Raw genomic sequence first — 41,135 nt, forward strand, 5'->3', positions numbered from 1 at the left:
ACTTCTGCTTTGCGTTGACAGTTACGTTTAGATAATTGCCTTACGGAAAAGCATCTGCTATTTATAGCGACCTGATTTTTCCCCCAACACGGGGATCGATAGTGCGTGTTAAGGAGAAGCAACATGCAAGAAGGGCAAAACCGTAAAACATCGTCCCTGAGTATTCTCGCCATCGCTGGGGTGGAGCCGTATCAAGAGAAGCCGGGCGAAGAGTATATGAACGAAGCCCAGCTGTCGCACTTCAAGCGTATTCTTGAAGCATGGCGTAATCAACTCAGGGATGAAGTCGATCGCACCGTTACTCATATGCAGGATGAAGCTGCCAACTTCCCGGATCCGGTAGACCGTGCCGCTCAGGAAGAAGAGTTCAGCCTCGAACTGCGTAACCGTGACCGCGAACGCAAACTGATCAAAAAGATCGAGAAAACGCTGAAAAAAGTCGAAGACGAAGATTTTGGCTACTGCGAATCCTGCGGTGTTGAAATCGGTATTCGTCGCCTGGAAGCGCGTCCAACCGCCGATCTGTGCATCGACTGTAAAACGCTGGCCGAAATCCGCGAAAAACAGATGGCCGGTTAATACCAGCGCTGTTTACACACTCCAAAGGCGGGAGTCTCTCCCGCCTTGTTACTGTTGATATGTCTGAATCACACTATATTGGGCGCTTCGCGCCATCTCCTTCCGGTGAATTACACTTCGGCTCATTAATTGCCGCGCTCGGCAGCTACCTGCAGGCTCGCGCCCGCCTGGGAAAATGGCTCGTACGCATTGAAGATATTGACCCTCCGCGTGAAGTTCCCGGTGCTGCAGAGACGATTCTGCGTCAGCTGGAACATTACGGTCTTCACTGGGATGACGAGGTGCTCTGGCAGTCAAAACGTCACGATGCCTATCGGGAACGTCTGGCCTGGCTTCGCGAACGGGGGCTTTCCTATAACTGCACCTGCACCCGCGCGCGTATCCAGAGCGTGGGTGGCGTCTATGACGGCCACTGCCGCACGCTTAATCTTCCCCCGGAAAATGCCGCCGTACGTATAAAGCAGCGCTCCCCGGTGACGCACTTTAACGATCTCCTCTCCGGTGAGATTCATGCCGATGAACGTCTGGCGCGTGAGGATTTTATTATTCACCGCCGTGACGGCCTTTTCGCCTATAACCTGGCGGTGGTCGTCGACGATCGTTTTCAGGGCGTGACGGAAATTGTGCGCGGGGCGGATCTGGTCGAGCCGACCGTGCGACAAATATCGCTGTATCACCAGTTTGGCTGGACGGCACCGGACTACATTCATCTGCCGCTGGCGGTCAATGCGCAGGGCTTTAAATTGTCAAAGCAGAACCACGCCCCGGCCCTGCCAGACGGCGATCCGCGTCCTGTTTTGATCGACGCGCTGCGATTTCTCAACCAGAATGTAACCAACGAATGGCAGGATCTGCGTATTGACGAACTGCTGAAAATGGCCGTTGCCAACTGGACGCTCGCGGCAGTGCCAAAAATCCAGCATTCTCAAATGCGTTGCGCTGAGCTATGATTAGCCGCTTTTTTCATAACAAAACACACTACGAGGTGTACCATTTTTACCCGAGTCGCTAATTTTTGCCGCAAAGTGCTAAGCCGCGAAGAGAGCATGGCGAACGATGCTATTGCACAGCCACACATGTCGGTTATTCCGCGTGAGCAGCACACTATTTCCCGCAAAGATATCAGTGAAAATGCCCTCAAGGTGCTCTATCGTCTGAATAAAGCGGGCTACGAGGCCTACCTCGTGGGCGGTGGAGTGCGTGATTTACTGCTGGGCAAAAAACCAAAAGATTTCGACGTGACGACCAGCGCCACGCCTGAGCAGGTGCGCAAATTATTCCGCAACTGCCGTCTCGTTGGCCGCCGTTTCCGTCTGGCTCACGTGATGTTTGGGCCGGAAATTATCGAAGTGGCGACCTTCCGCGGCCACCACGAAGCGGGCGCATCCGATCGCACCACGTCACAGCGCGGCCAGAACGGCATGCTGCTGCGCGACAATATCTTCGGCTCTATCGAAGAAGATGCCCAGCGTCGCGACTTCACCATCAACAGTCTTTATTACAGCGTGGCGGATTTCACCGTGCGCGATTACGTCGGCGGCATGCAGGACCTGAAAGAAGGTCTGATCCGTCTGATCGGCACGCCGGAAACGCGCTATCGTGAAGATCCCGTGCGTATGCTGCGCGCCGTGCGTTTCGCCGCCAAGCTCAATATGCGCATCAGCCCGGAAACAGCTGAGCCTATTCCGCGCCTGGCGACGCTGATTAACGACGTGCCGCCTGCCCGCCTGTTTGAAGAGGCGCTGAAGCTGCTGCAGGCTGGCCACGGCTTTGAAACCTACAACCTGCTGCGCGAATACAACCTGTTCCAGCCCCTCTTCCCGACCATTACCCGCTACTTCACCGAAAGCGGTGACAGCCCAATGGAGCGGATGATTGCGCAGGTGCTGAAAAATACCGATACCCGTATTCGCAACGACATGCGCGTCAATCCGGCGTTCCTGTTTGCGGCGATGTTCTGGTATCCGCTGCTGGAAACGGCCCAGCGAATTACCCAGGAGAGCGGGCTTGCCTATTATGACGCCTTCGCGCTGGCCGCAAACGACGTGCTGGACGAAGGGTGCCGTACGCTCGCTATTCCAAAACGTATTACCACGCTGGTGCGCGATATCTGGCAGCTTCAGCTGCGCATGTCCCGTCGTCAGGGCAAACGCGCCTGGAAGCTGATGGAGCATCCAAAATTCCGCGCCGCCTTCGATCTGCTGTCGCTGCGTGCTGAAATTGAACGCAACCAGGAGCTGCAGCGCCTGGCGCAGTGGTGGGCCGAATTCCAGGTTTCCGCACCGCCGGAGCAAAAAGACATGCTCACCGGGCTGGATGAAGAGCCGGAACCGCGTCGCCGCCATCGTCGCCCGCGCAAACGCGCGCCGCGTCGTGAAGGGACAGCATGACCCTCGCGTATATCGCCATCGGCAGCAATTTAGCCTCTCCGCTGGAGCAGGTGAACGCTGCCGTACAGGCGCTGGGGGAGATCCCGCAAAGCAAGATCGTGGCGGTCTCCTCTTTCTACCGCACGCCGCCGCTGGGCCCGCAGGATCAGCCTGATTATCTCAATGCCGCCGTGGTGCTGGAAACTGCCCTTGATGCCGAAACGCTGCTGGATAACACCCAGCGCATCGAACTGCAGCAGGGACGCGTACGCAAAGCCGAGCGCTGGGGACCGCGCACGCTGGACCTCGACATTATGCTGTTTGGTCACGAAACCATTAACACTGAACGTCTCACCGTTCCGCATTACGACATGAAAAACCGCGGGTTTATGCTTTGGCCGCTGTTTGAAGTCGCCCCCGATCTCATCTTCCCGGATGGCATCCCACTCAGGACCATTCTGGACAACCTCAACGCGGAAAGACCCGCCCGCTGGTGATCCGGTTCCTCTGCCGATTAACCTCAAAATAATTATGGCTAATCGGTTACCTAAAATCATTGTTCCCCCGAATGTTACTGTTAGAATGCGCAAAGATTCGCTTTTGGGCTATCAGGAAACAGTATGAAACCAACCACCATCTCCTTACTGCAGAAATGCAAACAGGAAAAAAAACGCTTCGCCACCATCACCGCGTATGACTACAGCTTCGCCAAACTCTTTGCCGAAGAGGGTATCAACGTCATGCTGGTCGGAGATTCGTTAGGGATGACGGTACAAGGACATGATTCCACCCTGCCGGTCACGGTTGAGGATATCGCTTACCATACGCGTGCGGTGCGCCGCGGGGCTCCAGCCTGCCTGCTGCTTTCCGATCTGCCGTTTATGGCCTATGCCACGCCGGAGCAGGCATTCGAAAACGCGGCAGCGGTCATGCGTGCTGGCGCTAACATGGTCAAAATTGAAGGCGGCGCCTGGCTGGTGGATACGGTGAAGATGCTCACCGAGCGCGCCGTGCCGGTGTGCGGCCATTTGGGCCTGACGCCGCAGTCCGTCAACATCTTTGGTGGATATAAAGTGCAGGGCCGCGGCGATGCAGCCCAGACGCTGTTTGATGATGCCCTGGCGCTGGAAGCCGCAGGTGCACAGCTGCTGGTGCTGGAGTGCGTGCCGGTTGAGCTGGCGAAGCGTATTACTGAAGCCCTGTCGATTCCGGTGATTGGTATTGGCGCGGGCAACGTGACCGACGGCCAGATCCTGGTGATGCACGACGCCTTTGGCATCACCGGCGGGCATATTCCGAAGTTTGCCAAAAATTTCCTCACCGAAGCGGGCGACATGCGCGCTGCGGTCAGGCAGTATATTGCCGACGTTGAATCCGGTGTTTACCCGGGTGAAGAACACAGTTTCCATTAAGGAGTCTCGTTGTGCTAATCATTGAAACCCTGCCGCTGCTGCGCCAGCATATCCGTCGTGCGCGTCAGGAAGGTAAACGTATCGCACTGGTCCCGACCATGGGCAACCTGCATGACGGCCATATGAAGCTGGTTGACGAAGCAAGAGCCCGTGCAGATATCGTGGTGGTCAGTATCTTCGTTAACCCAATGCAGTTTGACCGCGCCGACGATCTGGCACGCTATCCGCGCACCCTGCAGGAAGATTGCGAGAAGCTCAAAAAACGCCATGCGGATATTGTCTTCTCTCCGGCACCGGCGGATGTCTATCCTCAGGGTACCGATGAGGCCACTTACGTTGACGTACCGGGCATTTCCACCATGCTGGAAGGCGCAAGCCGCCCGGGTCATTTCCGCGGCGTATCGACCATCGTCAGCAAGCTGTTCAACCTGGTGCAGCCGGACGTTGCCTGCTTCGGTGAGAAAGATTTCCAGCAGCTGGCGCTGATCCGCAAGATGGTTGCGGATATGGGCTACGATATCGAGATTGTCGGCGTACCGATTGTACGCGCGAAAGACGGTCTGGCGCTCAGCTCGCGAAATGGATACCTGACCGCGGACCAGCGTAAAATCGCGCCGGGCTTAAGCAAGGTCATGAACACCATGGCAGAACAGCTGCTGGCGAAAGAGTTAACGGCCGAAGAGATTATTGCTCTGGCTGAACAGGCGCTGAACGATAAAGGCTTCCGCGCTGATGATATTCAAATTCGCGATGCCGACACGCTTCTGGAGCTTACACAGACCAGCAAACGTGCGGTTATTCTGGTGGCGGCATGGCTTGGTCAGGCCCGCCTAATCGACAACAAAGTGGTTGAACTGGCGTAGGTTTCTCTACCCGGAAGATGAAAGGTAAACGTAATGATTCGCAAAATGCTGCAAGGTAAGCTTCACCGTGTGAAAGTCACCCAGGCCGACCTGCACTATGAAGGCTCCTGCGCCATCGACCAGGATTTCCTTGATGCTGCGGGCATCCTTGAAAACGAAGCGATTGATATCTGGAACGTTAACAACGGCAAACGTTTCTCCACCTACGCCATCGCCGCCGAGCGCGGGTCTAAAATCATCTCCGTTAACGGCGCGGCAGCGCACTGCGCGGACGTGGGCGATATTGTGATTATCGCCAGCTTCGTGATGATGTCTGATGAAGAAGCGCGCCGCTGGCAGCCGAAAGTTGCCTACTTTGAAGGCGACAACGACATGAAACGTACCGCGAAGGCGATTCCGGTTCAGGTTGCTTAAGCACTATCCCTGCGGCTGATTGCTGATCAGCCGCGACATGGTCTCCAGCGAATCCGTTCTTAAGATGTACAGGCGTTTCAGTAAGAACGGATTATCCCCCGGCTTCACCTTCCCTTTCACCGTCGTCACCGCCAGATGGAAACCGGCATCATTCGCCGCCTTTATCGCTTTATTGTCGTAGCCGCCAAACGGATAGGAAAGATAGAGCACGCGTGGATTAAACTGCGCCAGCGCGCGACGCGAGCGTTCAAAATCAAACAAAATCACGTGATAGCTGCGGCTCAGTAAAATCGGGTGCTTATACCCATCCACGCGGTGCAGGAAGTGGGTGTGGGACTGAATATCGAACACATCCTGAATCCCCTTAATCTCCTGCACGCTCATAAACTGCAGCGATTTTGGATCCCACTTCTGCGGATGGCCTTTTATGCGGGAAGAGATAATAAACGCGGTAGCCTTGAAGCCGTACTCTTTCAGCACAGGATAGGCATAGCGGCTGACGGATTTCAGGCCGTCGTCAAAGGTAATCACCACCGATTTTGCAGGCAGGTTCATTTTGTTACGCACGTACCCTTCAAGCTGGTACATCGTCAGAGTGGTATAGCCCTGATCGCGTAGCCAGGCCATCTGGTTGTTGAACGCACGTACGCTGGTCGTTGTGGACGTATGTCGAAAGCGCGTGTTTTCTTCATCACGCAAAATATGATGGTAGGTCAGAACCGGAAGGCCGTTATCTTCCTGCGCGTCCAGGCTGCTGATCCACGCCAGACGATTGCCGATGCGGATCTGGAACCAGGTCTGATTCAGACGGTCTTTCAGTTTATTCAGTATGGGGTAGCGCAGATTGGCGCTTAACGTGCCGAACGGCGCGCTGCCGCTCGACGGCGCGTTATACACCGGCGTGTCTTTCCAGGTAATAAGGTTCTGATTGCTCAGGGGCTTATTGAGATCCCCGAGGCTGTCCTCGACGCGCTGTTTCCCCTGAACCGGCTCCAGGTGCCCCTTGTCGATAAACCCCGTGCCAAAACCGAAGCGAAATTCGTAGTAGTCCGCCGCCGCGGGCACGACGGCCAGGATCTGCCCGGCGCGCACGTTACCGACGTTGATCACGCTGTTCCCCACCTGCGCCCAGATCGCCGCGTCTTCGGTGGTTTGCATGTACTGAGCAGGCAGCGTGTGCTGACTGAGTAAACTGGCTGAGCTGAGGCCGGAAATGAGCATCAATAGCAAGAAAAGAATGCGCGGTAGCATGGTGTCTTAATCGGTGCGGAAAACTGCCGCTATTGTAACAAATGAGACATCAATACCCACGTTTAATTCTTATACAAATCGTGGAGCAGGACGAAGGGAGGATTTTTTTGCTGCTGATGCCACAAGCTGCTGACGCCCGGAACGCCCTGCGCCACGATGGCCTGGCGAAACTCTGCGCTGCTTAAGGATCCACGCTGCGGATACATTAACGCCAGCAGGGAAAAGTTAATACCCGAGATCACTTCACAGCACGCGTGCTTATGGCTCAGCAACGCGGCTGCGCGATAAGGCGCCGCGCCCGATTTATCGGTAAGAAAAATCACGCCATCACCGGTGTCCGTTTCATGCAGGGCATCGCACATCATGCGGCTCAGCATGTTGGTGCTCAACCCGCGCCAGTAGTTTACCGCCCGGCATTGCACCAGCGGGCCAAATCTGGCTTCAAGCTTATCCAGCATTTCTTGCGCCTGTTCATCGTGGCAGGTGATAACCCATCCCAGCATAACTCCCTCCTTAGCAGGCAAGTAGTTTAGCGGAGTGAAGGTTAGCTTACGGTGATAACTGTCAAAGAAAGTGCCCGGCAAACAGAGCGTCGCCGGGCAAAAGATTAGCTGCGCAGCCCGCGTCCGCGCTGGATCAGCGACCAGCAGAGCAGGTAGAAGGCGATGATGAACACCACCAGTACCGCCACCGTGGTAAACAGCGGCACATCGGTGATGCCGAGGAAGCCAAAGCGGAACCCGCTGATCATGTAGACAATCGGGTTCAGGTGCGACAGCGCCTGCCAGAACGGTGGCAGCAGCGTCAGGGAGTAGAACACCCCGCCGAGATAGGTCAGCGGCGTCAGCACGAAGGTCGGGATCAGGCTGATGTCGTCAAACGTTTTGGCGAACACGGCGTTCAGCAGACCGGCCAGCGAGAAGAGGATCGCCGTCAGGAGCAGCGTCAGCGCGACAAACAGCCACGAGTGGACCTGGAACGGCACGAAGAACAGCGAAATCGCCGTGACCAGGATCCCCACGCACAGCCCGCGCGCCACGCCGCCGCCGACATAGCCCGCGATAATAACGTGCGTCGGTACCGGCGCGACCAGCAGCTCTTCAATATTGCGCTGGAACTTGGCGCTAAAGAACGACGACGCCACGTTGGCGTAGGCATTGGTGATCACCGCCATCATGATCAGGCCCGGCACGATAAACTGCATATAGGTAAAGCCGTGCATCTCACCAATCCGGGAGCCAATCAGGTTACCGAAGATGATGAAATAGAGCGTCATCGTGATAACCGGCGGCACCAGGGTTTGCACCCAGATACGCATAAAGCGGTTGATCTCTTTCGCCCAGATACTTTTCAGCGCGACCCAGTAAAGATGCGTCATGCCTTGTCTCCTTGTTTGTCATGTACCAGAGAGACAAACAGCTCTTCCAGTCGGTTCGCTTTGTTACGCATACTTAAAACCTGAATCCCCTGCGCGCTCAGCTGTGAGAACATGCTGTTAATCCCCTGCTCGCGCAGCACTTCCACTTCCAGCGTTGAGGTATCTACCAGACGATAGTTGTAACCTTCAAGTTTTGGCAGCGCGCTTTTCGCCGCCAGATCGAGAATGAAGGTTTCGGATTTCAGCTTGGAGAGCAGATTCTTCATCGAGGTGTTTTCCACCAGCTCGCCGTTCTGAATGATGCCGATATTGCGGCACAGCATTTCAGCCTCTTCCAGATAGTGGGTGGTCAGAATAATGGTGGTGCCTTTGTCGTTGAGATCTTTCAGGAAGCCCCACATGGAGCGACGAAGTTCGATATCAACACCCGCTGTCGGTTCATCGAGGATCAGCAGCTTTGGCTCGTGCATCAGCGCACGTGCAATCATCAGGCGGCGCTTCATCCCGCCGGACAACATGCGCGCGCGTTCGTTACGCTTTTCCCACAGATCGAGCTGCTTAAGGTATTTTTCGCTACGCTCCAGGGCCTCTTTACGCTCAACGCCGTAATAGCCCGCCTGGTTAACCACAATCTGCTGCACCGTCTCGAACGGGTTGAAGTTGAACTCCTGCGGAACCAGCCCCAGCTGGCGCTTGGCGTTCACCACATCTTTTTGCAGGTCGTACCCAAAGACGCTCACCCGGCCGGACGTTTTATTGACCAGCGAGCTGATAATCCCAATGGTGGTCGATTTCCCGGCCCCGTTCGGCCCCAGAAGCGCGTAAAAATCGCCGGCCTCTACTTTCAGATCTATTCCGCGTAGCGCCTGAACGCCACCCGGATAGGTTTTTTTAAGCTGCTCAAGCTCCAGTGCAATTGCCATGAAATTAACTTACCTTCAGTTCTTACACACGTTGTGTGGTTTCATTAAAAGTCGGGTTACCCTATAGTAGCGCAACGCAATAACTCGGTTACAGGTCGCTAACCTCCATGAACAACATAGATACACTCATCAGCAACAATGCACTATGGTCAAAAATGCTGGTGGAGGAAGACCCCGGATTTTTTGGAAAACTCGCGCAGGCTCAGAACCCACGCTTTCTCTGGATTGGATGTTCCGACAGCCGCGTACCGGCGGAGCGCCTGACCGGCCTTGAACCCGGTGAACTGTTTGTTCACCGCAATGTCGCCAATCTCGTGATTCACACCGATCTCAACTGTCTTTCTGTTGTTCAGTATGCCGTGGACGTTCTGCAAGTCGAGCACATCATCATTTGCGGCCATTATGGCTGCGGCGGCGTGCAGGCGGCGGTTGAAAACACGGAACTGGGGCTCATTGATAACTGGCTACTGCACATCCGCGATATCTGGTTCAAACATAGCTCACTGCTGGGCGAAATGCCGCAGGAGCGTCGCATGGATACCCTTTGCGAACTCAACGTGATGGAGCAGGTGTATAACCTGGGCCACTCAACGATCATGCAATCAGCGTGGAAACGCGGGCAGAAGGTCTCTATCCACGGCTGGGCGTACGGGATTCACGATGGCCTGCTGCGCAATCTGGAAGTGACCGCCACCAACCGCGAAACGCTGGAGCAGCGTTACCGTTCGGGGATTGCCAACCTTCAGCTTAAGCATGTAAATCATAAATAAAGCCGGGGATTTTCTCCCTCTCCCTGTAGGAGAGGGCCGGGGTGAGGGTATCAGCCCTCGATTACTCGTCCAGCAATACTACTTTCCCAACATACGGCAGATGACGATAGCGCTGCGCGTAGTCAATGCCGTAACCGACGACGAATTCGTCAGGAATCGAGAAGCCCACGAACTCTACCGGCACCTGCACTTCACGACGGTCAGGTTTGTCCAGCAGCGTACAAATCGCCAGAGATTTTGGCTCGCGCAGGCTCAGGATCTCGCGCACTTTTGACAGCGTGTTGCCGGAGTCGATGATGTCCTCAACGATCAACACATCTTTGCCACGAATATCTTCATCCAGATCTTTCAGGATTTTCACATCACGGGTAGTGGACATGCCGCTGCCGTAGCTGGAGGCGGTCATAAAATCGACCTCATGGGGCACATGCACCTCACGGCACAGGTCTGCCATGAACATGAAAGAGCCGCGCAACAGACCGACCAGCACCATTTCGCTGCCGCTGTCCTTGTAATGTTCGGTGATTTGACGACCCAGTTCGGCGATACGCGCTTTGATCTCGGCTTCCGGGATCATCACTTCAACAGTATGTTTCATATTACTAACCAAATGATTTTAGTGAAAATCTCTCAATACGGATGAGTTAATATCCAGCACTGATACGCAAGCCAGCCATTATATCAGCAAATGGATAAGCCTGGCGTATGAGTTATAAAAAGCAAATATTGTGATTCCGATCACACTTGTTAATACCTATAATTAGTTGCTAGCAAATTATTAACAAAAACTGACGAGTACACTTTCTATGGCTGAAACAAACTCTAAACAGCCGCGTCTACTGGTGACATTAACAGCCGCATTCGCAGCCTTCTGCGCGCTGTATCTGTTAATCGGTGGCGTCTGGCTGGTCGCTTTAGGCGGCTCCTGGTACTACCCGATTGCGGGTCTGGTTATGGTTGGCGTAACCGTCCTGCTGTTGCGTAGAAAACAATCTGCACTGTGGCTGTATGCCGCCCTCCTTCTTGCCACCATGATCTGGGGCGTCTGGGAAGTCGGGTTCGACTTCTGGGCACTGACGCCGCGCAGCGACATCCTGGTCTTCTTCGGTATCTGGCTGATCCTGCCGTTCGTCTGGCGTCGCCTGATTGTGCCTTCCAGCGGTGCTGTGGCGGGCCTGGTTGTTGCCCTGCTGATTACCGGCGGCATTCTGACCTGGGCTGGCTTTAATGACCCGCAGGAGATCAACGGTACGCTGAACGCGGAATCCACGCCTGCGGCAGCTATCTCCCAGGTCGCTGACGGCGACTGGCCAGCGTATGGTCGTAACCAGGAAGGTCAACGTTACTCCCCGCTGAAGCAGATCAACGCGGACAACGTTAAAAACCTGAAGGAAGCCTGGGTATTCCGTACCGGCGATCTGAAGATGCCGAACGATCCGGGTGAACTGACCAACGAAGTCACGCCGATTAAAGTCGGCAATATGCTCTACCTGTGTACGGCGCACCAGCGTCTGTTCGCGCTCGACGCGGCCACCGGTAAAGAGAAATGGCACTTCGATCCGCAGCTGAATTCCAACCCGTCCTTCCAGCACGTCACCTGCCGCGGCGTCTCTTACCACGAAGCGCGTGCCGATAATGCGAGCCCGGAAGTCATTGCTGACTGTCCTCGCCGCATCATGCTGCCGGTGAACGATGGCCGTCTGTTCGCCATCAATGCCGAAACGGGCAAGCTGTGTGAAACCTTTGCCAACAAAGGGATCCTGAACCTGCAGACCAACATGCCGGACACCACGCCGGGTCTGTATGAGCCAACCTCACCGCCAATCATCACCGATAAAACTATCGTGATTGCCGGTTCGGTAACGGATAACTTCTCCACGCGTGAAACCTCCGGCGTAATCCGTGGTTTCGACGTGAACACCGGTAAACTGCTGTGGGCCTTCGACCCGGGCGCGAAAGATCCCAACGCGATCCCGTCGGACGAGCACACCTTTACCTTTAACTCGCCAAACTCCTGGGCGCCAGCGGCGTATGACGCGAAGCTGGACCTGGTCTATCTGCCAATGGGTGTGACCACGCCAGATATCTGGGGCGGTAACCGCACGCCGGAGCAGGAGCGTTATGCGAGCGCTATCGTGGCGCTGAATGCGACCACCGGTAAGCTGGCATGGAGCTACCAGACCGTTCACCACGATCTGTGGGATATGGATATGCCGTCCCAGCCGACGCTGGCGGACATTACCGTTGATGGCAAAACCGTTCCGGTGATTTACGCGCCGGCCAAGACGGGCAACATCTTCGTGTTGGATCGCAGCAACGGCAAGCTGGTTGTGCCTGCACCGGAAAAACCGGTTCCGCAGGGCGCGGCGAAAGGCGATTACGTCAGCAAAACCCAGCCGTTCTCTGACCTGAGCTTCCGTCCGAAGAAAGACCTCAGCGGTGCAGACATGTGGGGCGCCACCATGTTTGACCAGCTGGTGTGCCGCGTGATGTTCCACCAGCTGCGCTATGAAGGCATCTTCACGCCGCCGTCTGAGCAGGGCACGCTGGTCTTCCCGGGTAACCTGGGGATGTTCGAGTGGGGCGGGATCTCCGTTGACCCTAACCGTCAGGTGGCGATTGCCAACCCGATGGCGCTGCCGTTCGTTTCCCGCTTGATCCCACGCGGTCCGGGCAACCCAATGGAGCAGCCGAAAGACGCGAAAGGCAGCGGTACCGAAGCCGGCATTCAGCCGCAGTACGGCGTGCCGTTTGGCGTAACGCTGAACCCGTTCCTGTCGCCGTTTGGTCTGCCGTGTAAACAGCCTGCCTGGGGTTATATCTCCGGTCTGGATCTGAAGACTAACCAGATCGTATGGAAAAAACGTATTGGTACGCCACAGGACAGCATGCCGTTCCCGATGCCTGTTCCGGTGCCGTTCAATATGGGTATGCCAATGCTGGGTGGCCCAATCTCCACCGCCGGTAACGTGCTGTTCATCGCGGCAACCGCAGATAACTACCTGCGCGCGTACAACATGACCAACGGTGAAAAACTGTGGCAGGGCCGTCTGCCGGCGGGTGGACAGGCCACGCCGATGACCTATGAAGTGAATGGCAAGCAGTACGTTGTCATCTCAGCGGGCGGTCACGGTTCGTTTGGCACGAAGATGGGCGACTACATCGTCGCGTATGCGTTGCCTGACGAAGGCAAATAAAAGCAAAACGGCAACTTCGGTTGCCGTTTTTGTGTTTGTTCCCTCTCCCTGTGGGAGAGGGTCAGGGTGAGGGCATCAGGCCGCACCTGTGACCACCCGGCTTTTTTTATACCGTGAACCCCAGCATCATCCCCGTATCCTCATGCTCCAGCAGGTGGCAGTGCGCCATATAGGCAAACTCCTTCGGCGCCTCGTGGTCAAACTTCACCAGCACCTCGCTGACGCCGCCCTCCACTCTCACCGTATCTTTCCAGCCTGCGCGATGCGCATCCGGCGCTTTGCCGTTTTCTGTAAGAATACGGAACTGGGTGCCGTGGATATGGAACGGGTGCAGCATCATGTCCCCTTCGCCTGAAATCACCCAGCGCTCGAGCTGACCTTTTGTCGCTGCAAACATTGGCGTATTCATGTCGAACGCTTTGCCGTTGATCATGTTGGCGTTGTGGAAATCAAAGCCATGGTCGCCGTGATTCATGTTCCCCATGCCGCCCATTTTTCCGTGGTCCATATTCATGTGGCCCATCATCTGGCCGTGCTGCATCCCGGCCATCGCCTTATCGCCATATTTCGCCATCAGCGCCTGCATGCCCATCATATCGAGCATCGGGTTCATTGAGAGCTGCAGCTTGCGCTGCGTAAGCCCCTCCAGCGACGGGAGGGCTGGCAGGGTGGTTAACGTATCAGGCAGCGTGCCGGATGCGGCCACCAGCAGCGGCTGAATACGCAGCACCGGATGCGGCTTATCAAACGGTGCGACCGCCATCCCCATCTGGCTCACCGGCAGCGTCACGAGGTCAAACGGCTTACCGTCGCTGATATCCACCAGCACCTCAAAGCGTTCGCCCATGAGCATCGGCAGCTCGCTCACCTTCACCGGCTCCGGCAGCAGGCCGCCGTCGCTGGCGACCACATACAGCGGGCGTTTATCGCTGGCGGCGAAATTCAGCGAGCGCGCGTTACAGCCGTTGAGCAGGCGCAGGCGCAGCCAGCCTTTCGGCGCGGCGTGCTGAGGGTAAATGGCGCCGTTGGTCAGCAGCGTGTCGCCAAACCAGCCTACCGCCGCGCTCATCACGTCCAGCTGATAGTCAATTTGCCCGTCAGCGTTGAATTTCTTGTCCTGCACAATCACCGGTACATCGTCAATGCCCCACTGTTTCGGCAGGCGCAGCAGGCGGCTTTCGTCGTCTTCAATCAGCACCAGCCCCGCCAGCCCCATCGCCACCTGATGGCCCGTTTTGCCATGTTGATGCGGATGGAACCAGCAGGTCGCCGCGCGCTGATCGGGCGTAAAGGTGACGCTGCGCGTACCGCCCGCTTTGATGATGCCCTGCGGCCCGCCGTCCACCTCGCCCGGCACTTCCAGCCCGTGCCAGTGCAGCGTCGTCTCTTCGGCGAGCGTGTTGTGGATATCCACCGTCACCGCTTTCCCTTTACGTAGCTGAAGCGCCGGACCGAGCAAATTGCCGTTATAGCCCCACGTCGTGGCGTTGTGCTCGCCGAACGTCGTTTTACCGGCCTGAACCACAAGCTGGATACGGCTGCGGGCGTCAGCGGTCAGTAAGTCAGGGATGGGTAAGGCAGGCCTGTCGGCCGCTAAAACCGCGCGGCTCCAGAGAGGTAATGCGCTGGCAGCCCCCAGCACAGCGGAATATTTTAAAAAATCACGACGTTGCATGTTCATTTCCTTATTTCCAGCAGGCGATCTTTTGAGCATAAACCCTCCCCTTACCGGAAGGTCAAGTAAAGCGGCAATAATAAAGATCGTCGCACCGGCATCAAGTATGCTAACGTTAATTTTCCGTGAAGAAGTGGTAGAAGCAATGAAGACGTTTTTCAGGACAATTTTGTTCGGAAGCCTGATGGCAATGTGTGCGAACAGCTATGCGCTAAGTGAAAATGAAGCGGAAGATATGGCCGATTTAACGGCGGTTTTTGTATTCCTGAAAAATGATTGTGGCTACCAGAATTTACCCAACGGGCAGATTCGCCGCGCGCTGGTCTTTTTTGCCCAGCAAAACCAGTGGGATCTCAGCAACTACGACAGCTTCGACATGAAGGCGCTCGGCGAAGACAGCTACCGTGACTTGAGCGGTATTGGTATTCCCACTGCCAAAAAATGTAAAGCGCTGGCTCGCGACTCACTCAGCCTGCTCGCCTACGTCAAATAACCTTCCCGACGCCCCCCTGTTGAACCTATAGCCGTGCAACCACGGTTATAGTTAGCTATCATGTTTCGCTCATTTTTTGTGAGCGTAACGGATGTTAACAAAGGAGGAGTCCGCGTATGGCCGACCACACGTTGTGGCATGAAACATTGCATGACCAGTTTGGTCAGTACTTTGCCGTTGATAACGTGCTCTATCATGAGAAAACCGATCACCAGGATCTCATCATCTTCGAAAACGCCGCCTTTGGCCGCGTGATGGCGCTGGACGGCGTCGTGCAAACCACCGAGCGCGACGAGTTTATCTATCACGAAATGATGACCCACGTTCCGCTGCTGGCGCACGGTCACGCGAAGCATGTCCTGATTATCGGCGGCGGCGACGGCGCAATGCTGCGTGAAGTGTCCCGTCATCGTTCCATTGAAACCATCACCATGGTGGAAATCGACGCGGGCGTCGTCTCTTTCTGCCGCCAGTATCTGCCCAACCACAATGCCGGTAGCTATGACGATCCGCGCTTTAGCCTGGTGATTGACGACGGCGTTAACTTTGTTAACCAGACCTCGCAGACCTTTGACGTCATTATCTCCGACTGCACCGACCCAATCGGCCCCGGCGCGTCGCTGTTTACCTCCTCCTTCTACGAAGGCTGCAAGCGCTGCCTGAACCCGGGCGGGATCTTCGTCGCACAAAATGGCGTCTGCTTCCTGCAGCAGGATGAAGCGCTCGACAGCCATCGTAAGCTCAGCACCTATTTCGATGACGTCAGCTTCTATCAGGCCGCTATTCCGACGTACTACGGCGGGATCATGACCTTTGCCTGGGCGACCGATAACGACGTATTACGCCATCTCTCCACCGAAATTATTCAGGCCCGCTTCCATCAGGCCGGTCTTCAGTGCCGATACTACAATCCGGCTATCCATACCGCAGCGTTTGCTCTGCCGCAGTACCTGCAAGACGCATTATCCACTAAGGGGGTGAGCTAATTGAAAAAGCTTAAACTGCATGGCTTTAACAACCTGACGAAAAGCCTGAGTTTTTGTATTTACGATATCTGCTATGCCAAAACAGCGGAAGAACGCGATGGTTACATCGCCTATATCGACGAACTCTACAACGCCAACCGTCTGACCGAGATCCTGTCAGAAACCTGTTCCATTATTGGCGCAAACATCCTGAACATCGCCCGACAGGATTATGAACCTCAGGGCGCCAGCGTGACTATTCTGGTCAGCGAAGAGCCGGTCGACCCGAAGCTTATCGACAAAACTGAACATCCGGGCCCGCTGCCGGAAGTGGTCGTGGCCCACCTGGATAAAAGCCATATCTGCGTGCACACCTACCCGGAGAGTCACCCGGAAGGCGGGCTGTGCACGTTCCGCGCCGATATTGAAGTGTCGACCTGCGGCGTGATTTCACCGCTGAACGCGCTGAACTATTTAATCCACCAGCTGGAATCGGACATCGTCACCATTGACTATCGCGTGCGTGGTTTTACCCGCGATATCAACGGCATGAAGCATTTCATCGACCACGAGATTAACTCCATCCAGAACTTTATGTCCGAGGACATGAAATCGCTGTACGACATGATGGACGTGAACGTGTATCAGGAAAATATCTTCCATACCAAGATGTTACTTAAGGAATTCGACCTTAAGCACTATATGTTCCACACGAAGCCGGAAGATTTGAGCGAAGAAGAACGTAAGGCGATTACTGACCTGCTCTGGAAAGAGATGCGCGAGATTTACTACGGCCGCAATATTCCGGCCGTGTAAGAGCAAGCCGGAGCAGGGATGCTCCGGTCTGTTATTTCTGTTTCATAAAGTCGCGGTAGGCATTTACCACCTGAAGGAAATCCTCTACGCCGCACATCGACAGGCTTTCTTCGTCGTAGTAGCTCATCCCCTCTTCCATCTCGTCACCTGAAAACTCGAGCTGGTTGGCACGCACCATGACCTCTTCACCGTCCATCCACAGCGTATATTCATGCCCGGCGCGCTGCCAGGATCGTTCACTGCCTTTCACCGTATTTGCCGCCTGTTCAACCTCATCAAGAAGTGCGAGATTTTCTTTCACCTCTTCGTTAAACCAGTGTCCAACGGCTTCGTGGCCCATCGACATACGCACTTTCACCACTCCGGTGATGTCGCGCAGAAATTCGTAATCCATAGTGTTTTCCTCTGCAAAGCCATTAAGGTAATTATCGCAGCAGCGAGGAAGAAAAAAAGCGTGAGAGGTGGGAGGAATGAAAATAAAAAGGTGAGAGCAAGACCCTGCGGCCTGATGCCCTCACCCGCCCCTCTCCCACGGGAGAGGGTGCAAACACTAAAAACCGTCTCATGGAGACGGTTTTGCTGTTTATACCGCCGTCTGGAAGATAACCCCGTCGGCCTTCTCGGTGTACTGAGAAAGCTGATCGAAGTTCAGATAGCGATAGGTATCCACCGCGGTCTTATCCACCTGAGCCACAAAGGTCTGGTACTCTTCCGGCGTTGGCAGTTTGCCAATCAGCGCCGCAACCGCCGCCAGCTCCGCAGAGGCCAGGAAGACGTTCGCACCGGTACCTAAACGGTTCGGGAAGTTACGGGTAGAGGTGGAAACCACCGTCGCACCGTCGGCTACGCGCGCCTGGTTGCCCATACACAGGGAACAGCCAGGGATTTCGATACGCGCCCCGCTCTTACCAAACACGCTGTAGTAGCCCTCTTCGGTCAGCTGAGCCGCGTCCATACGGGTTGGCGGCGCTACCCACAGACGGGTTGGCAGCTGGCCTTTGTGGGTATCCAGCAGCTTACCGGCAGCACGGAAGTGACCGATGTTGGTCATACAGGATCCGATGAACACTTCGTCGATCTTCTCGCCCTGAACCTCAGACAGCGGACGCGCGTCGTCCGGATCGTTCGGCGCACACAGGATTGGCTCTTTGATATCCGCCAGATCGATGTCGATCACCGCCGCGTACTCTGCGTCAGCATCGGCTTCCAGCAGCTGCGGATCGGCCAGCCATTTTTCCATGCCCTGGATACGACGCTCCAGCGTACGACGGTCGCCGTAGCCTTCTGCAATCATCCACTTCAGCAGCACGATGTTGGAAGTCAGATACTCGATAATCGGCTCTTTGTTCAGCTTGATGGTACAGCCCGCCGCAGAACGCTCGGCGGAAGCATCGGTCAGCTCGAACGCCTGCTCCACTTTCAGATCCGGCAGACCTTCAATTTCCAGAATGCGGCCAGAGAAGATGTTTTTCTTCCCTTTCTTCTCAACGGTCAGCAGGCCCTGTTTAATCGCATACAGCGGGATCGCGTGAACCAGGTCGCGCAGGGTGATGCCCGGCTGCATTTTACCTTTGAAGCGCACCAGCACCGATTCCGGCATATCCAGCGGCATCACGCCCGTCGCTGCAGCAAACGCCACCAGACCGGAGCCCGCCGGGAAGGAGATACCGATTGGGAAACGGGTATGTGAGTCACCGCCGGTACCCACTGTATCCGGCAGCAGCATGCGGTTCAGCCAGGAGTGGATTACGCCGTCACCCGGACGCAGGGAAACGCCGCCGCGGTTCATGATGAAGTCTGGCAGCGTGTGGTGCGTGGTCACGTCAACCGGCTTCGGATAGGCCGCCGTGTGGCAGAAGGACTGCATCACCAGGTCAGAAGAGAAGCCCAGGCACGCCAGGTCTTTCAGTTCGTCACGGGTCATTGGGCCAGTGGTGTCCTGAGAGCCCACGGAGGTCATCTTAGGCTCGCAGTACGCGCCAGGACGAATACCGGCTACGCCGCACGCGCGGCCCACCATTTTCTGTGCCAGAGAATAACCGCGGTTGCTTTCCGCCACGTCTTTCGCCTGACGGAAAACGTCTGAGTGCGGCAGACCCAGCGCTTCGCGCGCTTTGGTGGTCAGGCCACGGCCGATGATCAGCGGGATACGGCCACCGGCGCGCACTTCGTCGATCAGCACGTCGGTTTTCAGCTCGAAGCTTGCCAGCAGCTCGTTGGTCTCGTGGTTGCGCACTTCGCCTTTGTACGGGTAAACGTCAATCACGTCACCCATGTTCAGGTTAGAAACGTCCACTTCGATCGGCAGGGCGCCCGCATCTTCCATGGTGTTGAAGAAGATTGGCGCAATTTTGCCGCCGAGGCACAGGCCGCCGCCGCGCTTGTTCGGCACGTGCGGAATGTCGTCGCCCATGAACCACAGCACGGAGTTGGTTGCGGACTTACGGGAAGAACCGGTACCCACAACGTCACCCACATAGGCCAGCGGGAACCCTTTTTTCTGCAGGGCTTCGATCTGTTTGATCGGGCCGACGCTGCCCGGCTGATCCGGCTCAATACCTTCACGGGCGTTTTTCAGCATCGCCAGAGCGTGCAGAGGGATATCCGGGCGAGACCACGCGTCCGGTGCCGGAGAGAGGTCATCGGTGTTGGTTTCACCGGTCACTTTAAAGACGGTAACGGTGATTTTTTCAGCCAGCGCTGGGCGGTTCAGGAACCATTCGGCATCAGCCCAGGACTGCATCACCTGCTTCGCATAGACGTTGCCTGCTTTGGCTTTTTCTTCTACGTCGTAGAAGTTATCGAACATCAGCAGCGTGGACGAGAGCGCTTTAGCGGCAATCGGTGCCAGCTTGTCGTTATCCAGCGCGTCAATCAGCGGATGAATGTTGTAACCACCCTGCATGGTGCCGAGCAGTTCAATGGCTTTTTCAGGAGTAACCAGTGGGGAGGTGGCTTCGCCTTTGGCGATAGCAGCAAGGAATCCGGCTTTTACGTAGGCAGCTTCATCTACGCCAGGCGGTACGCGGTTGATCAGCAGATCTAACAGGAATTCTTCTTCGCCCTTAGGCGGGTTCTTCAGCAGCTCGACGAGCGCGGCCATTTGGGTTGCATCTAAAGGTTTGGGTACAATTCCCTCGGCGGCACGTTCTGCTACGTGCTTACGGTATTCTTCTAGCACGACGGTTCTCCTCGCTCTCATTGTCATATGCGGCGGGCGTTCTCTTCACGCTCCTGTGAGACAGCAGTTTGTAGGGTAAATGCCCGATACCGCGTCGGGCAGCATAGCAGGATTTCTGCACAGTGTTAATCCGTTTACAAAAAAGCAACATTAAAAAATTTGCTGAATCGTTAAGCATGGTGTAGCGGGGATTCAGGGCATCTTTTTGCGATATCTTCTGCACCGTGACGCTTCAGTTTTTTCTTCATCAGATATAATTGTGTAATAAATACTCACACTCTTTATCCGGACGTCCCGGACGCTTCCCAATAAAAGTCAAAACAGTAAAAGACGGGTGAATAATACTCACGCCAACCGTAACGCCTCACGGCACAGCGCTTGTCTCGTTGGAGTCATTTTATGAAGTTGCCCTTTAAGCCACATCTGCTCGTCCTTGTGTGCAGTGCCGGGCTGTTTGCCGCCTCGGGCGTCATGTTTGTCAAAGGCCGCGCCACGGAGCCCGCTGCGCCGGCTCCCGTCGCACAACAACAGGCTGCACCTGCGCCTGCAGCAGCCCAGCCCGCCCCTGTTGTCGCGCCAGCCTACACTGCCGCGCAAATCGATCAATGGGTTGCTCCCATCGCGCTCTACCCGGATGCCCTGCTGTCGCAAATTTTAATGGCGTCGACCTATCCGGCCAACGTGATCCAGGCGGCGCAGTGGTCCAAAGACAACCCTAAAATGGAAGGGGACGCCGCGATTCAGGCCGTTGCCAGCCAGCCCTGGGATCCCAGCGTAAAATCGCTGGTCGCGTTTCCTCAGCTTATGTCCCTGATGGGTGAAAACCCGCCGTGGGTACAAAATCTGGGTGATGCGTTTCTCGCGCAGCCGAAGGACGTGATGGATTCCGTTCAGCGCCTGCGCGCGCTGGCGCAGAAGGCCGGCGCTTTACAATCCACGCCCCAGCAGACGGTCACCACCGTGACAAAACCGGCGCCAGCGAAAACCAGCACCGCCGACGCAACGACAACCACGACGTCCGCGCCCGCTCCAACGGTAATCAAAATTGAATCTGCCGATCCGCAGGTTGTTTACGTCCCGACCTATAACCCCAATACGGTTTACGGTACCTGGCCAAATACCGCCTATCCGCCCACCTATCTCCCGCCTGCACCCGGGGAGCAGTTTGGCAACAGCTTCGTAAACGGTTTAGGCTTCAGCCTGGGCGTCGCCACAACCTATGCCATCTTCAGCAACATCGACTGGGATGATGACGATGACTGGGATCATCACCATGGCGACTGGGATAATCACGGCGGCTATAACCGCAACGGCGATAACAATATCAATATCAACGTTGAGAACTTCAATAAAATCAGCGGACAGCGCCTGACGGACGCCAACCGCACCTGGCAGCACAACCCGGCCTATCGGGAAGGCGTGCCCTATCCGACTAACCAGCTCAACACTCGCTTCCACTCCACCAACACGGCGACAGGGCTCGGCTCAACGCAGCAAAAACCGGTTAACCGCGATAGCCAGCGTCAGGCCGCGCTAAGCCAGATGGAGAAATCCACGGGCAAAACCTTCCCCCAAACGGCGCGCACCGGAACGAAAGACGTGCAGCGTCAGGCCTCAGGTGAACAGCTGAAGCAGATTTCACAGCGCAATAACTACCGCGGCTACGACACCAAACCGCAGACGGCGAAGCGGAGCACCGCGCAGCAGCGAGAAAATCGCCAGACCACCGCACAGAGACAAGAGAAGCGGGTTTCGCAGCCCGCGCAGCAACGCTCTCTCCAGCAGCGAAGCAGCCAGCCCCGGGCCAATGCGCTGAGCGGTAACGACAGCCGCTCGGCGAACTGGCAGGCGCAGCAGCAGCGCGGTGCGCAAAGCAGACAGCTCGCTGCGCGCCAGCAGCAGCCACGTCAGGCGTCTGGTGGACGTGCTGAACGCCGTGAAATTCGACATCGCTAAGGGAACCGACATGAAACGTAAACTACTCAGCGGAATGGTGTTATTTATGCTTTCGGCCCCGGTGATGGCGCAGCAGTCTTTTAGCACACCCGCTCAGGCAACCGATGCGCTGACCAAAGCCATCAGTGAGCAAAATGAGAGCGAGATGACCAACCTGCTCGGAGAGAACTGGCGCGATTTTCTGCCGCCTGAGGGCGTTGATCCGGATGCTGTCGATCGCTTCCTGCGCGACTGGAACGTCCGTCATACCACGGTTGTCGAAGGAGATACGGCACACCTGGTCGTCGGAGACAGCGGCTGGCAGCTTCCCATCCCGGTGATCAAAACCTCGGCAGGCTGGCAGTTCGACATCAAAGAAGGCGCTGAAGAGATCCTGACCCGTGAAATCGGGCGTAACGAGCTCGCCGCCATTGAAGCCTTGCATGCCTATGTTGATGCGCAGAGAAGCTATTTTGCGATGAACCAGAAATACGCGCAGAAGATTGTCAGCTCGAAAGGCAAAAAAGACGGTTTGTACTGGCCTGCCTCGCCCGGCGAAGCGCCCAGCCCGCTCGGCCCGGCATTTAGCCCAAAAGAGCCAGGTACCGGCTATCACGGCTATCGCTTCCGCATCCTGCCGGACAATCACGGTTTCGCTATGGTGGCCTGGCCGGTCAGCTATGGTCAGACGGGCGTCATGAGCTTTGTGATAAACCAGGACGACAAGGTGTACCAGTCCGATCTCGGCAGCGATTCAGAGCAGAAAGCCCGGGCGCTAGCCGCCTATAACCCTGATAAAACCTGGCAGCCTGTGGCCCCCTGAACGCAGCGCATAAAAAAAGCGGCCATTGGCCGCTTTTTTTCATCTGAAGAAACTTATTTCTTCTTCGCTTTCGCGTTTGGCAGGTCGGTGATGCTGCCTTCAAACACTTCTGCCGCCAGGCCCACGGACTCGTGCAGAGTCGGGTGAGCGTGGATGGTCAGCGCGATGTCTTCAGCGTCACAGCCCATTTCGATAGCCAGACCGATTTCACCCAGCAGCTCGCCGCCGTTGGTACCGACAATCGCACCACCGATGACGCGGTGAGTCTCTTTGTCGAAGATCAGTTTGGTCATACCGTCAGCGCAGTCGGAAGCGATAGCACGGCCAGAAGCAGCCCACGGGAAGGTGGCGGTTTCGTAGCTGATGCCTTTCTCTTTCGCTTCTTTCTCAGTCAGACCGACCCATGCCACTTCTGGCTCGGTGTACGCGATAGATGGAATGACTTTCGGATCGAAGTAGTGCTTCATGCCGGCGATAACTTCAGCGGCAACGTGACCTTCGTGGACACCTTTGTGCGCCAGCATTGGCTGACCGACGATATCGCCGATAGCAAAGATGTGCGGCACGTTAGTGCGCAGCTGCTTGTCAACGCGGATAAAGCCACGGTCGTCCACTTCCACGCCAGCTTTGCCCGCGTCGAGGTTTTTACCGTTCGGCACACGGCCAATAGCCACCAGCACGGCGTCGTAACGCTGTGGTTCGGATGGGGCTTTTTTGCCTTCCATGGAAACGTAAATACCGTCTTCTTTCGCTTCAACGGCAGTCACTTTGGTTTCCAGCATCAGGTTGAATTTCTTGCTGATGCGTTTGGTGAAGACTTTAACGATGTCTTTGTCGGCAGCCGGGATAACCTGGTCGAACATTTCAACCACGTCGATCTCTGAACCCAGCGCATGGTACACGGTACCCATTTCCAGACCGATGATACCGCCGCCCATGACCAGCAGACGCTTAGGAACGGTTTTCAGCTCCAGCGCATCGGTGGAATCCCACACGCGTGGATCTTCATGCGGAATGAATGGCAGTTCGATTGGGCGAGAGCCTGCCGCGATGATCGCGTTGTCGAAGTTGATCACGGTTTTGCCGTTTTCGCCTTCCACTTCCAGGGTGTTCGCACCGGTGAATTTACCCAGACCGTTTACCACTTTCACTTTACGGCCTTTGGCCATACCCGCCAGACCGCCGGTCAGCTGAGTGATAACTTTCTCTTTCCAGGTACGAATTTTGTCGATATCGGTTTTCGGCTCGCCGAAGACGATACCGTGTTCAGCCAGCGCTTTGGCTTCTTCGATAACTTTCGCTACGTGCAGCAGCGCTTTAGAAGGGATACAGCCGACGTTCAGACAAACACCGCCGAGGGTGCTGTAACGTTCTACGATGACGGTTTCCAGACCTAAATCCGCTGCACGGAATGCTGCGGAGTAACCTGCCGGGCCTGCCCCAAGTACTACGACCTGAGTTTTGATTTCTGTGCTCATCATGACCTCTTAATTTATACCCGTCGTCCACCGGGTCGTTCTATCCGCCCGCAGTTTACAAAATTGTTAACAATTTTGAAACAACAAACGGCTCACGAATTGTCGCTTTCGCCAATAACCTCACAAACACCATGAGATTATCAGAAAAAAGCCGGCCGACTGGCCGGCTTTTCGATTACATCACCAGGCGGCGAATGTCGCTCAGCATGTTGTTGATGATGGTGATGAAGCGCGCACCATCAGCACCGTCGATCACGCGGTGGTCGAAGGACAGAGAGATTGGCATCATCAGACGCGGCACGAACTCTTTGCCATTCCACACCGGCTCCATCGCGGACTTGGACACACCGAGGATAGCCACTTCCGGCGCGTTAACGATCGGCGCGAAGTGGGTGGTACCCAGGCCGCCGATGCTGGAGATAGTGAAGCAGCCGCCCTGCATTTCGCCGGCAGTCAGCTTACCATCACGCGCTTTCTTGGAGATCACGGTCAGTTCACGGGACAGCTCAGTGATGCTCTTCTTGTTCACGTCTTTGAAGACCGGAACAACCAGACCATTTGGCGTATCAACCGCAACACCGATGTTGATGTATTTCTTCAGCGTCAGCTTCTGGCCGTCTTCGGACAGGGAGCTGTTGAAGCGTGGCATCTGCTCAAGGGCAGCGGCAACGGCTTTCATGATGAAGACCACTGGGGTGAATTTCACGTCCAGTTTGCGCTTCTCAGCTTCAGCGTTCTGCTGTTTACGGAACGCTTCCAGATCGGTGATATCGGTTTTGTCGAAGTGCGTAACGTGCGGGATCATCACCCAGTTACGGCTCAGGTTAGCACCAGAGATTTTCTGGATGCGGCCCAGCTCCACTTCTTCGATTTCGCCGAACTTGCTGAAGTCCACTTTCGGCCATGGCAGCATGCCCGGGATACCGCCGCCAGCGGCCGCAGCAGGTGCAGCTTCGGCGCGTTTCACCGCGTCTTTCACGTAGGTCTGAACGTCTTCGCGCAGGATACGACCCTTACGGCCGGTTCCTTTCACTTTCGCCAGGTTCACACCGAACTCGCGCGCCAGGCGACGAATCAGCGGGGTAGCGTGGACGTAAGCGTCGTTTTCAGCGAACTCAGATTTTTCTGCTTTAGCAGCAGGGGCAGCGGCTGGTTTAGCAGCCTGCGCCGGTGCAGCCGCTGCTGGAGCAGCCGCGGCAGCCGGAGCTGCGGCAGGCGCAGCGCCTTCCACTTCGAAGACCATGATCAGAGAGCCGGTAGACACTTTGTCGCCGGTGCTGATCTTAATCTCTTTAACGGTACCCGCGAACGGCGCTGGCACTTCCATAGAAGCTTTGTCGCCTTCAACGGTGATCAGTGACTGTTCAGCGGCAACTTTGTCGCCCACTTTCACCATCACTTCGGTCACTTCAACTTCGTCACCGCCGATGTCCGGTACGTTAACATCTTTCGCGCCGCCAGCAGCTGCTGGTGCAGCAGCCGGAGCCGGAGCAGCGGCCTGCGCAGGCGCTGCAGCAGGTGCAGCACCCGCCACTTCGAAGACCATGATCAGGGAGCCGGTAGACACTTTGTCGCCGGTGTTGATCTTGATCTCTTTAACGGTACCCGCGAACGGAGCCGGCACTTCCATAGAGGCTTTGTCGCCTTCTACGGTGATCAGTGACTGCTCAGCCGCAACGGTGTCGCCCACTTTCACCAGGATTTCAGTGACTTCAACTTCGTCACCGCCGATGTCAGGCACGTTCACTTCTTTCGCGCTCGCGGCAGCTGCTGGAGCAGCGGCGGCCGGAGCGGCTTTCTTCTCTTCCTGCGCAGGTGCAGCAGCTGCTGCACCGTCGGCGGAATCGAAAATCATGATCAGTTTGCCGGTCTCGGTTTTATCGCCAACAGAGACTTTGATCTCTTTAACGATGCCAGCCTGAGGAGACGGGACTTCCATAGAGGCTTTGTCGCCTTCTACGGTGATCAGCGACTGTTCAGCTTCAACTTTGTCGCCTACTTTGACCAGGATCTCGGTGATTTCAACTTCATCAGCCCCGATGTCCGGTACATTGATTTCGATAGCCATTATTCTTTTACCTCTTACGCCAGACGCGGGTTAACTTTTTCTGCATCGATGTTGAATTTGGTGATTGCGTCCGCAACCACTTTCTTATCGATTTCGCCACGTTTAGCCAGTTCGCCCAGTGCTGCTACAACCACGTAAGAAGCATCAACTTCGAAGTGGTGACGCAGGTTTTCGCGGCTGTCAGAACGACCGAAGCCGTCAGTACCCAGAACGCGATAATCATCAGCTGGAACGTAAGTACGAACCTGCTCAGCGAACAGTTTCATATAGTCAGTAGACGCCACCGCTGGCGCGTCGTTCATCACCTGAGCGATGTACGGAACGCGTGGAGTTTCCAGTGGGTGCAGCATGTTCCAGCGCTCACAATCCTGGCCATCACGCGCCAGTTCAGTGAAGGAGGTCACAGAGTACACGTCGGAACCCACGCCGTAGTCTTTCGCCAGAATCTGCGCTGCTTCACGTACGTGACGCAGGATAGAGCCGGAGCCCAGCAGCTGAACTTTACCTTTGCTACCTTCGATGGTTTCGAGTTTGTAGATACCTTTACGGATACCTTCCTCGGCACCTGCTGGCATTGCCGGCATGTGGTAGTTTTCGTTCAGGGTGGTGATGTAGTAGTAAATGTTCTCTTGCGCTTCACCGTACATGCGCTGCAGACCGTCATGCATGATGACTGCCACTTCGTATGCGTAAGACGGATCGTAAGAGATACAGTTAGGGATAGTCAGAGACTGAATGTGGCTGTGGCCATCTTCGTGCTGCAGACCTTCACCGTTCAGAGTCGTACGACCGGAGGTACCGCCTACCAGGAAGCCGCGAGCCTGCTGGTCGCCTGCCTGCCAGCACAGGTCACCGATACGCTGGAACCCGAACATGGAGTAGTAAATGTAGAACGGGATCATCGGCAGGTTGTTGGTGCTGTAAGAGGTCGCAGCAGCCAGCCAGGATGCGCCTGCGCCCAGCTCGTTGATACCTTCCTGCAGGATCTGACCTTTCTCGTCTTCTTTGTAGTATGCAACCTGCTCACGGTCCTGCGGGGTGTACTGCTGGCCGTTCGGGCTGTAGATACCGATCTGACGGAACAGACCTTCCATACCGAAAGTACGCGCTTCGTCGGCGATGATTGGAACCAGACGATCTTTGATCGACTTGTTCTTCAGCATCACGTTCAGGGCACGAACGAAAGCGATAGTGGTAGAGATCTCTTTGTTCTGCTCTTCCAGCAGCTGAGAGAAGTCTTCCAGCGCTGGCAGTTCCAGCTTCTCGGTGAAGTTAGGCTGACGAGCTGGCAGGTAGCCTTTCAGCGCCTGACGACGTTCGTGCAGGTACTTGTGCTCTTCAGAACCTTCCGGGAAGGTGATGTAAGACAGGTTTTCTACCTGCTCATCGGTCACTGGAACGTTGAAACGGTCGCGGATATAACGCACGCCGTCCATGTTCATTTTCTTAACCTGGTGAGCGATGTTTTTACCTTCTGCGGTATCACCCATGCCGTAACCTTTGATGGTATGGGCCAGGATTACAGTCGCTTTACCTTTGGTTTCGCGCGCTTTTTTCAGTGCAGCGTAGACTTTCTTCGGATCGTGACCACCGCGGTTCAGAGCCCAGATCTGCTCATCAGTCCAGTCTGCAACCAGTGCTGCGGTTTCAGGGTATTTGCCGAAGAAGTGCTCACGAACGTAGGCACCGTCTTTGGATTTGAAGGTCTGGTAGTCACCGTCAACGGTTTCGTTCATCAGCTGGATCAGCTTACCGCTGGTGTCTTTACGCAGCAGTTCATCCCAACGACCGCCCCACATGACTTTGATCACGTTCCAGCCAGCACCTGCGAAGATGCCTTCCAGTTCGTTGATGATCTTGCCGTTACCGGTTACCGGACCATCCAGACGCTGCAGGTTACAGTTGATGATGAAGCACAGGTTGTCCAGCTTCTCACGGGTTGCGATGGTGATCGCACCTTTGGATTCTGGCTCATCCATTTCGCCGTCGCCCAGGAAGGCGTAAACGGTCTGCTCAGAGGTGTCTTTCAGACCACGGTGTTCCAGGTATTTCAGGAATTTAGCCTGATAGATCGCACCGATTGGGCCCAGACCCATAGATACGGTCGGGAACTGCCAGAATTCAGGCATCAGTTTAGGGTGCGGGTAAGAAGACAGACCTTTACCGTGAACTTCCTGACGGAAGTTGTTCATCTGCTCTTCAGTCAGACGACCTTCCAGGAATGCACGTGCATAGATGCCCGGAGAGATGTGGCCCTGGAAGTACACCAGATCGCCGCCGTCTTTCTCGTTCGCTGCACGGAAGAAGTGGTTGAAGCACACTTCGTAAACGGTTGCAGAAGACTGGAAGGACGCCATGTGGCCACCCAGTTCCAGGTCTTTCTTGGATGCGCGCAGAACGGTCATGATGGCGTTCCAGCGGATTGCAGAACGGATACGACGTTCCAGATCCAGATTGCCCGGGTATTCCGGTTCGTCTTCGACGGCAATCGTGTTTACGTAGTTGCTAGCCCCTGCACCTGAAGCAACCTTCACACCGCCTTTGCGGGCTTCAGAAAGCAGCTGATCAATCAGATACTGAGCGCGCTCAACACCTTCTTCACGGATGACCGATTCGATCGCCTGTAGCCAGTCGCGAGTTTCGATCGGATCCACGTCATTTTGGAGACGTTCTGACATGGGGGTATTCCTTATCTATCTAATACGTTGATTTGTCTGGAACCTGTCCCATTGTGCTCTTTGTTCTTAATATTTCGGGTTATCTCTTTGTTGGCTGCGCTTTCTCACCCCGGTCACATAGTTCGCTATGCTCCCGGGGATTCGCGCGCTTGCCGCCGCGATATAACCCGAACTATTTGAACAACCAAAAGCACAATAAGACAGGTTCTGCGTTTAGTTGCCGCGCTCTAAAAGTACCTGGCGCTTAATCCTTTCGTTGCTGTATGCGGCGTAATGAACGTTCGCGACGCGATTGTTCACGGCTGCGGTCCAGCAAGATTTCCTCAATGAAAGCCAGATGTCGGTGCGACGCTTCGCGCGCCTGCTCCGGTTCCCCGGCCATTATCGCCTCGAATACTCGGGTGCGATGGTTGCTTACCAGTGGGAGCATGTCCCGACGGGCATACAACAATTCAAAATTCTGACGAACGTTCTGGGCCAGCATCGGCTCCATGCAGCGTAGCAGATGGAGGAGCACCACGTTGTGGGCCGCTTCGGTGACGGCGATTTGATACTGGACGACGGCGCTGGACTCGGCGTCTAGATCGCCGGACTGCTGTGCCCGTTCAATGGCCTGATGCAGTTCGCGGATACGCACGCGATCTTCATCAGTGCTGCGAAGGGCGGCGTAATAGGCCGCAATACCTTCAAGCGCGTGACGGGTCTCAAGCAGGTCAAACTGGGATTCTGGGTGGTCAGAGAGAAGTTCTACCAGCGGATCGCTGAAGCTCTGCCACAGGCTGTTTTGCACAAAGGTTCCGCCGCCCTGGCGACGAAGCAGCAAGCCCTTTGCTTCGAGACGTTGAATCGCCTCACGCAGAGAGGGACGTGAAACGTCGAACTGTTTTGCCAGCTCGCGTTCTGGCGGAAGTTTCTCACCCGGGCGCAGAGTCCCTTCGAGGATTAAAAACTCCAGCTGCTGCTCAATCACATCAGATAGTTTTGGTTGGCGAATTTTGCTGTAGGCCATATTCCCTGTCTTACGCCTTTTTGCCCGGAGTCAATTGGTCTTACCAATTTCTATTTCGTATCGCTAAAGTAACAAAGTATTCACCTTCTGTCCATATTGGTTTTGATTGAAATCAGTAAACCCTGCACATTTTAACAACCTTACAGAAATAACGTTTCAGAAATGTAACTTTGCACAAATGAGTTGATTACTCCTTAAGAGGGAGTTTTAACCATAATGAAACGAGGGTTTTGGCAATCTGAAGCGATTCAACAAGGCAAATAATGAAAATTCGCCCACTTACGGAGCATTTCTATTCTATAGGTTGGGTTAGGAAGAATGAGCGGGCCGATTTACAAATGCTTTCTTTTTATTCAAGTCGTCATCACCCCTTCATAAAGCAGGTGCATTCGCTGGCGCTTACCACTATTCTTGCGCTTACGGAAGTCATGTCCGCTTTTTTCGGTCTCGTTAACCGTAAAGAAATAAATACAGAATATGGATTTTCATAATTACACACGCACAGCGTGAACATAACAACCACACACGAGGTTTCAAATGGAAGCTCAACAGCACGGCGATCAGCTAAAGCGCGGGCTTAAAAACCGCCATATACAGCTCATCGCACTGGGCGGTGCGATTGGTACTGGCCTGTTTCTGGGCAGCGCATCCGTTATCCAGTCAGCCGGTCCCGGCATTATTTTGGGTTACGCGATTGCCGGCTTTATTGCCTTTCTGATTATGCGACAGCTGGGTGAAATGGTCGTTGAAGAGCCGGTCGCAGGCTCCTTCAGCCACTTTGCCTATAAATACTGGGGCAGCTTTGCCGGTTTCGCCTCGGGCTGGAACTACTGGGTGCTGTACGTTCTGGTTGCCATGGCCGAGCTTACCGCCGTCGGGAAATACATTCAGTTCTGGTATCCCGAGATCCCAACCTGGGCCTCCGCAGCGGCTTTCTTCGTCATTATTAACGCCATTAACCTGACCAACGTAAAAGTGTTCGGTGAGATGGAGTTCTGGTTCGCTATCATCAAGGTCATTGCCGTTGTGGCGATGATTATCTTCGGCGGCTGGCTGCTGTTCAGCGGCAACGGCGGCCCGCAGGCAACCGTGCGCAACCTCTGGGAACAGGGCGGCTTCCTGCCTCACGGCATGACCGGTCTGGTGATGATGATGGCCATCATCATGTTCTCCTTCGGCGGCCTGGAGCTGGTGGGCATCACCGCTGCTGAAGCCGACAACCCGGAGCAGAGCATTCCAAAAGCCACTAACCAGGTTATCTACCGCATTCTGATCTTCTATGTGGGCTCGCTGGCCGTGCTGCTCTCCCTGCTGCCGTGGACGCGCGTGACCGCCGACACCAGCCCGTTTGTGCTGATCTTCCACGAGCTGGGCGATACCTTTGTAGCAAACGCACTCAACGTGGTTGTTCTGACAGCAGCGCTCTCCGTTTACAACAGCTGCGTATACTGCAACAGCCGCATGCTGTTCGGCCTGGCCCAGCAGGGCAACGCGCCTAAAGCGCTGCTCAACGTCGATAAACGCGGCGTGCCGGTAAACACAATTCTGGTTTCGGCGGTTGTGACCGCGCTGTGCGTGCTCATTAACTATATGGCACCGGAATCGGCGTTTGGCCTGCTGATGGCACTGGTGGTCTCTGCCCTGGTCATCAACTGGGCGATGATCAGCCTGGCGCACATGAAGTTCCGCCGCGCCAAGCAGCAGCAGGGCGTCACCACCCGCTTCCCTGCCCTGCTCTATCCGCTGGGCAACTGGGTGTGCCTGGTGTTCATGGCGGCCGTGCTGGTGATCATGCTGATCACGCCGGGTATGGCGATTTCCGTCTACCTGATCCCGGTCTGGATTGCGATCCTTGGCGTGGGCTATCTCTTCAGCCAGAAAAGCCGTAATGCCATGAAAGCACACTAAGCCTCTCTCCGCGGCGCCTGCTTTTGCGGGTGCCGCGCGTTGTTACCTCCCTCACACTTTCACGCCCACAGCGCATTTATCCATATCACCGCCCTGATACTGCAACGCATATATTCCTTCGCCAGCAAATAATTCTCTCCATACCGTAAACCGGAGAGCTGTCGATGGATAACAACACACTGTCAGTAAAAGAAAAGATCGGCTATGGGATGGGCGACGCGGGATGCAACATCATCTTCGGCGCCATCATGCTGTTTGTTAACTATTTTTATACGGATATTTTTGGCCTCGCCCCTGCGCTGGTCGGCGTGCTGCTGCTTTCCGTGCGCGTGATTGACGCCGTAACGGACCCGATCATGGGCGCGATTGCTGACCGTACCCGCAGCAAATATGGTCGGTTTCGTCCATGGCTGCTGTGGATCGCTTTCCCCTACGCGCTGTTCAGCATTCTGATGTTCACCACGCCGGAGTGGAGCTATAACAGCAAAGTTATCTATGCGTTTGTCACCTACTTCCTGCTCTCTTTAACCTATACGGCCATCAACATTCCCTACTGCTCGCTGGGCGGGGTGATCACCAACGATCCAAAAGAGCGCGTGGCCTGCCAGTCGTATCGCTTCGTGCTGGTCGGCATCGCCACGCTGCTGCTCTCATTAACGCTGCTGCCGATGGCCGACTGGTTTGGCGGGGATAACAAAGCCAAAGGTTACCAGATGGCGATGACCGTCCTGGCGCTGATTGGCACCTGCATGTTCCTGTTCTGCTTCGCCACCGTGCGCGAGCGCGTGCGTCCGGCGGTACAGACCAACGACGAGCTGAAAAACGATCTCAAAGACGTGTGGAAGAACGACCAGTGGGTACGCATTCTGCTCCTGACCCTGTGCAACGTCTGCCCGGGCTTTATCCGCATGGCGGCCACCATGTATTACGTCACCTGGGTGATGGGCCAGAGCACCCATTTCGCCACGCTGTTTATCAGCCTGGGCGTGGTCGGCATGATGCTCGGCAGCGTGCTGGCAAAAGTGCTGACCGACCGCTGGTGTAAGCTCAAGGTCTTCTTCTGGACCAATATCGTTCTGGCGATTTTCTCAACCGCCTTTTATTTCTTCGACCCGAAAGCCACCGCCACCATCGTGGTGCTCTACTTCCTGCTGAACATCCTGCACCAGATCCCGTCTCCGCTGCACTGGTCGCTGATGGCCGACGTGGACGACTACGGCGAGTGGAAGACCGGTAAGCGCATCACCGGGATCAGCTTCTCCGGCAACATCTTCTTCCTGAAGCTGGGGCTGGCGATTGCCGGGGCGATGGTCGGCTTCCTGCTCTCCTGGTACGGCTATGACGCGGGCGCAAAAGCGCAGAGCGCGGACGCCATTAATGGGATCGTGCTGCTCTTTACCGTCATTCCCGGCATTGGATACTTAGTTACCGCTGGCGTAGTGCGCCTGCTGAAAGTGGACCGCGAAACCATGAAGCAGATCCAGTCCGATCTGGAAAAGCGTCGCAATAACTACCGCGAGCTGAATGATTATCAGGAACTCAAAGCCGCAGAGACAAAATAAGGAAAGCCGAATGCAAACCTGGCCAAACCCGTTTATTGAACAACGCGCCGATCCGTACATTTTACGCCACGAGGGGCAGTACTATTTTATCGCCTCCGTGCCGGAGTACGACAGGCTGGCGATCCGCCGCGAAGAGTCTCTGGAAGGCTTACGTAATGCCGAAGAAGTGGTGGTCTGGCGCAAGCCCAACACCGGCCCGATGAGCCAGCTGATCTGGGCGCCGGAACTGCACCACATCGACGGGAAGTGGTACATCTATTTTGCTGCGACGCACACCCAGGCGCTCGACGCGCTCGGAATGTTCCAGCACCGTATGTTCGCCATTGAATGTGCCGACGGCGATCCGCTCACCGGCACGTGGGTGGAGAAAGGGCAAATCAAAACGCCTTTCGATACCTTCGCTCTGGACGCCACCACCTTTGTTCATCAGGGGAAACGCTGGTATCTGTGGGCGCAAAAAGCGCCGGACATCACCGGTAACTCCAATCTTTATCTGTGTGAAATGGAGAACCCGTGGACGCTGAAAGGCGAGCCGGTGATGCTCAGCAAGCCTGACCACGACTGGGAGCGTCGCGGGTTTTGGGTCAACGAAGGCCCGGCGGTACTGGTTCACGGCGATAAGCTGTTTATCAGCTATTCCGCCAGCGCTACCGACGAGAACTACTGCATGGGTCTACTGTGGATAGACCTGAATGCCGATCCGCAAAACCCGGCAAACTGGCACAAATCCCCCCATCCGGTGTTCGTTACCAGCTACGAAAATCGTCAGTACGGCCCGGGCCACAACAGTTTTACGCAAACGCCGGAAGGGGAAGATGTGCTGGTGTATCACGCGCGGAATTACACCGAAATTGAGGGCGACCCGCTGTACGATCCGAATCGCCATACCCGACTGAAGCTTGTCCGCTGGAATGAAAGCGGGATGCCTGATTTCGGCATCCCGCCCGCGGATACGCTTTAGCCTTTGCGGCGCGCTGGCCTACACCAGCGTGCCGTAAATCGTCAGTAGCGCCACGATCACCACCACCACAAACGACGTTTTCTTCGCCATGGAGACAGCGGCTTTCGGCGTTTCAATCTTGTCGGTATGCGGCTCACGCGCCAGCGAGAACTGCGCCAGACGCGTTAGCACCTGGTACTGCGACGTATGGCGATCGGCAAGAGAAGCGAACCATGCGGGCAGCGCTTTTTCACCGTGACCAATTAACGCGTACACCACGCCGACCAGACGCACCGGGAGCCAGTCGATCACGTGCAGGATGGCGTCAATACCGGACTGCAGGCGTTCATGCGGCGTCAGATAACGGGCAAGCCAGGTCTGCCAGGCGCGCAGGAACGCATATCCCATCAGCAGTACCGGCCCCAGCGGACCACCCACTACAAACCAGAACAGCGGCGCAAGGTAGTAACGGAAGTTAATCCACAGCAGCGCGTTTTGCAGCTCGCGCAGGAATTCGCGCTCGTCACAGTCCGGCGGCACGCCGTGGATCATCGTCAGCTCGCTCGCCATGGCACCGCGCGCATGGGCATCGTCACGGGAGGCGGCTTTCAGGTATGCGTGATAGTGTAAACGCACCTTGCCTGCGCCAATGCACAGCACCCCAAGCAGGATCCACACCACCAGCAGCGGCACGTTGAAAAAGAGTCCGTACAGCGAACGCAGGAGCAGGAACGTAATGACCATCACCCCAGCCATCATCAGCAGCGTGCGCAGCATGGAAAAATGTTTGATACGGCGGAATAATACCTCCAGCCGGTGATCCAGATGCCAGTGCTCGCCGAGCTTAAACAGGCGTTCAGCGATGATAACCAGCAGCATGGTAAACAACGTCATGGTATCTCCTTATTCTGACGACGCGGTGAGCATGGCGCGAAACCGGGACCAGTCAAAGGCCGGGCCGGGATCGGTTTTTCTCTCCGGGGCTATATCACTGTGTCCCGTGATATTTTCGGCGATAGCCGGGTAGAGTCCGATAAGCGTGCGGGTCACTGCCGCTAGCTGTTGATACTGTGAATCGGTGTAGGGCGTCGTATCCGTTCCTTCCAGTTCGATCCCGATAGAAAAATCGTTGCACCGTTCGCGCCCGTGATACATCGACAAGCCGGCATGCCAGGCGCGCTTATCAAAGGGAACATACTGAACCACTTCACCATCGCGACGAATCAGGCAGTGAGCCGATACGCGCAGATGTGCAATTTCAGCAAAGAAGGGATGAGCATCGGGATCAATCGTTCCCGTGAATAACGCATCGATCCACGGGCCGCCAAATTCACCCGGCGGGAGACTAATATTATGAACCACCAGCAGTGTGGGCTTTTCATCCTCCGGGCGGCAATCGTGGTGCGGCGAGGGCACGTGCCGCGCATCCACCAGCCATCCGTTTTCTAACAACATGCTGGAACTCCTTCTGTATGGTGCAATGACTCGGTTCAGAGTAGCATGTTTCAATATTATGATTCGTTACCAATTTGGAGTTTTATCATGCCGCCTCGCCGCTACAACCCCGACCACCGACGTGAAGCGCTTCTGGAACGTATTAATATGGATATTCCGGCAAGCGTCTCCCATGCTTTGAAAGAAGATCTGGGCGGTGACGTTAACGCTGATAAGGATATTACCGCACAATTGTTGCCAAAAGAGACGCGCTCGCACGCGGTCATTATCACCCGTGAAGACGGCGTTTTTTGCGGCAAGCGTTGGGTTGAAGAGGTCTTTACCCAGCTGGCGGGTGATGATGTGCAGATTATCTGGCACGTTGAGGACGGCGATGCAATTACGGCAAACCAGCCGCTGTTTGAACTGGACGGTCCTTCCCGCGTCTTGCTGACCGGCGAACGTACCGCGCTCAATTTTGTACAAACGCTCTCTGGCGTGGCCAGTGAAGTGCGTCGCTACGTTGACCTGCTGGCCGGTACCCGCACCCAGCTGCTGGATACCCGCAAAACGCTGCCGGGCCTGCGCACCGCGCTGAAGTATGCGGTGCTCTGCGGCGGCGGCGCAAACCATCGCCTGGGCTTATCCGACGCCTTCCTGATTAAAGAGAACCACATTATTGCCTCTGGCTCCGTGCGTCAGGCGGTGGAGAAAGCCTTCTGGCTGCACCCGGATGTGCCTGTCGAGGTAGAGGTCGAAAGCCTGGAAGAGCTGGAGCAGGCGATCAAGGCCGGGGCCGATATCATCATGCTCGATAACTTCGAAACAGAGCAGATGCGCGAGGCGGTAAAACTGACTAACGGCCGGGCCCAGCTTGAAGTATCCGGGAACGTCACTTTCGAAACGATCCGTGAATTCGCCGAAACCGGCGTGGATTACATCTCCGTCGGCGCGTTGACTAAACACGTTCGCGCCCTCGACCTCTCAATGCGCTTCAAATAACGCATTCTCCCCTCTCCACCCGGAGAGGGGAATTTCAGCCCCGCTCGCAGATCCGCTGTTCTTCCCTGCAACACTGAATAAATTCTCTGAAGCCTCCTTCCCGTTCCCTTTTTTGCCTCTCGTTTCTCCTCTTTCCCGCTGACAAAGTAGCGCCACTTTGCATAAGGAGCAGATATGAACAGACAACAAGGCTTCACCCTCATTGAGCTGATGGTGGTTATTGACAGTGAATTACTGTAATAATCAAATACATAAATCAAACATAAGCCATTGATTATAAAAAATAAAAAAAGAGGCTCTCAAGCCTCTTCATTATGTTGTTTCTGGATATCGAAAGGATTCGGGAAACAATGCTCTATGCAAATGCTTTCTATCCCCCCTTCCGCTATATCAGTCCTCAATACTGCCAGTACTGACCTTCGCCACCAATGGTTGACTATCCTTCTGTAGCAGAAGAATTTTTAGCCACTTTCGCAATAGTCGCTCTGGAGCAACCGATTAACGCCTGAATTTTGTTCCAGCTTTTTCCATCAGACAGTAGCTCTTGTACTTTACTGTGCAGACTCTCATCTACCGGGCGGCCTCGATACTTTTTCTCATTTTTGGCCTTTTCAATACCCTGCATTTGCCGTCTGCGGCGATCTTCGTAGTCTTTGCGGCTGATTGCTGCCAACATATCCAACATCATTGAATTCATTGCTTCAAACATACGGGCGGTGAATTCGTCCTGAACATTTAAAAGCTGGTGGCTTGTGGGTAAATCCAACGACACAACTCTGATCCCTTTAGACTCAATAAGCCCTCGAAGGGTTTTCCAATCCTCACCAGTAAGGCGGCTGATTCGATCAATTTGCTCACAAAGCAAAATGTCACCGCGTTCTGCTATTTCCAAAAGAAGGAATAACTGAGGACGTTGCAGGCTTGCACCTGATTCATTCTCTTTGAAGTACCTTGACACTTTCAGATCATGTGAATGAGCAAATGCCTCTAACTCATTAAAGGCTCTGTCTGCATCCTGCTCCTTCGTAGAAGCTCGAAGATAACCCCATACTCTCATGACACACCCCAGCAGTCTGTTTTATCTGGTTCATTATATTTGGTTCACTTTAGGTTGTAAAGTGCATTTAATGAACCAGTCTTGCTGGTGGTCTGCACTGGTCTGCTTGAGGTATACTTATTCGACACCAAGTTAATGATGGATAAGCCTTCATTAGCAATTGATTGCCTCCGAAAGTCTATAACTAGAGGCTACTGAAGCCGCAGCAATTCACATCATGCTCAGGAAAGACTCATGTATGCACTACTAGATTTGCTGGCGAAATCAACAGTACGTTTGATTTGCATTTTTACTCTAGAATTCATTCATCTTTTCGGGGTTATGGATAATTGAATGCACACTTCGATTGAAGTACTCAGCCAAGCAAGTTTCAAGTCGGTTCTCGGCAGACCAAATGAAGGCCAAATGGCCTTGACGCTTTTATGCCTTGTTGATTGGCCTGACGGAGTGCAAAGGCAATCATATGTGAAAATTTTTACTAGGGAAAAAAGCATTGGTGTCTTCAATGAAGTTCTTGGGTACCTGCTTACCAAATCAAATGATCTTCCTGTAGCCCCAAAAGCAGGCATATTGATATTGCCCGATGGTGTCATTGATTCAATTGACAAGCCCGTATCGCCAATTGCCTTTGTTAGCTCCAAGGTTACCGGACATTCTCCGGCTAGCTATTACAACATTGGTGATATGATTAAATTTGAGAGTCTTAGAAGGATTCTTGATGGATGGGAAAAGTTACATAAAACGATCGCTTTTGATGAGTGGGTCGCAAACCAAGATAGAAATTTAGGGAACTTGATCATTGATTCACACAATCAAGTCACCCTTATTGACCACAGTAATATGCCTGTAGATCTCCTGTGGTCTCCTGAAGACTTATCCATAACTATCAACCCAGTCAATAAGTTGGAAATGGCCCTCCGAGCCGTGCCAACCCTTCCTCAGAAAATGGATATAGTAAATGGAGCTAACGGACAAACTGAAGCATTGGAAATCGTAATAGCAGAGATTGCTTATTGGTGTGAAAAGCTTCTGAATCCGCAAGCAAAAGATTGTTTATTGGAATTTTTGAGTCATCGGGCTATTTTTTCCAAAGAAAGATTAAGCAGAAGGCTTGGCGTACTGGCGGGGGTCGCGTGATTAACTTTGATTCTATCCTAAGTGAGCATTCACATCAGCCGATTGTTAAAGGTGAATGGTTTACAATTCAGTGGTGCCCTGATGTTGCCACAGGAGAAAAACTCAATATCGGAGTATGTTTCAAAGATAGTTTTGGCGGGGTATTTGTACAAACTCTTGAGTATTTTGATAGGATTTCTTGCTTGTACTCTCATGGCATGACATTTCACCTTAAGTTAGCTTGTGAAGTGGCTAGGGAGATAGTACTTTCAGGGGAAGTATTTTTATCAAATCAATGCCAGAATTTAACTTTTAAAAACAATGGATATGCTCAAGGTGAATCAGCAGACGACATAGTATCTTCTCTGTTTTCAAATGTTGTTCCTTTATCGGTAAAAGTGACAAAAAAGAGAGAGAAAGTTTACACTCCAATTTCAAGAGATCGCCTTTACAATATAATGGATGGCTACCTCAAACAACACCTTGAATACGAAGAATATTTTGAGATGCGAGACCCATCCCCGTTAAAAAGAATTACACTGGGGCAACAATCGCAAACAATTTATCTTCCTTACAAAGCCAAGACCTCACTCGGAACAATAGCGTCAGCAGCCTATTCTGATGAAAATTTAGCCAAATGTCATTTGTATGATGCTCAAAGAGATATCTCGTTAGCTTTGAATAACTACGATGAGTATAAGTGTGGAGCGATTTTCATATTGTCTCCAAACAATGATCTCAAAGTAGACAAACGCGATCAAGTAGATTTAGAGATTGATAAGTTTTGCTGGTATTTGAAAACACAAGCCATAGAAACCGAAGTTGATAGTGACCCAGATAGTTTATCCGACAGAGCAATCCATTGGTACCGTAGGAAAGCTGCCTAATAATATTCCTAGTTCACAAAAAACCGTCCTTTGGCGGTTTTTTGTGTCGAGAATATCCAAGATTTCCAATCATTGATTTTTAACCAATGCAGGGTTGGTGAAAAGTTCGGTACTGATATCTGAGTACATGGCATTTGGTCGGCGGGGTTGAACCTGATCAGACGAACGGGATTTTAAATCATGCAGAAAAATACTGACTGTACTTTTATCTCAGTAAACGATCCCTTTAACTTTTTTGTCAAAAATCGGGATACCTGGGATTTGATTATTTTGTGATCTAAAGACCAGTAACTTAGCGGCATTTCCATTTCTGTATACAGAAGGCCGCGAAAGCAGCCTTAGATAATATGTATGCCCGCATATCTGGCATTGCTCTACAGTAGAATTGATGAGACAACTCATTACGACAAACTAAATTAGCAAAATCAAGCTGGCGTACATTTATATTGATTTCTAACCACTACAGGTTGCCCTTGAAACTTAATGCGTTGATAATGGTACATTGTTGCTTGATTTACTATCACTATCAAATTCGCATTATCACGAAAAATTCCATTTTTCACTTTCTTTAAAGTGTTTTGTATAAAATTTTTATTTTTATAGTACTCAAGCACTACATGATCATCACTACTATATGACCTGAGTACTGTATCTGTTTTGACTGTTTGCATCACAATATTCGCTTGAATATTAGGGTACTTACTGACACCATCCTCAGTAAAATTATAAACAGGAGTATTTTCATAACAAAATAAATCGGCTCGAACTACACCAGAGAATGACAGTCCAACTAAAAGCACCGTATATATTAATACATTCATTATCATACCTCCGATTTCCATACAGTTTATATCGCCTAATACAAAAAAATATTTACAACTACTTACAGCAATGATTAATTATAAATTCGGGCAATGAATAACCATTGCCCTTATTATGAGCTATTCTCTAA

General features: G+C 54.1%; 38 protein-coding genes. 22 read left to right on the forward strand and 16 right to left on the reverse strand.

Features of this window, described 5'->3' with window-relative positions; all coding sequences use genetic code 11:
• Positions 1-123 precede the first annotated feature (123 nt).
• The 7 genes from dksA (at position 124) to panD (ending at position 5,637) form a co-directional block, all read left to right on the forward strand.
• A complete protein-coding gene (dksA, locus tag IM317_RS19475; protein WP_001155232.1) occupies positions 124-579 on the forward strand; it encodes an RNA polymerase-binding protein DksA in 456 nt (151 codons plus the stop codon).
• A 59-nt stretch (positions 580-638) separates the two neighbouring features.
• Positions 639-1,529: a tRNA glutamyl-Q(34) synthetase GluQRS gene (gluQRS, locus tag IM317_RS19480; protein WP_033144657.1), complete on the forward strand. Its 891-nt coding sequence runs from the start codon at positions 639-641 to the stop codon at positions 1,527-1,529.
• A 42-nt stretch (positions 1,530-1,571) separates the two neighbouring features.
• Positions 1,572-2,969 carry a polynucleotide adenylyltransferase PcnB gene (gene pcnB, locus IM317_RS19485; protein ID WP_072162357.1) on the forward strand — a complete coding sequence of 466 codons (1,398 nt, stop codon included), beginning with the start codon at positions 1,572-1,574 and terminating at the stop codon, positions 2,967-2,969.
• On the forward strand, positions 2,966-3,445 hold the full coding sequence (folK, locus tag IM317_RS19490) for a 2-amino-4-hydroxy-6-hydroxymethyldihydropteridine diphosphokinase (protein WP_033144656.1): 480 nt from the start codon (positions 2,966-2,968) through the stop codon (positions 3,443-3,445). The genes pcnB and folK overlap by 4 nt, the downstream gene beginning before the upstream one ends.
• 123 nt (positions 3,446-3,568) lie before the next feature.
• Positions 3,569-4,360 (forward strand): 3-methyl-2-oxobutanoate hydroxymethyltransferase, encoded by a 792-nt coding sequence (gene panB / locus IM317_RS19495; RefSeq protein ID WP_014882600.1) that lies wholly within the window; start codon positions 3,569-3,571, stop codon positions 4,358-4,360.
• Between the two features lie 11 nt (positions 4,361-4,371).
• Positions 4,372-5,223: a pantoate--beta-alanine ligase gene (panC, locus tag IM317_RS19500; RefSeq protein WP_023310431.1), complete on the forward strand. Its 852-nt coding sequence runs from the start codon at positions 4,372-4,374 to the stop codon at positions 5,221-5,223.
• A gap of 33 nt (positions 5,224-5,256) precedes the next feature.
• Positions 5,257-5,637, forward strand: a complete 381-nt coding sequence (gene panD, locus IM317_RS19505) for an aspartate 1-decarboxylase (RefSeq protein ID WP_006810068.1) — start codon at positions 5,257-5,259, stop codon at positions 5,635-5,637.
• A 3-nt stretch (positions 5,638-5,640) separates the two neighbouring features.
• On the opposite strand, the gene IM317_RS19510 is transcribed toward panD, so the two are convergent.
• From IM317_RS19510 to IM317_RS19525, 4 genes are all read right to left on the reverse strand, one after another.
• Entirely contained in the window at positions 5,641-6,888 is a 1,248-nt protein-coding gene (locus IM317_RS19510) for a polysaccharide deacetylase family protein (protein WP_033144655.1), read from the reverse strand.
• A gap of 62 nt (positions 6,889-6,950) precedes the next feature.
• The gene (locus IM317_RS19515) at positions 6,951-7,391 is read right to left on the reverse strand and encodes a PTS sugar transporter subunit IIA (RefSeq protein WP_033144654.1); all 441 of its coding nucleotides are present in this window, start codon (positions 7,389-7,391) and stop codon (positions 6,951-6,953) included.
• 104 nt (positions 7,392-7,495) lie between these two features.
• Positions 7,496-8,266, reverse strand: a complete 771-nt coding sequence (locus IM317_RS19520) for an ABC transporter permease (RefSeq protein ID WP_023310428.1) — start codon at positions 8,264-8,266, stop codon at positions 7,496-7,498.
• Positions 8,263-9,189, reverse strand: a complete 927-nt coding sequence (locus IM317_RS19525; protein ID WP_033144653.1) for an ABC transporter ATP-binding protein — start codon at positions 9,187-9,189, stop codon at positions 8,263-8,265. The genes IM317_RS19520 and IM317_RS19525 overlap by 4 nt, the downstream gene beginning before the upstream one ends.
• A 107-nt stretch (positions 9,190-9,296) precedes the next feature.
• Between IM317_RS19525 and can the strand changes: the two genes are divergently transcribed.
• Positions 9,297-9,959, forward strand: coding sequence for a carbonate dehydratase (gene can, locus IM317_RS19530; protein WP_008501947.1), 663 nt, complete (start codon positions 9,297-9,299; stop codon positions 9,957-9,959).
• A gap of 61 nt (positions 9,960-10,020) precedes the next feature.
• Here can and hpt read toward each other — a convergent pair whose 3' ends face one another.
• On the reverse strand, positions 10,021-10,557 hold the full coding sequence (hpt, locus tag IM317_RS19535; protein ID WP_008501948.1) for a hypoxanthine phosphoribosyltransferase: 537 nt from the start codon (positions 10,555-10,557) through the stop codon (positions 10,021-10,023).
• 208 nt (positions 10,558-10,765) lie between these two features.
• Between hpt and IM317_RS19540 the strand changes: the two genes are divergently transcribed.
• Complete coding sequence (locus tag IM317_RS19540) at positions 10,766-13,156, forward strand: glucose/quinate/shikimate family membrane-bound PQQ-dependent dehydrogenase (protein ID WP_033144652.1); 2,391 nt, start codon at positions 10,766-10,768, stop codon at positions 13,154-13,156.
• Positions 13,157-13,262: 106 nt separating this feature from the next.
• Here the strand turns inward: IM317_RS19540 and cueO are convergent, their stop codons facing one another.
• Positions 13,263-14,831 carry a multicopper oxidase CueO gene (cueO, locus tag IM317_RS19545; RefSeq protein ID WP_033144651.1) on the reverse strand — a complete coding sequence of 523 codons (1,569 nt, stop codon included), beginning with the start codon at positions 14,829-14,831 and terminating at the stop codon, positions 13,263-13,265.
• 145 nt (positions 14,832-14,976) lie between these two features.
• On the opposite strand from cueO, the gene IM317_RS19550 reads away from it, so the two are divergent.
• The 3 genes from IM317_RS19550 (at position 14,977) to speD (ending at position 17,105) form a co-directional block, all read left to right on the forward strand.
• Positions 14,977-15,324 (forward strand): YacC family pilotin-like protein, encoded by a 348-nt coding sequence (locus IM317_RS19550; RefSeq protein WP_014882582.1) that lies wholly within the window; start codon positions 14,977-14,979, stop codon positions 15,322-15,324.
• 116 nt (positions 15,325-15,440) lie between these two features.
• On the forward strand, positions 15,441-16,310 hold the full coding sequence (gene speE / locus IM317_RS19555) for a polyamine aminopropyltransferase (protein ID WP_023310424.1): 870 nt from the start codon (positions 15,441-15,443) through the stop codon (positions 16,308-16,310).
• Positions 16,311-17,105, forward strand: coding sequence for an adenosylmethionine decarboxylase (gene speD / locus IM317_RS19560; protein WP_032649781.1), 795 nt, complete (start codon positions 16,311-16,313; stop codon positions 17,103-17,105). It abuts the gene before it with no gap.
• Positions 17,106-17,136: 31 nt separating this feature from the next.
• Here speD and yacL read toward each other — a convergent pair whose 3' ends face one another.
• A complete protein-coding gene (yacL, locus tag IM317_RS19565; RefSeq protein ID WP_023310423.1) occupies positions 17,137-17,499 on the reverse strand; it encodes a protein YacL in 363 nt (120 codons plus the stop codon).
• Positions 17,500-17,688: 189 nt separating this feature from the next.
• Positions 17,689-20,286 carry a bifunctional aconitate hydratase 2/2-methylisocitrate dehydratase gene (gene acnB, locus IM317_RS19570; protein WP_033144650.1) on the reverse strand — a complete coding sequence of 866 codons (2,598 nt, stop codon included), beginning with the start codon at positions 20,284-20,286 and terminating at the stop codon, positions 17,689-17,691.
• Positions 20,287-20,685: 399 nt separating this feature from the next.
• On the opposite strand from acnB, the gene IM317_RS19575 reads away from it, so the two are divergent.
• Both IM317_RS19575 and IM317_RS19580 read left to right on the forward strand, forming a co-directional pair.
• The gene (locus IM317_RS19575) at positions 20,686-22,242 is read left to right on the forward strand and encodes a DUF3300 domain-containing protein (RefSeq protein ID WP_193362518.1); all 1,557 of its coding nucleotides are present in this window, start codon (positions 20,686-20,688) and stop codon (positions 22,240-22,242) included.
• Between the two features lie 10 nt (positions 22,243-22,252).
• Positions 22,253-23,044, forward strand: a complete 792-nt coding sequence (locus IM317_RS19580; protein ID WP_033146488.1) for a DUF2950 family protein — start codon at positions 22,253-22,255, stop codon at positions 23,042-23,044.
• A gap of 53 nt (positions 23,045-23,097) precedes the next feature.
• Here IM317_RS19580 and lpdA read toward each other — a convergent pair whose 3' ends face one another.
• The 4 genes from lpdA to pdhR form a co-directional block, all read right to left on the reverse strand.
• Positions 23,098-24,522 (reverse strand): dihydrolipoyl dehydrogenase, encoded by a 1,425-nt coding sequence (gene lpdA / locus IM317_RS19585; protein WP_003856313.1) that lies wholly within the window; start codon positions 24,520-24,522, stop codon positions 23,098-23,100.
• A 175-nt stretch (positions 24,523-24,697) separates the two neighbouring features.
• Positions 24,698-26,590: a pyruvate dehydrogenase complex dihydrolipoyllysine-residue acetyltransferase gene (aceF, locus tag IM317_RS19590; RefSeq protein ID WP_033144648.1), complete on the reverse strand. Its 1,893-nt coding sequence runs from the start codon at positions 26,588-26,590 to the stop codon at positions 24,698-24,700.
• Positions 26,591-26,604: 14 nt separating this feature from the next.
• Complete coding sequence (gene aceE / locus IM317_RS19595) at positions 26,605-29,268, reverse strand: pyruvate dehydrogenase (acetyl-transferring), homodimeric type (protein WP_023310418.1); 2,664 nt, start codon at positions 29,266-29,268, stop codon at positions 26,605-26,607.
• A 244-nt stretch (positions 29,269-29,512) separates the two neighbouring features.
• Entirely contained in the window at positions 29,513-30,277 is a 765-nt protein-coding gene (gene pdhR, locus IM317_RS19600) for a pyruvate dehydrogenase complex transcriptional repressor PdhR (RefSeq protein ID WP_008501960.1), read from the reverse strand.
• 263 nt (positions 30,278-30,540) lie between these two features.
• On the opposite strand from pdhR, the gene IM317_RS19605 reads away from it, so the two are divergent.
• From IM317_RS19605 to IM317_RS19620, 4 genes are all read left to right on the forward strand, one after another.
• Entirely contained in the window at positions 30,541-30,768 is a 228-nt protein-coding gene (locus IM317_RS19605) for a hypothetical protein (RefSeq protein WP_080277755.1), read from the forward strand.
• A gap of 46 nt (positions 30,769-30,814) precedes the next feature.
• The gene (gene aroP / locus IM317_RS19610) at positions 30,815-32,185 is read left to right on the forward strand and encodes an aromatic amino acid transporter AroP (RefSeq protein ID WP_029739677.1); all 1,371 of its coding nucleotides are present in this window, start codon (positions 30,815-30,817) and stop codon (positions 32,183-32,185) included.
• 164 nt (positions 32,186-32,349) lie between these two features.
• Entirely contained in the window at positions 32,350-33,747 is a 1,398-nt protein-coding gene (locus IM317_RS19615; RefSeq protein ID WP_033144647.1) for a glycoside-pentoside-hexuronide (GPH):cation symporter, read from the forward strand.
• Between the two features lie 10 nt (positions 33,748-33,757).
• Positions 33,758-34,708, forward strand: coding sequence for a family 43 glycosylhydrolase (locus IM317_RS19620; RefSeq protein WP_033144646.1), 951 nt, complete (start codon positions 33,758-33,760; stop codon positions 34,706-34,708).
• 18 nt (positions 34,709-34,726) lie between these two features.
• Here the strand turns inward: IM317_RS19620 and ampE are convergent, their stop codons facing one another.
• Positions 34,727-35,581 carry a beta-lactamase regulator AmpE gene (gene ampE, locus IM317_RS19625; RefSeq protein WP_033144645.1) on the reverse strand — a complete coding sequence of 285 codons (855 nt, stop codon included), beginning with the start codon at positions 35,579-35,581 and terminating at the stop codon, positions 34,727-34,729.
• Between the two features lie 9 nt (positions 35,582-35,590).
• Entirely contained in the window at positions 35,591-36,142 is a 552-nt protein-coding gene (gene ampD / locus IM317_RS19630) for a 1,6-anhydro-N-acetylmuramyl-L-alanine amidase AmpD (RefSeq protein ID WP_049016024.1), read from the reverse strand.
• 87 nt (positions 36,143-36,229) lie between these two features.
• Here ampD and nadC point away from each other — a divergent pair, with 87 nt between their 5' ends.
• Together nadC and IM317_RS24310 are read left to right on the forward strand one after the other, a co-directional pair.
• A complete protein-coding gene (gene nadC, locus IM317_RS19635; RefSeq protein ID WP_033144643.1) occupies positions 36,230-37,123 on the forward strand; it encodes a carboxylating nicotinate-nucleotide diphosphorylase in 894 nt (297 codons plus the stop codon).
• A gap of 174 nt (positions 37,124-37,297) precedes the next feature.
• Positions 37,298-37,363: a prepilin-type N-terminal cleavage/methylation domain-containing protein gene (locus IM317_RS24310; protein WP_071993596.1), complete on the forward strand. Its 66-nt coding sequence runs from the start codon at positions 37,298-37,300 to the stop codon at positions 37,361-37,363.
• A 196-nt stretch (positions 37,364-37,559) separates the two neighbouring features.
• Here the strand turns inward: IM317_RS24310 and IM317_RS19645 are convergent, their stop codons facing one another.
• Complete coding sequence (locus IM317_RS19645) at positions 37,560-38,180, reverse strand: recombinase family protein (RefSeq protein ID WP_033144642.1); 621 nt, start codon at positions 38,178-38,180, stop codon at positions 37,560-37,562.
• Positions 38,181-38,513: 333 nt separating this feature from the next.
• Between IM317_RS19645 and IM317_RS19650 the strand changes: the two genes are divergently transcribed.
• Positions 38,514-39,317, forward strand: a complete 804-nt coding sequence (locus IM317_RS19650) for a hypothetical protein (protein WP_033144641.1) — start codon at positions 38,514-38,516, stop codon at positions 39,315-39,317.
• A complete protein-coding gene (locus IM317_RS19655; RefSeq protein ID WP_033144640.1) occupies positions 39,314-40,183 on the forward strand; it encodes a hypothetical protein in 870 nt (289 codons plus the stop codon). The genes IM317_RS19650 and IM317_RS19655 overlap by 4 nt, the downstream gene beginning before the upstream one ends.
• Positions 40,184-40,608: 425 nt before the next feature.
• On the opposite strand, the gene IM317_RS19660 is transcribed toward IM317_RS19655, so the two are convergent.
• Complete coding sequence (locus IM317_RS19660; protein WP_125258782.1) at positions 40,609-41,004, reverse strand: hypothetical protein; 396 nt, start codon at positions 41,002-41,004, stop codon at positions 40,609-40,611.
• Between the last annotated feature and the right edge of the window lie 131 nt (positions 41,005-41,135).

Source organism: Enterobacter cloacae complex sp. S3, from assembly GCF_014930495.1.
Classification (GTDB): domain Bacteria; phylum Pseudomonadota; class Gammaproteobacteria; order Enterobacterales; family Enterobacteriaceae; genus Enterobacter; species Enterobacter asburiae_B.

Excerpts from the sequence above, each read along its gene's own strand:
- IM317_RS19520 (WP_023310428.1), bottom strand. The coding sequence starts at position 8,266 with ATGACGCATCTTTACTGGGTCGCGCTGAAAAGTATCTGGGCGAAAGAG.
- IM317_RS19515 (WP_033144654.1), bottom strand. The coding sequence starts at position 7,391 with ATGCTGGGATGGGTTATCACCTGCCACGATGAACAGGCGCAAGAAATG.
- IM317_RS19650 (WP_033144641.1), top strand. The coding sequence starts at position 38,514 with ATGCACACTTCGATTGAAGTACTCAGCCAAGCAAGTTTCAAGTCGGTT.
- aceF (WP_033144648.1), bottom strand. The coding sequence starts at position 26,590 with ATGGCTATCGAAATCAATGTACCGGACATCGGGGCTGATGAAGTTGAA.
- panD (WP_006810068.1), top strand. The coding sequence starts at position 5,257 with ATGATTCGCAAAATGCTGCAAGGTAAGCTTCACCGTGTGAAAGTCACC.
- gluQRS (WP_033144657.1), top strand. The coding sequence starts at position 639 with ATGTCTGAATCACACTATATTGGGCGCTTCGCGCCATCTCCTTCCGGT.
- panB (WP_014882600.1), top strand. The coding sequence starts at position 3,569 with ATGAAACCAACCACCATCTCCTTACTGCAGAAATGCAAACAGGAAAAA.
- IM317_RS19615 (WP_033144647.1), top strand. The coding sequence starts at position 32,350 with ATGGATAACAACACACTGTCAGTAAAAGAAAAGATCGGCTATGGGATG.
- IM317_RS19620 (WP_033144646.1), top strand. The coding sequence starts at position 33,758 with ATGCAAACCTGGCCAAACCCGTTTATTGAACAACGCGCCGATCCGTAC.
- IM317_RS19525 (WP_033144653.1), bottom strand. The coding sequence starts at position 9,189 with ATGGCAATTGCACTGGAGCTTGAGCAGCTTAAAAAAACCTATCCGGGT.
- IM317_RS19510 (WP_033144655.1), bottom strand. The coding sequence starts at position 6,888 with ATGCTACCGCGCATTCTTTTCTTGCTATTGATGCTCATTTCCGGCCTC.
- cueO (WP_033144651.1), bottom strand. The coding sequence starts at position 14,831 with ATGCAACGTCGTGATTTTTTAAAATATTCCGCTGTGCTGGGGGCTGCC.
- ampE (WP_033144645.1), bottom strand. The coding sequence starts at position 35,581 with ATGACGTTGTTTACCATGCTGCTGGTTATCATCGCTGAACGCCTGTTT.
- can (WP_008501947.1), top strand. The coding sequence starts at position 9,297 with ATGAACAACATAGATACACTCATCAGCAACAATGCACTATGGTCAAAA.
- nadC (WP_033144643.1), top strand. The coding sequence starts at position 36,230 with ATGCCGCCTCGCCGCTACAACCCCGACCACCGACGTGAAGCGCTTCTG.
- IM317_RS19540 (WP_033144652.1), top strand. The coding sequence starts at position 10,766 with ATGGCTGAAACAAACTCTAAACAGCCGCGTCTACTGGTGACATTAACA.
- IM317_RS19575 (WP_193362518.1), top strand. The coding sequence starts at position 20,686 with ATGAAGTTGCCCTTTAAGCCACATCTGCTCGTCCTTGTGTGCAGTGCC.
- IM317_RS19605 (WP_080277755.1), top strand. The coding sequence starts at position 30,541 with ATGAAAATTCGCCCACTTACGGAGCATTTCTATTCTATAGGTTGGGTT.
- ampD (WP_049016024.1), bottom strand. The coding sequence starts at position 36,142 with ATGTTGTTAGAAAACGGATGGCTGGTGGATGCGCGGCACGTGCCCTCG.
- lpdA (WP_003856313.1), bottom strand. The coding sequence starts at position 24,522 with ATGAGCACAGAAATCAAAACTCAGGTCGTAGTACTTGGGGCAGGCCCG.
- aroP (WP_029739677.1), top strand. The coding sequence starts at position 30,815 with ATGGAAGCTCAACAGCACGGCGATCAGCTAAAGCGCGGGCTTAAAAAC.
- IM317_RS19550 (WP_014882582.1), top strand. The coding sequence starts at position 14,977 with ATGAAGACGTTTTTCAGGACAATTTTGTTCGGAAGCCTGATGGCAATG.
- IM317_RS19645 (WP_033144642.1), bottom strand. The coding sequence starts at position 38,180 with ATGAGAGTATGGGGTTATCTTCGAGCTTCTACGAAGGAGCAGGATGCA.
- speE (WP_023310424.1), top strand. The coding sequence starts at position 15,441 with ATGGCCGACCACACGTTGTGGCATGAAACATTGCATGACCAGTTTGGT.
- pdhR (WP_008501960.1), bottom strand. The coding sequence starts at position 30,277 with ATGGCCTACAGCAAAATTCGCCAACCAAAACTATCTGATGTGATTGAG.
- hpt (WP_008501948.1), bottom strand. The coding sequence starts at position 10,557 with ATGAAACATACTGTTGAAGTGATGATCCCGGAAGCCGAGATCAAAGCG.
- IM317_RS19580 (WP_033146488.1), top strand. The coding sequence starts at position 22,253 with ATGAAACGTAAACTACTCAGCGGAATGGTGTTATTTATGCTTTCGGCC.
- folK (WP_033144656.1), top strand. The coding sequence starts at position 2,966 with ATGACCCTCGCGTATATCGCCATCGGCAGCAATTTAGCCTCTCCGCTG.
- aceE (WP_023310418.1), bottom strand. The coding sequence starts at position 29,268 with ATGTCAGAACGTCTCCAAAATGACGTGGATCCGATCGAAACTCGCGAC.
- yacL (WP_023310423.1), bottom strand. The coding sequence starts at position 17,499 with ATGGATTACGAATTTCTGCGCGACATCACCGGAGTGGTGAAAGTGCGT.
- IM317_RS19660 (WP_125258782.1), bottom strand. The coding sequence starts at position 41,004 with ATGAATGTATTAATATATACGGTGCTTTTAGTTGGACTGTCATTCTCT.
- dksA (WP_001155232.1), top strand. The coding sequence starts at position 124 with ATGCAAGAAGGGCAAAACCGTAAAACATCGTCCCTGAGTATTCTCGCC.